Raw genomic sequence first — 46,267 nt, 5'->3', positions numbered from 1 at the left:
TAGCCGTCCACGGCGACCTGGACCTGGCCGGCCGCGACATCGTCGGTCCCGCCCCTCACCGGCAACCCGACGGACCTGACGGCGCCGAGCCAGGCACAGGCCGGCACGGGGCAGCCACCGACGAAGCTCGTGACCCAGGACATCGTGATCGGCACCGGTAAGAAGGCCGTCCCGACCGACACCGTCGACGTCCAGTACAGCGGCACCCTCTACTCCGACGGCTCGCTGTTCGACAGCTCGTGGCAGCGCGGCGAGCCCGCCAGCTTCCCGTTGGACGGGGTGGTGCCCGGGTTCGCGCAGGGCATCGAGGGCATGCAGGTCGGCGGCCGCCGCGTGATCGTCATCCCGCCCGACCTGGGCTACGGCAACCGCGCGAACGGTCCGATCCCCGCCGGCTCCACGCTGGTCTTCGTGGTGGATCTCGTCGGCATCTCCTGACGCCGGTCAGTTCACGCAGGGAACGCCGCCCGCCGTGATGACGCGCGGCGTGGCGGCGGTGGACCTCGACGAGCGGCCCGACCCGGCAGGCTGCACGGGCGGTGCGGCCGCAGTCTCCGAGGGGGAGGCGGCGCGGGGTTCGTGGCCGGACACCACGGACCTCACGAAGGCGCGCACCGCGCTCTGGTCGATCTGGACCGCGATGCCGTCGTAGGGCGTGCGCAGGTCGGTGCGGCCGGTGGGGATCGTCTGGAAGCGGAGGTCGCTGCCGGAGAGACCCGCGAACTGGCTGAGCGCCTGCTCGATGTTCCAGCCGCTGTCGAGCACGACGTTGCGGTCGACCACTCCGACGAGCCGGGCGAGCCGCACCGGGTTGGTGAACGTCCCGGTGGAGATCAGCTGCTTCGTCAGCCCCGCCGCGAAGGCCTGCTGGCGCGCGATGCGGTCGAGGTCGCCGTTCGGCAGGCCGTGACGCTGGCGGACGAAGGCGAGCGCGGCCGGCCCGTCGACCGTCTGCGGTCCGGCCGGGAGGTCGATGCCGGAGTAGGAGTCGTGCACGGGTTCGTTCAGGCAGATGGGCACGCCGCCGAGCGCCTCGGTGAGCTCGACGAACCCGACGAAGTTGATCTCGGCGTAGTGGTCGATCTGCACGCCGGTGAGCTGCTCGACGGTGGCCACGAGTGTGGCGCGCCCCGCCTCGCGCCCGCGCCGGTCGAGCTCGGGGCCGGTGATGCCCTGCGCGGTGAGCGTGTTCTCGGCGCTCGTCAGCCCGAGCTCGTACGCCGAGTTGATCTTGTGGGTGCCGCGGCCGCCCGCGATGGGGACGTACGAGTCGCGCGGTATCGAGATCGCCTCGGCGGGCTGGCCGGGATCGGCGGGGACGTGCAGCAGGATGATCGTGTCGGTGTTCAGCTGGCCGCCGTCCGGGCCGACGTGCAGGGCGTTGAACAGCTCGGGGGGCAGCGGGTTGCCCGCGGAGTCGGTGCGGGCGTCGAGACCCACCAGCAGGGCGTTGTACGCCTGGCCCTGGGGTGTGGGGACGGCGTGGGGGATGGCCGCCGTGCTGGTGAAGCTGGTGTCGAGGCTCCGCTGCAGCGACCAGGCGAGGCCTGCCACGGCGAACGCGACGACCGCAGCCAGCGCCACCACGGTGCGCACGACGACGCGCACGGTCCGTCTCGCGTTCATTGTTCTCCGGTCGCCCGCGCCAGTGCCGTTGCCGCGCCGCGACAGCCTGGAGAGTCATGGCCGCGGTCGCGACCCTGAATCCACGATAACCGCGCATGTAGACCGGGCGACTGAAAGGTGGCTGAGAGGTGATCTTCCTGGTCAGTCGACCGCGGCCAGCAGGTCGAGAGTCAGCCGTTCCAGCCTCTCGGCGTCCGCCGCATCGAACGTCCGCAGGGCCGGGTCGATGCGCCGGTTGTCGCGGCCCCGGCGCCGCCACGCGCTGAAGCCGGGCTCCGGCGGCGCGTCGAGAAGAGCGCCGATCGCCGCGGCGGCCTGGTCCGGAGGGGCGGCGAGAGCGGCGGCGGCGAGCTCCGCGAGCGCCCGCCACGGCTGCCTCATCCCCACGTACGGCCGGGTGTCGACGAATCCGGGGTTGTAGACCACGTAGCGGGTGCGGCCGCCCTGGCGGGCGAGCGCCGGGCCGAGGAGATCGTTGGCCCGGCCGGCCTGCAGCTGTGCCCGCAGGCCCGACCAGCGCCGCGTCAGCTGGGGGTCGTCCCACTGCACGCCGCCCTGGGTGATGCCCGGACCGGAGAGGTTCAGCACCACCGGCTGCGGCGTCCGTTCGAGCTGGGTGCGCAGCTCACGGGCGAGCACGGCACGGCTCAGGTAGTACAGCGCCAGTACCGACTCAAACCCGTCCTCGGTGACGGCCCGCCGCGGGGTGAGGTCGTTCGCGCCGAGCACCAGCGCATCGACGCCGGGGTGACCGGCGGCCACCGCGACGATCGCGGCGCGCATTCCGGAGAGCGTGGACAGGTCGGCCGCGATGAACCGGGCCCGCTCGCCGTGCTCGGCCGACTCGCGCAGGAACCGCTCCCCGTTCGCGGCCGAGCGCGCCACCGTCACCACGGTGTCGCCCTGCGCCAGGCGCCGGTGGGCCAGCGCGCGGCCGATGCCGCGCGTGCCGCCGGTGATCACGATGGTCGCCACGAACCCTCCTTGTCATCAGCTGGTGACTTCGAAGGTAGGGCGGCGCCGATAGGATGTCAACGCTTGATGACTTGGAGGACCGCATGACGGACCCGCCCCGGCGCCGTGATCGCGCCGCCACCCACGCCGCGTTGCTGGAGGCGGCGCAGCGCCGGTTCGCGAGCGAGGGATACGACGCCGTGAGCGTCCGTGACGTGGCCGCGGACGCGGGGGTCGACGCCGCGCTGGTCTTCCGCTACTTCGGGTCCAAGGCCGGCCTGTTCCGCGCCGCCACCAGTCCCCTCCCTGCGCCCGCGGACCTTGCCGACGGGTCGGCCGAGGCCCTGCCCGGGCGGCTGCTGCGCGCCGTCGTCCCCGACGCCGGTCAACCGGTGGGGGAGGAGCAGTTGCTGGCGCTGCTGCGCTCGTCCGGCCATGCGGAGGCGCGCGCGCAGCTGCACCGGCAGATGTGCGACGGCTACGTGGCCGCCCTCGCGGAGCTGGCGGAGGAACCCGGGCGCGACCTCCGGGCCGAGCTGGTCGGTGCGTTGCTTCTCGGCATCTCGCTGCAGCGTTCGGTGGTGGGCACGCCCGCGCTGGCCGCGGCCTCGGCCGCGGAGATCGAGCCGCTGTTCGACGCGGCGGTCACCGCCCTGCTGGGGTCGACCGGGCACGGAAAACGCGCTGATTCTCCGGATTCCCCGGAGAATCAGGGTGCCGGGCAATAGCGTGTCGGCGCCGCCACAGGAAATCGATCACCCTGGCGTAGGTCCCTATTCTTCGTTGTCCTGGCAACGAGTCGGTGCAGAGCGGAGAGACGATGACTGCGGCCGTGTGGGAACCGATGAACGGGCGTGACTATCGGGGGACGCCGTACCGGCCTCCGCGGATACCGGACGATGTCGGCGTGGCCACCGCCTCGGAGCTGCGCAGACGCATGGACGAACGGCGCACGGTGCGGAGTTTCTCCCCCGAACCGGTGCCGGAGCAGATCGTCCGTGACGCCATCGCGGTGGCGGCCACCGCTCCCTCGGGTGCGCACCAGCAGCCCTGGACCTACGTCCTCGTGAAGGACCCCGACGTCCGGCGGCGCATCCGGGAGGCGGCCGAGGAGGAGGAGCGCCGGTCCTACGCCGGTCGGCTCGGCGAGGAATGGCTCGGAGCATTGCGGCCGATCGGCACGGACGAGAACAAACCGCACATCACCGATGCGCCCTACCTGATCGTCGTGTTCCAGCAGCGCTATTACCTGAGTTCGGACGGAACGTCCCACAAGCACTACTACGTCGACGAATCCGTCGGAATCTCCGTGGGGATGCTGCTCACGGCGCTGCACCTCGCCGGGCTGGCGGCACTGACCCACACGCCCAGCCCGATGCGCTTCCTGTCCGAGGTGCTGAACCGGCCGCGCAACGAGAAGGCGTTCGCGGTGATCCCCGTCGGCCGCCCGGCCGAGCACTGCGAGGTGCCCGACCTGGTCCGCAAGTCGCTGGACCAGGTGCTGGTGGAGGTCTGAGCGCGCCCGGTGCCGCTACTGGTCCGCGAGGCGGTGCAGCAGCCAGCCCTGTGAGGTCCGGATGAGGGCGTAGCGGCGGTCGTCGTCCCTGCCGTGCAGGGTCAGGAGGATGCGGCGCTCCGACCGGTCGTGCTCCTCCCACCAGCCGATGTCGGCGATCGACTTGACCTCGTCCTCGTAGGTGAGGTGGTCGAGGTCGTGGTCGGCCACCGCGACCGCCAGCCGCTTCTCACCCGGCTCGTCGGGCAGCCCCTTCGGTACCGCCCACGAGCGCAGCACCCCGTCTTCCTCGAGGCGGAGGTCGAAGTGGTGTTGCGGACGTCGGTGTTCGTGCAGGACGAAGGCCGGCCTCTCGGCGCTGTCCACACGGTCGGTCACAGGGTGGTGACCAGCCCGCCGTCGATGACGACGTCGGTGCCGGTCACGTTGCCGGCGCGGCCGCTCGCGAGGAGCACCACGACGTCGGCCACCTCCTGCGGCCGCGTGAACCGGCCCGTGACCGCCTGGCCGGCGACCTGCTTCGCGACGTCGGCCGGATCGCCGCCGCTCTCGCGGGCGATGGTGGCGGCGACCCCCTCGGAACCGAGCCACAGTGCGGTCTCGACCGGGCCGGGGCTGACGGTGTTGACGCGCACACCGCGGGGCCCGAGCTCCTTGGACAGCGCCTTGCAGAAGTTGGTCAACGCGGCCTTGGTGGCGCTGTACTCGATGATGCCCGGATCCGGCAGGAACGCGTTGATCGAGCTGATCGTGACGATCGTCGACGGGGCCCGGTCGAGCAGGTGCGGTAGCGCCGCGCGGGTGGTGCGCACGGCCGCGAGGAAGTTGATCGTGATCGCCCGCTCCCAGTCGGCGTCGTCGAGAGCCAGGAAGCCGTCGGACCGCGGCCGCACCGCCCCGACGTTGTTGACCAGGACGTCCACCCCACCGAAGGTCCGCACCGCCTCGTCGACGAGGCGGGCCGGGCCGTCCGGGTCGGTGAGATCCACCTGGACCGCGTGCACCGGGTACCGGCCGGCGAGCTCGGTCAGCTCGGGGCTGCCACCCCGGGCCCCCGCGACGACGCTCGCGCCCTCGGCCGCCAGTGACCGGACGATCTCGAGGCCGATCCCCTTGCTGGCGCCGGTGACGACGGCGACCTTGCCGACCAGATCCAGATCCATGACGGTCTCCTCGTGCGTGATCAGTGGAACTCGGCGTGTTCGGCGCTGCGCCTGACGGCATCGGCAGGGTCACGCTGACCGGCAGCGGGCAGGCTCGCGCACGGACCGGCGGTGGGATCACCCGGCCGGGAGCACGTCGTGCTCGCGCGTGGTCCTGCTGTCGGGTGACTACGGCTGTGGACGTTACCGAGGCGGCGGCTTGCTCGGCAGAGCCACTCCGGTCGGCGTGCACCTGCGGGCCCGACCATCACGACTGCACAGCGGAGGAGGTGGGATGACCGACGAACTGCCGCCGGTACGCGAGGCGGCTCACGTCGGGTGCCTTCACGATCGGGCGGCGAGCCGTGCACGTGCTCTCTGCGCGAGTAACCGCAGCCTGCACGGGTGGACAGCGCGTCCGGCCTGCGGTCCGGCGGAGCACACGCGGCAGTGCCCGGTCCGGTCGTCGGTGTGTAGCCGCAGCAGTGCGTCCGCCACCCCGAACGTGACCATGAACCGAACGATCTCGTCGTCGGGCTCAGCCACGATGCTGTCTCCCGCCGACGTGCGGGTGTGGGTCGCGGTCGTGCATGACCGGGGCGAGAAGGGCAGTCATGTCCGCTACGTTCGTGTTGCCCGGTTCGGACGGGCAGGGATGATCGAGGGCATCCCGTGGGGATGGGGGACCTGTGCCGCCGAACGACCAGCTCCGCGCTGCGCGAGCGGCGCACCCGTCGGTGCGCGCCCCGGGCCGCGGCCTCAGCCGCGCCGAGCTGGCCGAGATGGTCGCCGCCGAGGTCTTCCGGTCTACCGCCCGTGAGGTGCCGATCGACGCGCACTACATCGCCAAGCTGGAGCGCGGCGTGATCCGGTGGCCGTGTACGGAGTACCGCGAGGCCCTGCGTGCGGTGCTGAGCGCCACCGACGATGCCGCGCTGGGCTTCCGGCCGCCCGATCACGGGGGCCATGCGGTGGCGCCCCTGCCGCCGGCGTACCCGTCGGACGGGCTCGTGGAGCTGGCCGCGCGCGCCGAGGTGACCGACGTCGGCGGCGCAGCCGTCGAGGCGTTGGAGGAGGTCACGGACCTGCTCGCCCGGGCGTATGCGACCTCGCCGCCGGATGTGGTGCTGGCCCAGGTGCGCCGCCGCGCCGCCGAGGTGTCGACTCTGCTGGACCAGCGCGCCACGCTCACACAACGCCGCCGCCTGCTGGTGACCGGCGGGTGGCTGGCATTGCTGGGCGCCACCGTGCTCGTCGACCTCGGCGACCGGCACGCCGCGGCCACTGCCCGCGCGGCAGCCGCGTCACTGGGCCGCGAAGCCGAGCACATCGAGATGACCGCCTGGGCGGTCGAGATCGCGACGTGGACGGCGCTGATCGACCAGGACTGGCACCGCGCGGCCCGGCTGGCCGCCGACGGCGAGGCGCTGGCCCCTGCGGGCACCTCGGCGGCCGTGCAGCTCGCCGCGCAGCACGCGCGCGCGGCGGCCAGGCTGGGGGACGGCGCGACGGTGCGCGCCCGGCTGGCTCGCGCGGAAGCCGGAGTGGATCGCCAGTCCGGTGGGCGCCCTCGCGATCACCATTTCGTCTTCGACGGGCGCAAGCTCGACGGCTACACCGCCACCTCACTGGCGTGGCTCGGCGACCCGGCCGGGGAGCGAGTGGCCCGCGAGGTGGCCGAGCGGTACGCGCCCGGCCCGGCCCGGCGGCTGGCCACCGCGCGGATCGACCTCGGGTTGATCCTGGCCCGCAACGGACGTCCGGACGAGGCCGCCCACCTCGGGGTGCTGGCGGCGGACTCCGGCCGGTTGGTCGCGTCGAACACCTGGCGGGTGACGGAGCTGGATGACCTGCTGGCTCCCCGCCGCGACATCGCCGAGGTTGCAGAGCTGCACGAGCGTTGCGGAGACGGCCGTCCGAGCGCGCGAGATCGACCTGGTGGGGGTGGGGCGGGCTCGAAAACCCTCTGATGTCGATCTCGCCGGGTCAGAGGCTGTCCGGCCTCACGCCGTCCTCTGCGCGGCAGCCGTCCGGCTACCAGCCGCGGGAGCGCCACTCCGGCAGCGACGGGCGCTCCTTGCCGAGGGTGGTGTCGTCGCCGTGGCCCGGGTACACCCAGGTCTCGTCGGGCAGGGAGCCGAACACCCGCTCCTCCAGGTCACCGATGAGCGACGCGAACTCCTCCGGGCCGGCGGTCTTGCCGGGGCCGCCCGGGAAGAGCGAGTCGCCGGTGAAGATGTGCGGGCGGTCCTCGCCGCGGTAGACGAGGGCGATCGAGCCGGGGGTGTGCCCGCGCAGGTGCACGACCTCCAGTTCAATGTCGCCGAACCGCACGGTGTCGCCCTGCTCCACGAGGTCGTCCATCGGGATCGGCAGCTCGGGGGCGTCGAGCGGGTGGGCGATCTGGCGCGTCTGGAACATCCCCGCGACGGCGCCGAGGGCCTGCCAGTGGTCGGCGTGGCGGTGGGTGGTGACGAGGTGGCGCAGCTCGGGCCGGGTGTCGGTGGCGCCGACCAGGTCGGCCAGCCGGTCCGGCTCGTTCGCCGCATCGATCAGCAGCGCCTCGTTCGTGGCCCGGCACACGAGGAGGTAGGCGTTGTTGTCCATCGGTCCGACCGAGACCTTGGTGATGCTCAGGGCGTCGAGATCGCGCCGGATCGCCGCGCCGCCGGGGTCGGTGTGACCGGAGTAGCTGTCGATGACGTCCACGACGTCAGCCTAGTGCGGTGGCCCAGGAACGTCGCCGGACCGATCGGTCGGCCACGCCCCGTCACGATTGGGTCGCGGCACCGCGCCCGGTTCATCCGAATCGTTGACATTGCGAAGACCGGCCGACAACGATCTGTCGTCTCACGCGGGTGCGGCATGGTGGACGAGGAGCAGTCTGAGATGGCGGTACACCCCACGTTCGATCGGCGACGGTTCCTCGGTCTGCTCGGTGCGGCCTCCGCCCTGCCGGTGGTGGCAGCGTGCGGAAGCAGCATCGGCGGGTCCACCGGCGCACCTGCCACCGGTGGGGGCGGCGGCACGGTGAAGGTCGGCCTCGTCGTCCCGCAGTCGGGCGTCTACGCCGCTCTCGGCACCGACATGCAGCGCGGGTGGGAGCTGTGGCTGGCCGACAACGGGCAGCGGTTCGGCGACTACACCGTCGAGACGGTGATCGCCGACGAGGGCGAGACGCCCCAGACCGGCGTGCCCGCCGTGCAGAAGGTGCTGCAGAACGGCGGCGTCGACGTGGTGGTCGGCCTGGTCAACTCGGCCACCGCGCTGGGGGTCCGCGACCTGCTCACCGAGTCGAAGAAGCTCCTGGTCGTCACGAACGCGGGGGCCGAAGCCGTCACCAGCACGTCCCGGACGCCCTACATCTGGCGCACCTCCTTCACCAACGGCCAGGTCGCGGCCGCGATGGGCACGCACCTGGCGCAGTCCGGGTTCTCCGAGGGCGTGTACGCCATCGCGCCCGACTACGCGGCGGGCACCGAGGTCATCACCGCCTTCACGAAGGCGTTCGAGAGCGGCGGCGGGCGGGTGGTCGGGTCGGCGAAGACGCCGTTCGGCACCACCTCGGACTACCAGCCGTTCCTCACCGGCATCCAGAGCTCCGGTGCGCGGGCCGCGTTCTGCTTCTACTCCGGCGCCGAGGCGATCAACTTCGTGAAGCAGTACGCGCAGTTCGGGCTGGCGTCGACGATCCCGCTGTACGGCTCCGGGTTCCTCACCGAGGGCAACGTGCTGCCGCAGCAGGGCGACGCGGCGCTCGGGGTGCAGACCACGCTGCACTACACCGACCAGCTCGACAACCCGGCCAACAAGGCGTTCGTCCAGGCCTACACGGCGAAGTACGGCGAGGCGCCCAGCTGCTTCTCCGTGCAGACGTGGGACGCCGCGAACGTGCTCGACCGGGCGCTCGCGTCGGCCACGGGGCTCGACGGCGACTCGCTGGCGACCGCACTGGGCACGGTCGGCGCGATCAACGACAGCCCGCGCGGCGCCTGGACGTTCGAGAACCAGACCCCGCGGCAGAACATCTACCTGCGCCGGGTGGACAACAGCGGGGGCGCCCTGGTCAACGCCGTCGTGCAGGACCTCGGCCCGCAGAGTCAGCCGGCGGCCTGATGCTCGTCAGTGTCCTCAACGGCTTCGCGATCGGGTTCCTGCTATTCATCCTGGCCGTGGGGCTGTCGATCGTCTTCGGGATGATGGACGTCCTGAACCTCGCCCACGGGGCCCTGTTCCTCGGGGGCGCCTACCTCGGCGCCACGTTCGCCGGCAGCTGGGGCGGTTTCCTCGCCGCGCTCGGCCTGGCGGCGGTCGGCGGCCTGGCGGCCGGGGCCCTGCTGTCGTTGATGACCGAGCCGCTGCGCAGGCGCTCGCACCTCGACCAGGCGCTGCTGACGCTGGGCGTGGCGTTCGTCGTGGCCGAGCTGCTGATCATCGCGTTCGGCGACGACCCGCTGTCGGTGTCCGCCCCGCCCGCGCTCGACGGCTCGGTGTCGGTGCTCGGCGCCACCTACCCCGCGTACCGCCTGGTGCTGATCGGCGTGGGGGCCGTGCTGGCCCTGGCCGTGTACCTGGTGGTGGAGCGGACGCGGGTGGGCGCGCTGGTGCGGGCCACCGTGGCCGACCGCGAGATGGTCGCCACCCTCGGGATCGACAACCGCCTGGTCAAGGCCGCGGTGTTCGCCGTCGGATCGTTGCTGGCCGCGACGGCCGGGGTGCTCGGCGGCCCGATCTACGGGGCGCGTCCGGGGCTGGACGCCACCGTGCTCATCCTCGCGCTGGTGGTCGTCGTGATCGGTGGGCTCGGCTCGGTGCGCGGAGCCCTCGTCGGTGCGTTGGTCATCGGGCAGGTCGACACGCTGGGCCGGGTGCTGCTTCCCGAGCTCGCCTCGTTCGTCCTGTTCGCCGCGCTCGCGCTGGTGCTCGTGCTGCGGCCACGAGGGCTCTTCGGGAGCCCGGCGTCGGTGAGCACCCGATGACGGCGGTGGACGCCCCCGCGGTGCCGGGCGGCACGGCCGCGGTCTCCCCGCGGGTGCCGCGCGGCCGCGACGGGCTCGTGGCCGCCGCCGTGCTGGTGGTGCTCGCGGCCGCACCGCTGTTCCTCGCCCCGTTCGCCACCACCACGCTCGCCCGCATCCTGGTGTTCGCGCTCTTCGCCGTGAGCCTGGACCTGCTCGTCGGCGTCACGGGCCTGCCCTCGCTGGGGCATGCCGCCTACTTCGGCTCCGGTGCGTACGCGGCGGGCTGGGTGTCGATCAACGTCACCGCCGAGGCGCCGGTGCCGCTGCTCGTGGGTGCAGCTGTCGGTGCCGTGGCGGCCGCGCTGACCGGATGGATCACCGTGCGGACCGGCGGGGTCTTCTTCCTCATGCTCACCCTCGCCATCGGGGAGACCGTGCAGCAGGTGGCCAACACCTGGGAGAGCGTCACCGGAGGTGCCAACGGGCTCACCGGCGTCCCGGCCGTCCGGGCCGGGGGAGCGCCGCTGGCGAACGCGGGATTCGTGTACTGGTACGTGCTCGCCGTGTTCGTGCTGGGCTTCGTGCTGGTGTGGCTCGTGGCGCGCTCACCGTTCGGCGCCGCCCTGCGCGGCATCCGCGACAACGAGCCGCGGATGCGCGCGATCGGCTACCCGACCGCGCTGTACAAGTACGGCGTCTTCGTGATCGCCGGCGGCGTCGCCGGGGTGGCGGGCTCGCTGCTGGTGGCCCAGCAGCGCCTGGTGACGCCGGCCGACCTCGGGTTCCTCACCGCGTCGCTGGCGCTGCTCGCCGTGATCATCGGCGGGGCGGGCTCGCTCTGGGGAGCGTGCCTCGGAGCGGCGCTGGTGATCCTCATCCGCGACGCGCTGGGCCCCGGCCTCGGTGGCCACGGCACGCTCCTGCTCGGCATCGTGTTCGTGCTGGTGGTCTACCTGCTGCCCCGCGGGGCGGCCGGCCTTCGACTGCGCCGCCGGAGCCCGTCGTGACCGCCCTGCGGTGCTCCGGGCTCAGCCGGTCGTTCGGCGCTCTGGCGGCCGTCGACGGCGTCGACCTCGCGGTGGCCCCCGGCGCCCGGCATGCCCTGATCGGACCCAACGGCGCGGGGAAGTCGACGCTGTTCAGGCTGGTCAGCGGCACCATGCGGGCCGACGCGGGCCGGGTCGAGCTGGCGGGCCGGGACGTCACCGGGCTGTCGGAGGTGAAGCGCTGCCGGCTCGGGATGAGCCAGACGATGCAGCACGCCAGCCTCTTCGCCTCGATGACGGCGGCCGAGACGGTCGCGCTGGCCGCGGCGCGCCACGAGAACGGGCCGATCTCGCTGCTCCCGCGCCGGCAGCCCCGGGTGGCCGCCCGGGCGGAGGAGCTGCTGTCCGACGTGGGACTCGCCGGTCGTGGCGGCGTCGCCGTCCCGGCCCTGTCGCACGGCGAGCGCAAGCAGCTGGAGGTGGCACTGGCGCTGGCCTGCCGCCCGTCGCTGCTGCTGCTCGACGAGCCCGCCGCCGGGATGTCGCCCGCGGAGAGCGCGCGGCTGGTCGAGCTGCTGCGCGGGTTGCCGCCGGAGATCACGGTGCTCTTCGTTGAGCACGACCTCGACCTGGTGTTCTCGCTGGCCGACGCGGTGACGGTGCTGCACCTGGGGCGCGTGCTGTGCTCGGGTACGCCCGACGAGGTCCGGGCGAGCGAGGCGGTGCGGGCGGCCTACCTGGGCACCGGGCGGCGCGAGGAGCTGTTCCTGTCATGAGCTTTCTCGAGGTGAGTGGCCTCGTCTCCGGGTACGACCGCGGCACCGTGCTGCACGGCCTCGACCTCGATCTGGACGCGGGCGCCGTGCTGGGCCTGCTGGGCCGCAACGGTGTCGGCAAGTCCACGCTGATCATGACCCTCGCCGGGCTCGTGCCGGTGTCGTCGGGGTCGATCCGCCTCCACGACGTGGAGCTCGCCGGGAAACGCCCGGACCAGATCGCGCGGGCCGGGGTGGCGCTCGTACCGCAGGGCCGCAGGGTCTGGGCCACGGTGACGGTGGCCGAGCACCTCGCCCTGTCGTCGTCCCGGTCCCGGGGCGGCACCTGGACCGTCGACTCCGTGCTCGACCTGCTGCCCCGGCTCGCCGAGCGCCGCCGCCACTACGCCGGGCAGCTCTCCGGCGGCGAGCAGCAGATGCTCGCCGTGGCGAGGGCGCTGCTCACCAACCCGCGGCTGGTGCTCCTGGACGAGCCGTCCGACGGCCTCGCCCCCGCGATCGTCGACCAGATCGCGGGCGTGGTCACCACCATGCGTGCCGAGGGCGTGACCGTCGTGCTCGTGGAGCAGGACCTGCACCTGGCCTTCGGCGTGGCCGACGAGATCGCGGTGATGGAGAAGGGCGCGCTGGTGCACCGCGCGCCGACCGCACAGTTCCGCCGCGACCCCGACACCGCGCACCGCCTCCTCGGCGTCGCCTGATCCGGCTCGGGGAGTCCTGTGATGCCGGGCGCATTCCGTGCCGCCCGGTCACGAAAGCCCGAGGTGGCAGGCCGGTCATAACCTCGCCCTATGAGGTCCCTGGCCCGTTTCGCCTACCGGGCCGCTGCGGGCGGAGACACCCTCGAGTTCGAGATCAGGCATGGGCCGATGGCCCGGAACTCGAACGGACGGGGCGAGAACGTGACACGCAGCGAGCGGAACATGGTGGTGCACGAGCAGGAGCCCTACAACGCGGAACCCACACGATCGGCTCTCGCGGAGAACGTCGTGACCCCCGTCGGCGTCTTCTACGGCCGCAACCACGGCACGATGCCCGACATGGACCCGGACCGGTGGCGGCTGCAGGTTGACGGCATGGTCGACCGGCCGATGGAGCTGTCGCTGGCCGACCTGAAGGACCGGTTCCCCCACCGGGAGGTCGTCGCCACGCTGCAGTGCGCGGGCAACCGGCGAGCCGGGCTGATGGCCGTCCGCGACATCCCCCATCAGCACCCGTGGGGTCCGGGAGCCACCTCGACCGCCCGCTGGGGCGGGGTGAGCCTGGCCGACGTCCTCGCCCACTGCGGGCTGAGCCCGGACGCCACCGACATCGAGTTCGCCGCCCCGGACGTGGCGGCCGAGGCGGTGCCGCCGCAGCCGTACGGGGGTTCGATCAGCGCCGCGAAGGCCACCGCGGCCGAGACGATGCTGGTCTGGGAGATGAACGGCGAGCCGCTCACGCAGGCCCACGGTGGTCCGGTGCGGGTCGTCGTGCCCGGGCACATCGGTGCGCGCAGCGTGAAGTGGCTGCAGCGCATCACCGCACAGAACCGCCCCTCCGACAACTTCTTCCAGGCCACGGCCTACCGGCTGCTGCCCGCCGACACCGACCTCGACCGGGCCCAGGTCGGTGACGGGTTCCCGCTCACCTCGGTGGCGCTGAACTCCGCCATCCTCCGGCCCGACGACCACGCCGTCGTGCCCGGCGGGCCCACGACCGTCACGGGGTACGCCTTCGCGGGCGACGACCGGGGCATCGCCCGCGTCGACGTCTCCGTGGACGGGGGCCGCAGCTGGACGCAGGCCGAGCTGGGGGAGGACCTCGGTCCCTGGGCCTGGCGGTTCTGGAACGCCACGGTCGACCTGCCGCCCGGCGAGGTGACGATCACCGCCCGGGCCTGGGACACGACCGCGGCACTGCAGCCCGAACACGCCGAGAGCGTGTGGAACCCGAAGGGCTACATCAACAACGCCTGGCCGTCGGTCACGGTCACCGCGCGCGACGCCGTACGCGCGCCGCTTCAGGAGCCCGTCGCGACGTCAGGGGGCCGCCATCGCTGACGACGACAGCGTCCCCGACAGCGTCCCCGAGCACGAGCCGGACTACCGGTTCACCCTCGCCAACGAGCGGACCTTCCTCGCCTGGATCCGCTCGGCACTGTCCTTGCTGGCGGCCGGGATCGCGGTGGTGCAACTGGTCCCCGCCTTCCCGTTGCCGGGGATCCGCACGGTCACCGGTGGGCTCCTCGTCGTACTCGCCGTGCTGTGCGCCGCGAACGGCGTGCTGCGCTGGCAGCGGGTGGAGCGTGCGATGCGCCGCGACCAGGCCCTGCCACGGCAGCGCGTTCCGTGGCTGCTCGCCGTCGGCCTCGTCCTGCTCGCGCTAGTGGGCCTGTTCCTCGTGGTCTTCAAGGGTGTGGAGGGATGACGGGGCCGGCGGGCGGCCCGCCGCCCGGGCTGCAGGCGGAGCGGACGGAGCTCGCCTGGAGCCGCACGTCCCTCGGGGTGCTGGCCAACGGCCTGCTCCTGTCCGTGCGCGTGTTCACCGAGGCCGGGCCCGGAGCCGCGGCGGCCCCCATCGCGCTGGCCGTGGTCATCGCCGTGGCGACGGTCGTGGTGGGACGGGTCCGGGCCAACGCCCTGCGCCGCTCCCCGCTGCCCGTCCACCTGGCGCCCACCCGCGCCGTCCCCATCATCGGCTGGTCCGTGGTGGCCCTGGCGACGCTGACAGGCGCCGCCCTCCTGCTCTAGGAAGTTCAGGAAAGCCACTTTCCTGCCCGCAGAGGGCCTGAAAGTGGCTTTCCTGAACCTGGGGGGCTGCGCTCAGCGCGCCCCGGTCGTCAGCACCGTGCGGATGGTCAGGGCGTCGCGGAGCAGGACGGTGACGGGGGTGCGGTCGACCACCCCGGCCAGCTGCTCGCGCAGGTCCGGGTCGACCTGGGCCTCGACGGTGACCCGCCGGTCCATCATCGGCGGCGAGCCGGGTAGGAACGCGACGTGCACCGTCACCTTGCCGGGGTCGATCCGCCAGAGGTGCAGGAAGGTGCGGACGGACATCGCCGTGCACGCCGACAGCGAGCCGGCGAGCAGCCCCAGCGGGGTGGCACCGGCCGGCTCCGGCTCCGCGTCCAGGGGTATCTCGCAGCTCAGCTCGTACCCGTTGACGTTGACCCCTGCCGACCGGCCGTCGCCGTCGGGAAGATGAGCGGTGGACCAGACGTTGGGCTCTCCCACAGGGCAAGGTTAGTCCGGGCAGCGCCCCGAACCGACCGGTCACACCCGGCTGCCGGCTCTTCGAACGTCTGTGCGATCCTCGTGGTGGCGGTTCGGCTCCCGGGGGCCGCCGCTCGCAGGGCCGCCGGCTGTAGTACGGGTTCTGTCGGTGACCGCGCCTAGCATGGAACGAGGGTCGTGGTCGACCCTTCCACGATCCGGATCCAGGAGGCTCCCCCGTGGCTGACCGCAGCGCAGATGGGCACGCTGCCGAGAGGCACGCCGCCGACGCTCCACGTCTCGTGGTGCGTGGCGCGCGCGAGCACAACCTGCGCGGCGTCGACCTCGACCTGCCGCGCGACAGCCTCGTCGTCTTCACCGGCCTGTCCGGGTCGGGCAAGTCCAGCCTCGCGTTCGACACGATCTTCGCGGAGGGGCAGCGGCGGTACGTCGAGTCGCTGTCGGCCTACGCGCGGCAGTTCCTCGGCCAGATGGACAAGCCCGACGTCGACTTCATCGAGGGGCTCTCACCCGCCGTCTCGATCGACCAGAAGTCCACCAACCGCAACCCGCGGTCCACGGTCGGCACCATCACCGAGGTCTATGACTACCTGCGCCTGCTCTACGCCCGCGCCGGCGTGCCGCACTGCCCCGTCTGCGGGCACGTCATCGAGAAGCAGACACCGCAGCAGATCGTCGACCAGGTGCTCGCGATGGAGGAGGGCAGCCGGTTCCAGGTGCTGGCCCCGGTCGTGCGCACCCGCAAGGGCGAGTTCGTCGACCTGTTCTCCACGCTGCAGACGCAGGGCTACTCGCGCGTGCTCGTCGACGGCACGGTCCACACGCTCACCGATCCGCCCACGCTCAAGAAGCAGGAGAAGCACGACATCTCGGTCGTGGTCGACCGGCTCGCCGTGAAGGAGTCGGCCAAGCAGCGGCTCACCGACTCGGTGGAGACGGCGCTGCGCCTGGCCGACGGGCTCGTCGTGCTCGACTTCGTCGACCTGCCCGACGACGATCCGCACCGCGAGCGCCGGTTCTCCGAGCGGATGGCCTGCCCCAACGGCCACCCGCTGAGCCTCGACGACCTCGAGCCCCGCACGTTCTCCTTCAACTCGCCCTACGGCGCCTGCCCCGAGTGCCACGGCATCGGCATCAAGAAGGAGGTCGACCCGGAGCTCGTCGTGCCCGACCAGGAGGCGAGTCTCGCCGACGGGGCGATCGCACCGTGGTCGGGCGGGCAGTCCGCGGAGTACTTCGGGCGGCTGCTGGAGGGCCTGGCCAAGGCCATCGGGTTCCGGATGGACACCCCGTGGCGCAAGCTGCCCGCCGCGGCGCAGAAGGCCGTGCTCCACGGCAGCGACGACCAGGTGCACATCCGCTACCGCAACCGCTACGGCCGCGAGCGCTCGTACTACGCCAGCTACGAGGGCGTCATCCCGTTCCTGGAGCGGCGGCTCGACCAGACCGAGTCCGACTCGCAGCGCGAGCGCTACGAGGGCTACATGCGCGACGTGCCGTGTCCTGCCTGCAACGGCGCGCGGCTCAAGCCCGAGGTCCTCGCCGTCACCCTCGCCCACCGCGACCGGGGCGAGCGTTCCATCGCCGAGGTCTCGGCGATGTCGGTGGCGGAGTGCTCGGAGTTCCTCGACGGGATGGTGCTCGACGCCCGGCAGGCCATGATCGCCGGGCGGATCCTCAAGGAGGTGCAGGCCCGGCTGGGGTTCCTGCTCGACGTGGGGCTGCACTACTTGTCGCTCGACCGCGCCGCGGGCTCGTTGTCCGGTGGGGAGGCCCAGCGCATCCGGCTGGCCACTCAGATCGGCTCCGGGCTCGTGGGTGTGCTGTACGTGCTCGACGAGCCGTCCATCGGCCTCCACCAGCGTGACAACCGGCGCCTGATCCAGACGCTGGTCCGCCTGCGCGACCTGGGCAACACGCTGATCGTCGTCGAGCACGACGAGGACACCATCCGCGCCTCCGACTGGGCGGTCGACATCGGCCCGGGCGCGGGTGAGCACGGCGGCCACATCGTCTACAGCGGGCCGGTGCCGGGGCTGGAGTCGCATGACACCTCGCTCACCGGGGCCTACCTGTCGGGCAGGCGTTCGATCCCGGTCCCGGAGATCCGGCGCCCGGTCAACAAGAAGCGCCAGCTCACCGTGGTCGGCGCGCGCGAGCACAACCTGCGCGGCATCGACGTCGACATCCCGCTCGGCTGCCTCGTGTCGGTCACCGGGGTGTCCGGGTCGGGCAAGTCCACGCTCATCAACGACATCCTCGCCACGGTGCTGGCCAACAAGCTCAACGGTGCGCGGCAGGTGCCGGGGCGCCACACCCGCATCACCGGGCTCGACGAGCTCGACAAGCTCGTGCGGGTCGACCAGTCGCCGATCGGGCGCACCCCGCGGTCCAACCCGGCCACCTACACCGGCGTGTGGGACCAGGTCCGCAAGCTGTTCGCGGCCACCACCGAGGCGAAGGTGCGCGGCTACCAGCCCGGTCGGTTCTCGTTCAACGTCAAGGGCGGCCGCTGCGAGGCGTGCTCCGGCGACGGCACCATCAAGATCGAGATGAACTTCCTGCCCGACGTCTATGTGCCCTGCGAGGTCTGCAAGGGCGCCCGGTACAACCGCGAGACGCTCGAGGTGCACTACAAGGGCAAGACGGTCGCCGAGGTGCTCGACATGCCGATCGAGGAGGCGGCCGAGTTCTTCGCGCCGATCAACTCCATCGCGCGCTACCTCCGCACGCTGGTCGACGTCGGGCTCGGATACGTGCGGCTGGGGCAGCCGGCCCCCACCCTGTCCGGCGGCGAGGCGCAGCGGGTCAAGCTCGCGTCGGAGCTGCAGAAGCGCTCCAACGGCCGCACGGTCTACATCCTCGACGAGCCCACCACCGGCCTGCACTTCGAGGACATCCGCAAGCTCCTGCTGGTGATCAACGGGCTGGTCGACAAGGGCAACTCGGTGATCGTCATCGAGCACAACCTGGACGTCATCAAGACGTCCGACTGGATCATCGACATGGGCCCGGAGGGCGGCTCCGGCGGCGGCATGGTGGTGGCGCAGGGCACGCCCGAGCAGCTCGCGGCTCACCCCACGAGCTACACCGGCCAGTTCATCACGGGCCTGGTCACGCCGGAGGAGGCGCCGGCCCCACCAGCGCCCGCCCGCCGTCGCAAGGCCGCCGCCGCCAGCTGACCAGGTCTCTACCGGCTCACCTGAGCCGGTAGAAGCGGAAGAAGTCGTCCTCGATCGGGAGGATCTCGATGTCGGCGTAGCCGGCGTCGCGCGCGTACCGGCGCAGGGTGTCGGGGCGCATCACCGTGCCGGTGCCCACCGAGGGTGGGTGGGCCAGCCCGTCGGGCAGGCAGCAGGTGATGCTCCAGCCGTACATCACCTGCTCCACCTCGTCGCCGGGGGCGGTGAACGTCTCGGCCACCCGCTCGTCCACCACCAGCACCACCCCGTCGGGTGCGGCGAGGCGGCGCATCGTCGCGAGCACGCCCACCGGGGCGGGCATGTCGTGGATGCACTCGAACGCGGTCACCAGGTCGTAGCGTCCCTCGGCGGTCGCCGCGTCGGCGCAGTGGAAGCGCACCCGGTCGGCCACCCCGGCCTCGACGGCGTTGCGCCGGGCCTCGGTGACCGACGGTTCGTCCACGTCGTAGCCGTCCACGGTGATGCCGGGGTGGGCCAGGGCCAGACCGATGGACGACCATCCGAAACCGCACCCGACGTCGGCCACGCGGCCGCCGTGGCGCAGCACCTCGTGGATGGCCGGCACCGACGGCAGGTACTCGCGGGGGAGTGCGCCGAGGAACAGCGGCCGGTTGGCAGCGGCCTGTGCCTCGCGGGCGTCGGTGCCGAAGTCGCTCCAGGACACGCCGCCCCCGCTGCGATACGCCCCGACCAGCGCGTCCATGTGCTGTCCGATGCCGGCCACCATCCGGGCCAGTGGTAGGACGTGGTTCGGGCTGAGCACGTCGGTGAGGACCTCGGCGTGGCCGGCCGGCAGCCGGAACCGGCGTTCGTCGGGCGCGGCGCCCGCGTCGTCGACGGTGAGGACCCCGGCCACCGCCTGGTGCTCCAGCCACTCCCGCGCGTACCGCACCGCCGTGCCGGTGCGCGCGGCGAGCTCGGGCGGGGTGAGGGCCTCGACGGCGAGCGCGCGGTAGAAGCCGAGCCGGTCGCCCAGGTAGGCGGCCTGCACGAGCTGGGCCTGGATCACGGCACCGAACAGGCGCTCGCCGAACGTCTCGGCGCTCGGCCCGGCCCCGGTGGCAGTCGCGGTGGCGGTGGGATCGGTCATCACTGCTCCCCGGGGCGGTTGTGACGGTCGTCATAGTCCTGTCGGTAGAAGGCTCCGCCGCCGGGCTCTTGTCGGCAAGCTGTCATGTCTCCAGGTACCGCCGCCCCGACTGATCCCGGGATGATTCCAGACGGTTCGTGATCGTTGTCACGCGCGACGCACCGGAGATCCTCCTCGACAATCCGATATCGCACTTCTCGCGATCATCGACGGTCCGACGGCAATCGCGGCCCGCGACCGGAGATCGTTTCCGTGACAACAAGAAGGACGGCGACGGCGACCGCCGGCTGTTCGAGCAGGTCACCAGGGTGGATCGCGGACGGCTCGGCCGCCCGTGAAACGGCAGGCGGTTCCGGAGTGGCTGCCGCCGGGTTTCTCGCACCCGTGTGACGCAATTCCCGGGCCAGCAAGATCGCGGCGGCGCGAGCGAGACCATCGGGTTCGTGGCAGGCGTGGTCAGCGCGAGTGCGGCGGGTTCGGGCTGATTCCGTTCCCGCACCGAGATCGAGTACATCCTGGACGATCGTCCGCTGGTCGAGCCCGGACCTGCCTGGTTGCGCGCCACCGCCGCCGGCGACGGGCTCATCGAAGGCACCGCATGACCGTGCTGAGGTGCTGTTCGGTTGCGTCGTTTTCCCGTAGCTTGCCCCGTCAGGAGCGCCGGGGACGGCCGGTGCGCCCCGTTCCCTCGCGCCGGCGCGACGGGGCGGGCGACGGCCGGTCCGGGGTCGACCGGTCCACGAGGAGGCGTGAATGTCCGCAGGTGGCTCCGTCGGGGCACCCTCTGCGGCCGAGGAGCACGTCAGGGGGGCCACGGCCCGGCGGATCGTGCTCGGCGCCCAGCTGCGTCGGCTGCGGGAGGCGGCCGGCATCTCGCGGGCGGACGCCGGGTATGCGATCCGTGGCTCGGACTCGAAGGTGTCGCGCCTCGAGCTCGGCCGGGTCGCCTTCAAGGAGCGGGACGTCGCCGACCTGCTGACCCTGTACGGGATCACGGACCCGGGGGAGCGCGAGAGCTACCTCGACATGGTCAAGCAGGCGAACGAGCCGGGCTGGTGGCGCAGGTACAGCGACGTCATGCCCGGCTGGTTCCAGGACCTCGTGGGTCTGGAGGAGTCGGCGGCGCGGATCCAGGCCTACGAGCTGCAGTTCGTGCCGGGGTTGTTGCAGACCGAGGCGTACGCGCGGTCGATCGCCACGCGGGGCCGCCCCGGGTACGCGTCCGAGGAAGCGGAGCGGCGGATCGCGCTGCGCATGCAGCGACAGAAGATCCTCACGGGCGATCGTCCGACGACGCTGTGGGTGATGCTGGACGAGTCCGTGCTGCACCGGCCGATCGGTGGCAGCGCGGTGCTCCGGGAGCAGCTGGAGCGGTTGCTCGAGCTCTCGGAGCTACCCAACATCACCATCCAGGTCATGCCGTACCACCTGAGCGGATACGCCGCCGAAGGCTCGTTCACCCTCCTGCGGTTCGCCGAGCCGGAGCTGCCGGACGTGGTCTACGTCGAACATCTCAGCGGTGCGCTCTACCTCGACCGGCAGGACGAGATCGAGCTGTACGGCAGGGCGATCGACCGCCTGACCGCGGATGCCTCGGCGCCGGAGCAGTCGCGGCAGGTCATCGCAAAGGTGCTTGCGGAGATCTGAGCGGCCGGTCGACTCCGCTCAGGCGGGACGGAACTCGCCGTTCTCCACGCCGCCGAGGAATGCCGACCATTCTGCCCGGGTGAAGACGAGCGCCGGACCGGCGGGATGTCGCGAATTGCGTACCGCGAAATCGCCGGAGTCGAGTACGGCCACCTCGACGCAGTTGCCCGATGCGCCACTCTTGCTGCTCTTGCGCCAGACGGCGCTCTCGAGAAGCCCGTGAAGAAGTACTGCTGAACCGCTGTCGCGATCCGTGTGGGGCACGTCATCATCCTCGCTCTTGCTGAGTCAGTGGCGTCGTCGCACGAACCATAGCAGCGTGCAGATGCACGTGCATTTGCACGGGTAAGGCGTCCTGACCTGGACCGGGCGGTTTTCTTGACAGCTGTCCGACTTTTCACGACTCGCTCTTTCCGGCGTTGTCGCTGGTCAGCAGCGTGGGGGTAGCCGAATGAGAGTTCGAGTGAGGAAAAGAGACGTAGCACACGTCCGTGCGCGGGCACCTGCACGTGCAGGTGCCCCTTGCATCTGCACCGGGCGTTGGGCAGGCTGATCACGTGCAGGGCAACTCGGCAGACGCGCAGGACAACACGTCGAACGCAACCCGCACCCCGAGCAACGTCGGGTCAGGCGGGCGCGGACCGGGCGAATTCGGATACACGGCCGGCGTCGTCAATGGGGTACGCGCGTTCTTCCGGCGCGGCCATCACCGGCTGGGCGACGATCCGCGGCGCCAGTGGTGCATGGCCCGGCACGCCTGATTCCGGGGAGCACCTCGCGGTTGGCGCCCCGCCCCTGAGCCGCGCCGTGCGGCCAGGGCTACGGTCGCGCAGAACTCGGCGTCCCTGCTCGCGGAGCCGTTCGTGGGCTGGTCGGTGCACCACTGGATGAACGGGTGGGCCGCCCGGCCGAAGCCCGTCCGGGGGCTGCTATCCTGCGGAATGCGACCACCCTGTCGCGCGTTGGGACATGGCGTCAGGGCGATCAAGTGGAGCCCCGCTCCCACCCGTCACACCTCACGGTGTCCGGGTCCGGTCCGTCGATGAGCCGCAGGCTCGTCGGCTGTGATCGTCGGGTTCAGGGTCTCCGCTCCGTCGCGCCACACGACGTCGATACGAGGAGACCCCATCAGCACAGAGACGCGCATCAACGACCGCATCCGCGTTCCCGAGGTCCGGCTGGTCGGACCGAACGGGGAACAGGTCGGCATCGTGCGTATCGAGGACGCCCTGCGGCTCGCGCAGGAGGCGGAGCTCGACCTCGTCGAGGTCGCGGCTCAGGCCCGCCCGCCGGTCTGCAAGCTCATGGACTACGGCAAGTTCAAGTACGAGAGCGCGCAGAAGGCCAGGGAGTCCCGCCGTAACCAGCAGCTCACCACGATCAAGGAGCAGAAGCTCCGGCCCAAGATCGACACCCATGACTACGAGACCAAGAAGCGCAACGTTGTGCGCTTCCTCGAGGGTGGCAACAAGGTGAAGGTCACCATCATGTTCCGCGGCCGCGAGCAGTCCCGCCCCGAGCTGGGGTTCCGGCTGCTGCAGCGACTCGCCGAGGACGTGGCGGAGCTGGGCACGGTCGAGGCTGCGCCCAAGCAGGACGGCCGCAACATGACGATGGTGATCGCTCCGAACAAGAAGCCGGCAGCCCGCCCGCGCCCCGCCACCCCGGCGGACGCGCAGCAGGCCTGACGGCCGCAACGCCAGCACGACAAATCTGACGCCCCCGCACCGGGGCGTCACCGGTGAACGGAACTGTCATGCCCAAGAACAAGACGCACAGTGGGATGTCCAAGCGGGTCAAGGTGACCGGCGGCGGCAAGCTCATGCGTCAGCAGGCCGGCCTGCGGCACCGCCTCGAGGTCAAGTCGAGCAAGGAGACCCGCGACCTCTCCGGCGTCGTGCCCGTGAACAAGGCCGACGTCAAGCGCGTCAAGAAGATGCTCGGCCGCTGACAGCGCAGCTCCACTGCTGACCCCTCCCGCCTGACCGAGAGACGTAAGGACACCCCCATGGCACGCGTGAAGCGCGCGGTCAACGCTCAGAAGAAGCGTCGCACCACCCTTGAGCTGGCGAGCGGCTACCGCGGGCAGCGCTCGCGGCTGTACCGCAAGGCGAAGGAGCAGATGCTCCACTCGCTGAACTACGCCTACCGCGACCGTCGTGCCAAGAAGGGCGACTTCCGGCAGCTGTGGATCACCCGCATCAACGCCGCGGCCCGCGCCAACGGCATGACCTACAACCGCTTCATCCAGGGCCTCAAGGCCTCGGGTGTCGAGGTCGACCGCAAGATCCTGTCGGAGCTCGCCATCAGCGACCCGGCTGCGTTCACCGCGCTCGTCGAGGTGGCCAAGGCCAACGTGCCGGCCCAGGCCGGCGCGCAGGACGGGACCGCGGCCTGAGCCGTCCGTCCGGCGCGATCGTGCCCGTACCGCCCGGAACCGAACGCACGCCGCGCGTCGTCGCAGCCCGCAAGCTGCTTCGCCGCGCCGGCCGCGATCGGGCCGGGCGGTTTCTCGTGGAGGGAGCGCAGGCCGTCCGCGAGGCCGTGCAGTGGGCGGGCCCGCGGTCCGGCCGGATGCACGAGCTGTTCGTCACCGACGCCGCGGCGGTCCGGCATCCCGAGCTGGTCACGGCGGCGGCGGACGTCGGCGCCCGGATCAGTCCGGTCACCGAGCGCGCCGCCGAGTCGCTGTCCGACACCGTCACCCCGCAGGGACTGGTGGCCGTGTGCGATCTGCTCGACATCCCGGTCGCCGACGCGCTGGCGGGCCGCCCCGCGCTGGTGGCGGTGTGTGCCGGTATCGCCGACCCGGGCAACGCCGGCACCGTCATCCGGGTGGCCGACGCCGCCGGTGCCGGTGCGGTCCTGCTCGCGGGCGAGACCGTCGACCCGCACAACGGCAAGGCGGTGCGGGCGTCCACGGGCAGCGTCTTCCACCTCCCGCTGGCCCGCGACCGTGACACCGGCACCGTGCTGGACGCCTGCCGCGCGGCCGGCCTCACGCTGCTCGCCGCCGACGCCCACGGCGAGCTGGACCTGCACGACCCCGCCGCCGACGCGGTGCTCGCCGGCCCCGTCGCGTGGATATTCGGTGGCGAGGCACACGGCGTTCCGGCCACCGTGGCGGAGCGGGCCGACCACCGCGTCCGGGTCCCCATCCACGGGCGGGCGGAGAGCCTCAACCTGGCCACGGCCGCGGCGGTGTGCCTGTACGCGAGCGTGGCGGCACAGCGGCGACAGGGCCACGGCGGGGCGACACTAGGATCGAGTCACCATGACTGAGAGCACGGACGTGATGAGCCAGCTGCACCCGGAGTCGCTGGACGCTGCGGTCGCCGCGGCGGTCCAGGCTTTCGCGGGGGCATCCGACCTGGCCGCGCTCGCCGCCGTCAAGCCCGCCCACCTGGGCGACCGCGCTCCGCTGCTGCTGGCGCGCCGCGAGCTCGGCTCGCTGCCCGGGCCCGAGCGGGCCGAGGCCGGCAAGCGGGTCAACGCCGCCCGCCAGCGGGCGCAGGAGGCGTTCGACGCCCGCCGGGAGGTGCTGGTCGCCGAGCGTGACGAGCGCGTGCTCGTCGAGGAGACGATCGACGTCACGCTGCCGTGGGACCGCACGCCGCGCGGCGCGCGCCACCCGGTCACGCAGATCTCCGAGCGCATCGCCGACGTGTTCGTCGGCATGGGCTGGGAGGTGGCGGAGGGTCCCGAGGTCGAGTCGTCGTGGCTGAACTTCGACGCGCTGAACTTCGGCAAGGACCACCCGGCCCGCACCATGCAGGACACGTTCTACCTGGGTGACTCCGAGACCTCGGGCACCGTGCTGCGCACCCACACGTCGCCGGTGCAGGCCAGGGCCCTGCTGGAGCGCGACCTGCCCGTCTACGTGGTGTGCCCGGGGCGGACGTTCCGCACCGACGCGCTCGACACCACCCACACGCCGGTGTTCCACCAGGTCGAGGGCCTCGCCGTCGACAAGGGCATCACGATGGCGCACCTCAAGGGCACCCTCGACGCGTTCGCCCGCGCGATGTTCGGTGCCGCGTCCCGCACGCGGCTGCGCACGTCGTTCTTCCCCTTCACCGAGCCGTCCGCCGAGGTGGACGTGTGGTTCCCGGAGAAGAAGGGCGGCGCCGGCTGGGTCGAGTGGGGCGGCTGCGGCATGGTCAACCCCAACGTCCTGCGTGCCTGCGGGGTCGACCCCGACGTCTACTCGGGCTTCGCGTTCGGCATGGGCCTGGAGCGCACGCTGATGTTCCGCAACGGCATCCCCGACATGCGCGACATGGTCGAGGGTGACGTCCGGTTCAGCCGCGCGTTCGGCATCTAGCATCTGATCCCCCAGGAGCAATCCCGTGCGCGTTTCCCAGTCCTGGCTCGCCGAGCTGCTCGGTGACGTCCCACCCGCCGACGAGACGGCCGAGGCGTTCGTCCGGGTCGGTCTCGAGATCGAGGACGTCCACCGGGCGCCGGAGCTGACCGGCCCGCTGGTCGTCGGCCGGGTGCTCGAGTTCGAGGTGCTGACCGGGCTGAAGAAGCCGATCCGCTGGTGCCAGGTCGAGGTGGGCGAGGCGCAGCCGCGCGGCATCATCTGCGGCGCGAGCAACTTCGCCGCCGGCGACCTCGTCGTGGTCGCGCTGCCGGGCGCCGTGCTGCCCGGCGGGTTCGCGATCTCGGCCCGCAAGACCTACGGGCACGTCTCCGACGGCATGATCGCCTCGGCGCGGGAGCTCGGCATCGGCGCCGACCACGCCGGCATCCTGGTGCTGCCGCCGGACACCGCCGAACCCGGCGAGGACGCCCGGCCGTTGCTCGGCCTCTCGCCCGACGCCCCTGACGCGGTCATCGAGCTGAACGTCACGCCGGATCGCGGCTACTGCTTCTCGGTGCGTGGGCTGGCCCGCGAGCTCGCCTGCTCCCTGGACGCCGACTACGCCGACCCGGCCATGCGGGTCACGGTGCCGCCGGCGATCGGCGACGCCTGGCCGGTCGAGCTGGCCGACTCCGGGTGCCCCCGGTTCGTCGCGCGCCGGGTGAACGGGGTCGACCCCACCGCGCCGTCGCCCTGGTGGATGCAGCGGCGCCTGCTGGCCGCCGGCATGCGCCCGATCTCGTTGATCGTCGACGTCACGAACTACGTGATGATCGAGCTCGGCCAGCCGCTGCACGCCTACGACGCCTCGTGCCTGTCGGGCCCGATCGTGGTGCGCCGGGCGGAGGCGGGGGAGAAGCTGCGCACGCTCGACGACGTCGAGCGCACCCTGGACCCCGACGACCTGCTGATCACCGACGACTCCGGCCCGATCGGCCTGGCCGGGGTGATGGGTGGGGCGTCCACGGAGATCTCCGGAGCCAACGAGCACGGCCGGATCGACGTCCTCATCGAGGCCGCGCACTTCGACCCTGCGGTGATCGCGCGGGTCGCGCGGCGGCACAAGCTGCCCAGCGAGGCGTCGAGGCGCTTCGAGCGCACGGTCGACCCGCAGCTGCCGCCGGTGGCGGCCGAGCGCGCGGCGCAACTGCTCGTCGAGCACGGCCGGGCCGCGGTCGCTCGTGGTCGCACCGACGTGGGCGCGGCGCCGCAGCCCGCCCCCGTCGAGATGCCGCTGGAGCTGCCCGACCGGGTCGCGGGTGTCGCCTACCCGCCCGGGGCCACCGTGCGCAGGCTCGCCCAGGTCGGCTGTGCGGTGGAGCTCGTCACCGGTGACGACGGGCGCGGCCACGTCGTGGCCACGCCGCCGTCGTGGCGGCCCGACCTCGGGCAGCCCGCCGACCTCGTGGAGGAGGTGCTGCGGCTGGAGGGGCTCGACGTGATTCCCTCGGTGCTGCCGTCCGCACCCGGTGGGCGCGGGCTGACCCCTGCCCAGCAGCGCCGTCGCGCGGTGTCACGTGCGCTGGCCGAGGCCGGGTACGTCGAGGTGCTGCCGTTCCCGTTCGTCGATCCGACGGTCTGGGACGCCTTCGGCCTGGCCGCCGACGACCCGCGCCGCCGGACGGTGCACGTGCTCAACCCCCTCGACGCCGAGCGCGCCGAGCTCGCCGGCACGCTGCTGCCCGGCCTGCTCGACACCCTGGTGCGCAACCGCTCCCGCGGCGCCACCGATCTCGCGCTCTACCACATCGGCCAGGTCGTCCTGCCGCACGCGAAGCCGCTGCCGATGCCCGATCCCGCCGTCGACGGCCGCCCGTCCGACGCCGAGCTCGCGCAGATCGAGGCCGCCCTGCCGGCTCAGCCCGTCCACGTCTCGGCGGTGCTCGCCGGCGACCGGGAGGCGCGCGGCTGGTGGGGGCCGGGCCGCTCGGCGAGCTGGGCGGACGCCGTGCAGGCCGGGCTGCTGGTCGGCCAGGCCGCCGGGGTGGAGCTGCGCGTCACCGCGGCGACGCACCCGCCGTTCCACCCGGGCCGGTGCGCCGCCCTGCGCGTGGGCGACTGGATCGTCGGGCACGCCGGCGAGCTGCACCCGAAGGTCGTCGAGGTGCTCGGGCTGCCCGAGCGCACCTGCGCGATGGAGCTCGACCTCGACCTCATCCCGCTGGACGACCGGCGCCCTGCGCCTCGGGTGTCGCCGTACCCGCCGATCGCGGTGGACGTCGCACTCGTGGCCGACGCCTCCGTGCCCGCCGCCGAGCTGGCCGAGGCGCTGAGCGCCGGCGGTGGCGAGCTGCTGGAGGAGGTCCGGCTCTTCGACGTCTACACCGGTGAGCAGGTCGGGGCGGGGCGCCGGTCGCTGGCGTTCACCCTCCGGTTCCGTGCTCCCGACCGGACGTTGACCAGCGAGGAGGCCAACGCCGCACGCGACTCCGCCGTGGCCGTGGCCGCCGAGCGGTACGCAGCCAGCCAGCGCTGACCTCCTGGTCTCACACGGGGAGCCGGGAGAGAGCGGCGGCCGCCGCCGCGCGCCAGGCGTCGTCGGAGGGCACGCGGCCGTCGACGAGGATGGTCACGAGGTAGCGCGGGCTCGCGAGCTGCAGCGTCGGCCCGGTGGCGGTGTCGATCACGGCCGCGGCCTCGCCGACGCCGGGCAGGTCGCGGCGACCGGCCGGCCCGGCGCGGACGTAGTCGGCAGGCGTGCCCGACCGCACCGCGTAGACGTTGATCATCGCGACCGGTTCCGTGCCGGTGGTGGCCACGCAGCTGGAGCTGCGCGACCCGTCGCCCCGCTCGACCGAGCCCTGCGCGGGCGGCCGCACCGCCGTTCCGACCAGGTCGCCGAACTCCGCGGCGTTGAGCAGGCACTCGTCGTCGAGCACGTCGACGTCGAGCCCGCTGCGCGGACCGGTGGGCGTGGTCGGCACCGGCTGTGGCGGCGGGGCGGCTCCCGGCGGCGGGGCGGCCTCGCCGGCGGGCGGTGCGGCCACACCGTTGCCCGACACCACCGTGGTGCAGCCCGCGGCCGTGACCGCAAGGACGACCGCCACCGCTCCGAGCCACGCGCGCCGCACCGGGCGACGGTAACCGGAGGGCCCGCCACCGCGGGGCGGTTCGGAACTATTCGACCGCCCCGCCGCTCTCCGCCCTGCCGCGATCGGCCGGCTCGTCCGGATCCGGGGCGATGGCCGCCCCGAACACCTCCTCCAGCCGCCGGGTCAGGTCCGCAGGCTCCATGGCGGCCAGCGCCGTCGTCCCGACCACCTTGCGCAACAGCCAGACGCCGGCGATGAGCGAGAGCAGCAGCTCGGAGCGCTCGTCCGGCCTCGGCCCGGGGAGCAACGCGGCAAGGCGACGCCCGGCATACCTCTCGATACCGGCACGGACGATCTCGTTGGCGCGCGGGTTGGAGGCCGACCGCAGCATCAGCAGGAAGGGGTCGAGGTGCTCCGCCTCGGGCGTCGTCCGGGCGGTGAGCGTCTCGGCGACGCGGTGGGCGAGCGTGGCGGAGTCCTCCGGGACGATCGTCGGCGGTGCGAGTACGACGTCCACCACCTCGCGGAACAGCTGTTCCTTCGAGCCGAAGTAGCGGTTGACCAGCATCGCGGTCACACCGGCCGCCTGTGCGATCTCCCGCACGCCTGCGCCGTCGTAGCCGGATCGCGTGAACGCGACGACGGCCGACTCCAGGATCGCCGCTTTCGTGGCCGCGGCGTTGCGGGGGCGCTCGGCAGGAGGGTCGAGAGTCACGTCTACGAGTGTAGACTTTGCTGCTCCCACAGGTCTACGGTCGTAGACAAGGAGTCGGGACGGAGTGACTGATGGATGTGCAGCTGACGGGCCGACGGGCGCTGGTCACCGGGTCGAGCGCGGGACTGGGGGAGGCGACCGCCAGGATGCTGGCCGCCGAGGGCGCCGATGTCGTGGTGCACGGCCGCGACGAGGCCCGGGTGACGGCGGTGGTCGACGCAATCCGGACGAGTGGTGGTCGCGCCGACGTCGCCATCGGCGATCTCGTCACCGACGACGGGGCCGATGCGGTCGTCGCCCAGGCGCTGGCCGGCGGTCCGGTCGACATCCTCGTCAACAACGCGGGGTCCTACGACTACCTGTCATGGGCGGAGGCGACGCCTGCGGTGTGGGCGACGACCTACGAGGTGAACGTGATCTCCGGGGTCCGGCTGATCCAGCGGTTGGTGCCACTCATGCGCGAACGCGGCTGGGGTCGGGTGATCCAGATCGGCGGCGGGCTGGCGATCCAGCCGATGGCCGTCCAGCCGCACTACAACGCGACGCTGGCCGCCCGGCACAACCTTGCGGTCTCCCTCGCGCGGGAGCTCGCGGGCTCGGGCGTGACGTCCAACGTCGTGGCGCCGGGAGTGATCCTGACCGACGCGGTCCGCGACCTCCTGGTCGACATCGCCCCTGCGCACGAATGGGGGGAGTCGTTCGAGGAGATCGAGCGGCACGCGGCGACCGAGTGGGTGCCCAACGACGTGGGCCGGTTCGGTCGCCCGGAGGAGATCGCCGCCGCCGTGGTGTACCTGGCCTCCCCGTTCGCCGCCTACGTGAGCGGCGCGACGCTTCGGGTCGACGGCGGAACGATCCGCTCGGTGCACTAGCCGGCGCGGAGGCTGTCAGGAGGTGACGGCCGCCGTCGCGCCCTCGCGGCGCGCCACCTCGGCCCGCACCAGCGGTGCGACCTCGGTGCCGAACAGCTCGATGGCCCGCAGCACGTCCCGATGCGGGACGCTGCCGATCGCGAACTGGATGAGTGTGCGGTGGTGCCCGAACAGCTCGTGCTGGAAGAGGATCTTCTCAGCCACCTGCTCGGGCGAGCCCACCACGTACGCGCCGCGCAGGGCGACCTGCGCGTCGAACGCGGCGCGGTTCGTCGGGCCCCAGCCGCGCTCGCGCCCGATCCGGTTCATCACCTCGGAGTGGGCCGGGTAGTAGATGTCACCGGCCGCCTGCGAGGTGTCGGCGACGAAGCCGTGGAGGTTGAGGCTGAACGGCAGGGCGGAGTGGTCGGTGCGCCGCAGCGCCTCGCGGTACAGGTCGGCCAGTGGGACGAACCGCTCCGGCTCGCCGCCGATGATCGCCAGCGCCAGCGGCAGTCCGAGCGCTCCGGCGCGGACGACCGACTGCGGGTTGCCCCCGACGGCCACCCACACGGGCAACGGGTTCTGCACCGGACGCGGGTACACCGGCTGGTCGTGCAGCGGGGGCCGAAGGCGCCCGGACCAGGTGACGCGCTCGGCGCCGCGCAGCGCCAGCAGCAGGTCGAGCTTCTCCGCGAACAGCTCGTCGTAGTCGGCGAGGTCGTAGCCGAACAGCGGGAACGACTCGGTGAACGACCCGCGCCCGGCCATGATCTCGGCCCGGCCGCCGGAGAGCAGGTCGAGCGTGGAGTACTGCTGGAACACCCGCACCGGGTCGTCGGAGCTCAGCACGGTGACGGCGCTGGTGAGCCGGATCCGGGAGCTGTGCTCGGCCCCGGCCGCCAGGATCATCGCCGGTGCCGACGCGGCGTAGTCACGGCGGTGGTGCTCGCCGATCCCGAAGACGTCGAGGCCCACCTCGTCCGCGAGCGTGATCTCCTCGACCACCTCACGCACCCGTTGCGCAGGCCCCACGCCGTTCGGGTCGAGGCTGACGTCGGCGAAGGTGTGCACTCCGAGTTCCACGCCCGGCCCAACCTGATCGACGGATCACGCATTCCCGACATGGCCGGCCGCGCCGCGGCCCGCGGCCCGGTCGAACGTCCCTGCCCAGCGGCGGAGATGGTCGAGCAGCTCGGGCGGTGACTGCACGGTGAACTCCGCGCCGAGCGAGCCGAGCGCCATCGCCGGCCAGTCCAGCGAGTCCGTGCGCATCCGCACCACGCACCGGTGCTCGTCGGCCTCCTCGACCGTGGCCCACCGGCCGATGTGTCGCCGGACGGTCCCCGCCGGGGCGTCGACCAGCACCTCGACGGCGTACGAGGCCGGAAGCTGCCCCATCCTCTCCTGGATGAACGTGGCGGCATCCTCGGCGGGAAGCTCGCGGGCGCGGAACCGGGTGCCCGTGCTGCGGGGCCGGTCGAGCCGGTCGAGGCGGAAGCTGCGCCAGTCGTGCCGGACGAGGTCGTAGGCGACGAGGTACCAGCGGCGCCCCAGCGGGACGAGGCGCAACGGCTCCACGTGGCGTTCGGTGCGCTCGCCGCTCGACGCGGTGTAGCCGAACTCGAGCCGTTCGGTGTCGCGGCAGGCCTGGGCGAGGACGGTGAGGTCCCCGGGGTCGACGGTCGAGCCGGCCGCACCGCCCCAGGTGGCGGGAACCGTCATCGCACGCAGGGCCTCCACCCGTCGTCGCAGCCGGGGTGGCATCACCTGCACCACCTTGGCGAGAGCGCGGACCGACGACTCCGCGACTCCCGAGACCCCGCTCTGCACGGCGGTCTGCAGTCCGACGGCGAGGGCCACGGCCTCCTCGTCGTCGAGGACCAGCGGTGGGAGCGCCGCTCCCGGGGCGAGCTGGTAGCCGCCGTCGACGCCGCGGTTGGCCTCCACCGGGTAACCGAGCTCGCGCAGCCGGTCGATGTCACGGCGCAGGGTGCGGACGGACACCTCGAGCCGGTCCGCCAGCTCCGTGCCCGGCCAGTACCGGTGGGTCTGCAGGAGTGAGAGCAGCCGAAGCATCCGGGAGCTCGTGTTCGCCATGTCCCCCAGTCTCCCGGCAATTCAGGCCAGAAAGTGGCACCAATGGTTCGTACCGTACTTCACGACGGACCGACCGACCCGAAGGCGGAGAGACGATGACGACGAGCACGACGAGCAACACGAGCACCGCGGGGGCGACCGTGACGGGTGAGCGCGCGGACCTGCTGGAGGCGTTGGCGACCCAGCGCCGGTTCCTGCGCCACACCGTGGCGGGCCTCACCGATGAGCAGGCCCGGCTGCGCACCACGGCCAGCGAGCTCTGCCTGGGTGGCCTGGTGAAGCACGTCACCGGGGTCGAGCGCGGGTGGGCCGACTTCATCCTCGACGGGCCGTCCGCCACGGGCGGTGGCTGGGAGGGCGGCGAGCCGCCGCAGGAGGTGATCGACGCGCACGTGGCCACGTTCCAGCTGCTCCCCGACGAGACCCTCGCCGGCGTGCTCGCCGAGTACGAGCAGGTGGCGCGGCGCACCGACGAACTGGTGGCCACCCTCCCCGACCTGGACGCCTCCCACCCGCTGCCCGAAGCGCCGTGGTTCGAGAAGGGCAAGCGCTGGTCGTTCCGGCGCGTGCTCCAGCACATCGTCGCCGAGACCGCCCAGCACTCCGGGCACGCCGACATCATCCGAGAGTCCCTGGACGGCCAGAAGACGATGGGGTGAGGGCTCCGAACTGCGGCGTCCGTCTCGCGCCCGGCTATCTGATTGCATCGACTTACGCTCTCGTGCATAGTCATGCAGGTGATGCGGATAGCGGTTGCGGGTGCGAGCGGGTACGCGGGAGGAGAGCTGCTGCGGCTGCTCCTCGCGCACCCCGAGGTGGAGATCGGTGGCCTCACGGCGGGAGGGAGCGCGGGCACGCCGTTGGGCGTGCACCAGCCGCACCTGCTGCCGCTGGCCGAGCGAGTCCTGGAGGAGACCACGCCGGAGACCCTCGCCGGGCACGACGTCGTCTTCCTCGCGCTGCCGCACGGGCGATCGGCGGAGCTGGCCGCGCAGCTCGGTGACGACACCGTCGTGATCGACTGCGGTGCCGACCACCGGCTCACCGACGCGGCGGCGTGGGACCGCTGGTACGGCGGCGAGCACGCCGGGAGCTGGCCCTACGGGCTGCCCGAGCTGCCCGGCGCGCGCGACGCGCTGCGCGGCACCCGCAGGGTCGCCGTTCCCGGCTGCTACCCGACGGCGGCCAGCCTCGCGCTCTTCCCGGCGCTCGCCGCCGGGCTCGTCACGCCCGACGTGGTCGTCACCGCCGTGAGCGGGACGTCCGGCGCCGGGAAGTCCCTGAAGCCGCACCTGCTGGGTGCCGAGGTGATGGGGTCGCTCTCGGCGTACGGGGTGGGCGGCGTGCACCGGCACACGCCCGAGATGGTGCAGAACCTCTCCGCCGCGGCCGGCCGGCCCGTCACCGTGAGCTTCACGCCGGTGCTCGCTCCGCTGCCGCGCGGCATCCTGGCCACCTGCTCCGCCCCTCTGGCCGGTGACGGCGCGGGGGCGCGGGAGACCTACGAGAAGGCCTACGCCGACGAGCCTTTCGTGTTCCTGCTCCCCGAGGGCACCTGGCCCACCACGGCGGCCACGCTCGGCGCCAACACGGCGCAGCTGCAGGTCACCGTCGACGCCGACGCGCAGCGGCTGGTGGTCGTCGCCGCGATCGACAACCTCACCAAGGGCACGGCAGGAGCCGCTGTGCAGTGCATGAACCTGGCGCTCGGGCTGCCGGAGACCACGGGCCTGCCGCTCACGGGGGTGGCTCCGTGAGTGCGAACGAACCCGGCAAGGGCCTCGTCACCCCCCGGGGATTCCGGGCGGCAGGAGTGGTGGCGGGTCTCAAGTCCAGCGGGGCGTCCGACCTCGCCCTCGTGGTGAACGACGGGCCCGAGTTCGGGGCCGCCGGCCTGTTCACGCGCAACAAGGTCAAGGCCGCGCCGGTGCTGTGGTCCCAGCAGGTGCTGACCGGCGGACGGCTGCGCGCCGTGGTGCTCAACTCCGGTGGCGCCAACGCCTGCACCGGTCCGGAGGGCTTCCAGACCGCGCACGCGACGGCCGAGAAGGCCGCCGAGCTGCTGGGTTGCGGGGCGATCGAGGTCGCCGTGGGCTCCACGGGGCTGATCGGGCGGCAGCTGCCCCGCGACCTGGTGCTCGCCGGCGTCGAGAAGGCCGTGGCCGAGCTGGGCGCTACCGCGGAGGCCGGGCTCGCCGCCGCCACCGCGATCATGACGACCGACACCGTCGCCAAGCAGTGCGCCCACGCCGACGGGGCCGGCTGGAGCATCGGGGGCACCACGAAGGGCGCGGGGATGATCGCCCCGTCGATGGCCACGATGCTGACCGTGCTGACCACGGACGCTGTGCTCGACCGGGCCGCGCTCGAACCGGCACTGCGCGCCGCCGTGCGCGTCAGCTTCGACCGCCTGGACATCGACGGGGTGATGTCCACCAACGACACCGTGCTGCTGCTCGCCTCGGGCGCGTCCGGGGTCACCCCGGAACCCGAGCTGTTCACCGAGGCGCTCACGCAGGTGTGCCTCGACCTGGCGGGGCAGATGCAGGCCGACGCCGAGGGCGTCACCAAGCGGATCATGGTGCGGGTCACGGGAGCGGCCGACGAGGACGACGCCGTGACGGTCGCCCGGACGGTGGCCCGCGACAGCCTGGTCAAGACCGCGCTGTTCGGCTCGGACGCCAACTGGGGCCGGGTCGCCGCCGCCGTCGGCTACTCGGACGCCGATGTCGACCCCGACCGGCTCGACATCACGATCAACGGCTCGCTGCTGTGCCGCGGCGGGGTGGCGGCAGGCGGGCGCACCGACGCCGACCTGACGGGACCGGACATCCTCGTCGCGATCGAGCTCGGCCTCGGCGCGGGCACCGCGGAGATCCGCACCACCGACCTCTCGCACGCCTACGTGGAGGAGAACAGTGCCTACCCCTCCTGAGACGGCCACGGCCGCAGGCGACACCGGGTCCACCGCCGTGCGGCTCAAGCGCGCGGGGGAGAAGGCCGGGGTGCTGGCCGAGGCGCTGCCGTGGCTGCAGCGCTTCCACGGCCAGGTCGTGGTGGTGAAGTACGGCGGCAACGCGATGGTCGACGAGGAGCTCAAGCAGGCGTTCGCCCAGGACATGGTGTTCCTGCGGCTCGCCGGGATCCGGCCGGTCGTCGTGCACGGCGGCGGCCCGCAGATCACCGCGATGCTCACGCGACTCGGTCTGCCGGGGGAGTTCCGTGGCGGGCTGCGCGTCACCACCCCGGAGACGATCGACATCGTCCGGATGGTGCTGGTCGGACAGGTCGGGCGCGAGCTCGTCGGGCTGGTAAACCAGCATGGCCCGTACGCCGTCGGCCTGTCAGGGGAGGACGCGGGGCTCTTCACCGCCGAGAAGCGCACCGCGCTGGTCGGGGGTGAGCCGGTCGACATCGGCCTGGTCGGCGACGTCGTGGCGGTCAACCCGGACGCGGTGCTCGACATCGTCCGCGCGGGTCGGATCCCGGTGGTGGCGGGGGTCGCACCGGACGAGAACGGCACCGTGTACAACATCAACGCGGACAGCGCAGCCGCCGCGCTCGCAGCGGCGCTGGGTGCCGCGAAGCTCGTGGTGCTCACCGACGTCGAGGGGCTGTACGCGAACTACCCGGATCCGGATTCGGTGATCAGCTCGCTCACGGCCGACGAGCTGGAGCCGATGCTGCCGGCGCTGGAGAGCGGGATGGCGCCGAAGATGGAGGCCTGCCTGCGCGCGGTTCGTGGTGGGGTGCCGCAGGCCCACGTGATCGACGGGCGGGTGCCGCACTCGGTGCTGCTCGAGGTGTTCACCAGTGAGGGAGTCGGAACGATGGTGGTGCCGTCATGAGCGCACCGGGTGAGCCGCGCGATCTGACCACCCGGTGGCAGAGCGCGATGATGGACAACTACGGCACGCCGCCGCTGGCGCTCGTGCGCGGCAGCGGCGCCGAGGTCTGGGACGCCGACGGGCGCCGCTACCTCGACCTGGTCGGCGGCATCGCCGTCAACGCGCTGGGGCACGCGCACCCGGCCGTCGTCGAGGCCGTGACGCGGCAGATCTCCACCCTCGGGCATACGAGCAACCTCTACATCACGCAGCCGCCGCTCGACCTGGCCGAGAAGCTCCTGGAGCTGCTCGACCAGCCGCAGGCCCGGGTGCTGTTCTGCAACTCCGGCGCCGAGGCCAACGAGGTGGCGTTCAAGATGGCGCGCCGCACGGGCCGGCCGCACATCATCGCGGCCGAGAACGCCTTCCACGGCCGCACGATGGGCGCGCTCGCGCTCACCGGCCAGGAGCCCAAGCGCACCCCGTTCGAGCCGATGACCCCGGGCGTCTCGCACGTGCCCTACGGCGACGTCGCCGCGCTCGACGCGGCGGTCGGCCCCGACACCGCCGCGGTGTTCCTGGAACCCATTCTCGGAGAGGCCGGCGCGGTGAACCCGCCTGCCGGCTACCTCCGGGCGGCCCGGGAGATCACCGCCGCCCGCGGGGCGCTCCTCGTCCTGGACGAGGTGCAGACCGGCATCGGCCGCACCGGCGCGTGGTTCGCCCACCAGCGCGACGGCGTCGTCCCCGACGTCGTGACGCTGGCGAAGGGCCTCGGCGGCGGCCTCCCGATCGGCGCGTGCATCGGCATCGGCGCGGCCGGTGCGCTGCTCGAGCCCGGGCAGCACGGCACCACCTTCGGCGGCAACCCGGTCTGCGCGGCGGCGGCGCTCGCCGTGCTGCGCACGATCGCCGACGAGGGCCTGCTCGAACACGTGAACCTGGTCGGCAAGGAGATCGCCACGACCGTCGAGTCGCTGGGCCACCCGCTGGTCCGCGACGTCAGCGGCGCCGGGCTGCTGATCGGCATCGGCCTCACGAAGCCCGTCTCGGCCGCGGTGGCCGCCGCGGCCCGCGACGGCGGGTTCCTCGTCAACAACGCGGTGCCGGACCGGGTCCGGCTGGTGCCGCCGCTCGTCCTCACCGAGGAGCAGGCGCGGGAGTTCCTCACCGCGCTGCCGTCGTTCCTGGACGCTGCCGATGACTAGGCACCTGCTCCGCGACGACGACCTCACCCCCGACGAGCAGCGGGCGGTGCTGGACCTCGCCGACGTGATGAAGGCAGACCGGTACGCGCACCGGTCGCTCGCCGGTCCGCGCCCGGTCGCCGTGCTGTTCGACAAGCCGTCGACCCGCACGCGGCTGTCGTTCGAGGCCGGGATCGCGCAGCTGGGCGGGCATCCGTTGATCGTCGACGCCCGGTCCAGCCAGATGGGACGCGGCGAGACGATCGCCGACACCGCGCGGATGCTCTCCCGCTTCGTCGACGCGATCGTCTGGCGCACGGGCGACCAGTCGCGGATCGAGGAGATGGCGGCCGTCGCGACCGTGCCGGTGGTCAACGCGCTCACCGACCAGTTCCACCCCTGCCAGGTGCTCGCCGACCTGCAGACGATCCGGGAGCGCTTCGGCCGGCTCGCCGGGCTCACCCTCACCTACCTGGGCGACGGCGCCAACAACATGGCCCACTCGTTGCTGCTCGGCGGGGCCACCGCCGGGCTGCACGTCCGGGTGTGTGCGCCCGAGGGCTTCCAGCCCGACGCCGGCGTGCTGCGGGACGCGAAGAACCGCGGGTCCGAGACCGGTGGCGGTGTCGAACTGGTGGCCGACCCGCACGCCGCCGTAGACGGGGCCGACGTCGTGGTCACCGACACCTGGGTCTCCATGGGCCAGGAGGGCGACGGCATGGATCGCACCGCTCCGTTCCGCCCGTTGCAGATCAACGCCGCGCTGCTGGAGAGGGCCGCGCTGGATGCGATCGTGCTGCACTGCCTGCCGGCCCACCGTGGCGACGAGATCACCGACGAGGTCATCGACGGTCCCGCGAGTGCGGTGTGGGACGAGGCGGAGAACCGCCTGCACGCCCAGAAGGCGCTGCTGACCTGGCTGGTGCAGCAGTCATGACAGCCGTGGGCGACGACCGCGACACGGCGCTGGCCGGTCCGTCGGCACCCGGGCGCTCCCGGGCCGCGCGGCAGGCCCGCATCGTCGAGCTCATCGCGCACCGGTCGGTGCACAGCCAGTCCGAGCTGCTCGCGCTGCTGGAGGCCGACGGCATCGGCACCACGCAGGCCACGCTCTCGCGGGACCTCGACGAGCTGGGCGCGGTCAAGCTGCGCGGCGCCGACGGGGGCACTCCGGTATACGTGATCCCGGACGACGGCAGTCCGGTGCGCGGCATCGAGGGCGGCACCGCACGGCTGGCCCGGCTGCTGGGGGACCTGCTGGTGTCCGCGGACGCGAGTGGGAACCTGGCCGTCCTGCGTACCCCGCCGGGGGGAGCGCACTACCTGGCCAGCGCGCTGGACCGGGCCGCGCTGCACGACGTCGTCGGCACCATCGCAGGCGACGACACTCTCCTGGTGGTGGCCCGCGAACCCCTCACCGGCGCCCAACTCGTCGCGCGCCTGCGCGAACTCTGACCAAGGAGCAACCATCTCGTGAGCAAGGTCCTGACCTCCCTCCCCAAGGGCGAGCGGATCGGCATCGCCTTCTCCGGAGGCCTCGACACCTCCGTGGCGGTCGCCTGGATGCGCGACAAGGGCGGGATCCCGTGCACCTACACCGCTGACCTCGGCCAGTACGACGAGCTGGACATGTCCGGCGTGCCCGCGCGCGCCAAGCAGTACGGCGCCGAGATCGCCCGCGTGCTCGACATCAGGCCGCAGCTGGTCGGGGAGGGGCTGGCCGCGCTGGCGTGCGGCGCCTTCCACATCCGGTCCGGGGGCCGGACGTACTTCAACACCACCCCGCTGGGCCGCGCCGTCACCGGGACGTTGCTGGTACGGGCGATGCAGGCCGACGACGTCAACATCTGGGGCGACGGCTCGACCTTCAAGGGCAACGACATCGAGCGGTTCTACCGCTACGGCCTGCTGGCCAATCCCGAGCTGCGCATCTACAAGCCGTGGCTCGACGCCGACTTCGTCCAGGAGCTGGGCGGCCGCCACGAGATGAGCAGGTGGCTCACCGCCCACGGGCTGCCCTACCGGGACGCGGCCGAGAAGGCGTACTCCACCGACGCCAACATCTGGGGGGCGACCCACGAGGCCAAGACCCTCGAGAACCTCGACGTGTCCCTGGAGACCATCGAGCCGATCATGGGGGTCAAGTTCTGGGACCCGTCGGTCTCGATCGAGACCGAGGACGTCGCGATCACCTTCGAGGCCGGGTATCCGGTGGCGATCAACGGTAAGCGGTTCGCCGACCAGGTCGCCCTCGTGTGCGAGGCCAACGCGATCGGCGGACGCCACGGCCTGGGCATGTCCGACCAGATCGAGAACCGGATCATCGAGGCGAAGTCGCGCGGCATCTACGAGGCGCCCGGGATGGCGCTGCTCTTCGCCGCCTACGAGCGGTTGCTCAACGCGATCCACAACGAGGACACGGTCGCCAACTACCACAACGAGGGCCGCAAGCTGGGCCGGCTGCTCTACGAGGGGCGCTGGCTGGACCCGCAGGCGCTGATGGTGCGCGAGTCGGTCCAGCGCTGGGTCGCCTCGCTCGTGACCGGCACCGTCACGCTGCGCCTGCGCCGCGGCGACGACTACACGATCCTGGACACCCAGGGGCCCGGCTTCTCCTACCACCCCGACCGGCTCTCCATGGAGCGGGTCGAGAACGCCGCCTTCGGGCCCACGGACCGGATCGGCCAGCTCACCATGCGCAACCTCGACATCGCCGACTCCCGCGCCAAGCTGGAGGCCTACGCCGCGCAGCCGCAGGAGCAGGGGACGGTGCTCGTCGAGCACGGCACCCTCTTCGGCGAGCTGCCCGCGGGCGGCTTCGACCGGATCGCGACGGCCGAGGAGACCGGTGAGCGCGACCCGGGAACGTCCCTCGACGCCGCCGCTCTGGAAGCGGGTACCGACTGATGGCGGGGTCCCAGCTGTGGGGTGGCCGGTTCGCGTCCGGCCCGGCGGACGCCCTGGCTGCACTATCCAAGTCCACGCACTTCGACTGGCGGTTGGCTCCGTACGACCTGCGCGGCTCGATGGCGCACGCCCGTGTGCTCGCCCGCGCTGGCCTGCTCACCGACGGCGAGCTCGCGGGCATGCTCGACGCGCTGGCCAAGCTCGAAGCCGACGTGGAGTCGGGCGCGTTCGGACCCGCGCCTGACGACGAGGACGTGCACTCGGCGCTGGAGCGGGGCCTCATCGAACGGGCCGGCCCCGAGCTGGGGGGCAAGCTCCGTGCCGGGCGCTCACGCAACGACCAGGTGGCCACACTGTTCCGGATGTGGCTGCGCGACGGAGCCCGCCGGGTCGGCGCGGGTGTGCTGGACGTCGTCGACGCGCTGGTCGCCCAGGCCGCTGCGCACCCGGACGCCCCGATGCCCGGGCGCACGCACCTGCAGCACGCGCAGCCCGTCCTGCTCGCCCACCATCTCGCCGCCCACGCCCACGCCCTGCTGCGCGACGTCGACCGCCTGCACGACTGGGACCGGCGCGCTGCGGTGTCGCCGTACGGCTCGGGGGCGCTGGCCGGGTCGTCGCTCGGGCTCGACCCTGAGGCGGTGGCCGCGGAGCTGGGGTTCGACTCGTCGGCCGCCAACTCCATCGACGGCACGGCGTCGCGCGACTTCGCGGCCGAGGCCGCGTTCGTGCTGGCGATGATCGCGGTGGACCTCTCCCGGATCGCCGAGGAGGTGGTCATCTGGGCCACCGCGGAGTTCTCCTACGTCACCCTCGACGACGCCTTCTCCACCGGCAGCTCGATCATGCCGCAGAAGAAGAACCCGGACGTCGCGGAGCTGGCCCGCGGCAAGGCCGGGCGGCTGATCGGCAACCTGGCCGGGCTCTTGGCCACCCTCAAGGCGATGCCGCTGGCCTACAACCGCGATCTGCAGGAGGACAAGGAGCCGCTGTTCGACTCGGTCGAGCAGCTCGAGCTGTTGCTTCCCGCGGTCGCCGGGATGGTCGCCACCCTGACCTTCCACACCGACCGGCTCGCCGAGCTCGCCCCGGCCGGGTTCACCCTCGCCACCGACGTCGCCGAGTGGCTGGTGCGGACCGGTGTCCCGTTCCGCACGGCGCACGAGGCGGCCGGTGGCTGCGTCCGGGCCGCGGAGGCGCGCGGTGTCGGGCTCGCCGACCTCACTGACGCGGAGCTGGCCGCCGTGCACCCGGCGCTCACCCCCGCGGTCCGCGAGGTCCTCACCGTCGAGGGCTCGATAGCCTCGCGGAACGCCCGCGGTGGGACGGCGGCGGAGCGCGTCGCCGAACAGCTCGACGCGCTGCGCGCCACCGCAGCCGCTGCCCGGGCCGCACTCACGCCAGCCTCCACCGGAAGAGAACCCGCATGACCTCGTCCACCGCCGACGTGGGAGCGCAGCTCGATCTCGACGCGGCCCGTGCCGCCTACGACGAGCTGCGCGCCCACGGCCTCTCGCTCGACCTCACCCGCGGCAAGCCGTCCAGCGCCCAGCTCGACCTGGCCACCCCCATGCTGAGCCTGCCCGGCGAGCACTACCGGGCGGCCGACGGCACCGACACCCGCAACTACCAGGGCATGCAGGGACTCCCGGAGCTGCGTGGGCTGTTCTCGCCGTTTCTCCGGGTGCCGGTGGAGCAGCTGATCGCGTTCGGCAACTCGAGCCTGGAGCTCATGCACGACACGCTCGTGCACGCGCTGCTCAGCCCGCTCCCGGGCGCCGACCGCCGCTGGGTGGACGAGGAGCGGGTGCGGTTCCTCGCCCCGACCCCCGGCTACGACCGGCACTTCGCGCTCTGCGAGCGACTCGGCATCGAGCTGGTACAGGTGCCGATGACCGCCGACGGCCCCGACATGGACGTGGTCGAGGAGATCGTGGCCGTCGACCCGTCGGTCAAGGGCATCTGGTGCGTGCCCAAGTACTCCAACCCCGACGGCGCCGTCTACTCCGACGACACGACGCGCCGGCTCGCCTCGATGCCGGCAGCGGCGCCGGACTTCCGGATCTTCTGGGACAACGCGTACGCGGTGCACCACCTCACCGAGCACGAGGTGGAGATCGCCGACGTCCTGGCGCTGGCCGCGGACGCGGGGCACCCCGACCGCCCGTTCGTCTTCGGTTCCACCTCGAAGATCACGCTCGCCGGTGCGGGCGTGGCGTTCCTCGGCGCGTCCCCGGCCAACGTGCAGTGGTGGCTCGCGCTCACCGCGAAGCGCACGATCGGGCCGGACAAGACCAACCACCTGCGGCACGTGATGTTCCTGCGTGACGCCGACGGCCTGCGCGAGCACATGCGGCGCCACCGGGAGCTGATCGCCCCGAAGTTCGCCGCCGTCAACCGGATCCTGACCGAGCGCCTGGGATCGGTGTCCGGCGTGCACTGGTCGCGGCCGGCCGGCGGGTACTTCGTCACGCTGATCGTGCCGGACGGCACGGCCACGGAGGTCGTCCGGCTGGCGGGGGAGGCCGGGATCGCGCTGACCCCGGCGGGCGCGACCCATCCCTACGGCACCGACCCGGAGGACCGCACGATCCGGCTCGCACCGACGTTCCCGGAGCTGGCCGAGGTGGAGCGCGCCATGTACGGCGTCACCGACTGCGTCCGCCTCGCGCTGGCCGCCCGCTGAGCCGAGCGTGAGCACGGAACCACGACCAGCGGGCGAGGACGGTCCGGCGCCGCTGCTGGACCGCGACGAGCTGGCCGGCGACGTCCTCGTCGCGGCCGTCCGGCTGCTCGGGTGCACGGTCGAGGCCGACACCCCGGAGGGCACGGTGGCCGTGCGGCTCGTCGAGGTGGAGGCCTACCGCGGCGCCGACGACCCCGCGTCGCACAGCTTCCGCGGTCGTACGGCGCGCAACGGCGTGATGTTCGGGCCGGCCGGGCATCTGTACGTCTACTTCGTCTACGGGATGCACTTCTGCGCGAACATCAGCTGTCTCGAGGACGGGGAGGCGGGTGCGGTGCTGCTGCGGGCGGGCGAGGTCGAGTCGGACCTCGCGGTCGCCCACGCCCGACGGCCGACCGCGCGGCGCTCGGCCGATCTCGCGCGGGGCCCGGCCCGGCTCGCGTCGCTGCTCGGGTTCGGCCGGGAGCACAACGGCGTGGACGTCACCGATCCCGGGTCGCCGGTGCGGCTGCTGGCCGCGCCGCCGATCGACCCGGCACTGGTGCGCTCCGGACCTCGGGTCGGGGTGGCGGCGGCGCACGACCTGCCGTGGCGGTTCTGGGTGGCCGGTTCGGCCGCGGTGAGCCAGTACCGGCCGGGCCGGAACGCGCCGGTGGGGCGCCTTTGACCGACTTCGATAGGTTAGCCTAACCTGCGCTCGTGATCGTCACGCATCTCCGGCCATGGCGCGTGCTCGCGCCCCTCCTCGCCGCTGCCGTCCTGCTCGCCGCCTGCGCCGGCGGTGGTTCCCCGGCAGACGGGGCGGCGGCACCGGCACCCGGGAACGCGGCGTTCCCGGTGACCGTCGAGCACACCCTCGGCTCCACGGTGGTGCCCGCCGAGCCACGCCGCGTCGTCTCGCTGGGCTACACCGACCAGGACGCCCTCCTCGCGCTCGGGGTCGTCCCGGTCGCGATCCGGGAGTTCACCGGCAACAGGCCCTTCGCGACGTGGCCGTGGGCGGCCGACCACCTGCAGGACGGGCAGCCCCAGGTGCTCGGCGCCGAGATCGACCCCGAGACGATCGCCGCCCTGCGGCCGGACCTGATCGTGGCCGTGTCGGCCGGGCTCGACGCGGAGCAGTACGCCACGTTCTCCCGGATCGCACCGACGATCACCCAGCCCGTCGGTTTCCCCGCCTACCAGGCGCCGTGGCAGGACGCGACGCGGTTGATCGGCACGGCGGTCGGGCGCACCGCGCAGGCCGAGCAGATGGTCACCGACCTGGACGCGCGGTTCGCGGCCGTGCGTGCGCAGTACCCGCAGTTCGCCGGCAAGCGGGCCGCACTGGCCGCGGTGAGCTCCACCGGTACGGGCAGCTACTTCGTCTGGAACTCGAAGGACAACCGGGGGCGCTTCCTGGGCTCGCTGGGGTTCACCGTGCCCGCCCGCTTCGACGAGCTGGCCGGGCAGAACTTCTACGCGGAGATCAGCACCGAGCAACTCGGGCTGCTCGACGAGAACGACCTCGTGGGATGGATCACCATCCCCGGCACCTCCACCTCCGGTCTCGAGCAGCAGCCCGGCTACCCGGCCCTGCGGGTCGGCCAGGAGGGCGGTGTGGTGGACCTCACCGAGGAGCAGGGGGTCGCGCTGTCGTTCAGCAGCGTGCTGAGCCTGCCGATGCTGCTCGACGACCTGCCCGGTGAGTTCGCCGCGCACCTGGGCGGCTGACGGGCGGCTGAAAACCCCTGGCCGGTGTGGGGGAGGATCGGTGTCGTGGGTAACGACATCCTCGACGAGCTGGAGTGGCGCGGCCTGATCGCGCAGAGCACCGACCGGGACGCGCTGCGGCGCGAGCTCGCGGAGGGAGTGCTCACGCTCTACTCGGGCTTCGACCCCACGGCTCCCAGCCTGCACGCCGGCAACCTCGTCCCGCTGCTGGCGCTGCGGCGGTTCCAGCAGGCGGGAGCGCGGCCCATCGTGCTCGCCGGGGGAGCCACGGGGATGATCGGCGACCCGCGAGAGGTCGGCGAGCGGTCCATGAACAGCGCCGAAACGGTCACCAACTGGGCCGAACGCATCCGTGGGCAGCTCGAGCGGTTCGTGGAGTTCGACGACTCACCCACCGGCGCTCTGATCGCCGACAACCTGGACTGGACCGGGCCGCAGACCGTCCTCGAGTTCCTCCGTGACGTCGGCAAGCACTTCTCGATCAACGTCATGCTCAGCCGGGAGACGGTCAAGCGCAGGCTCGCCGCCGACGGCATGTCCTACACCGAGTTCAGCTACCTGCTGCTGCAGAGCCAGGACTACCTGCACCTGTACCGGCGTCATGGCTGCCGGCTACAGATCGGCGGCTCCGACCAGTGGGGCAACATCGTCGGCGGCGTCGAGCTCGTCCGGCGGGTGGAGGGCGCGGCCGTCCACGCCCTCACCACGCCGCTGGTCACCGACAGCGAGGGCCGCAAGTTCGGCAAGTCCACCGGGGGCGGGAGCCTCTGGCTCGATCCGGAGCTGACCTCGCCGTACGCCTGGTACCAGTACTTCCTCAACGTCTCGGACGCCGACGTCGGGCGGTACCTGCGGCTCTTCACGTTCCTCTCGCAGGAGGAGATCGAGGAGCTGGAGAAGTCGGTCGCCGAACGGCCCCATCTGCGCGCCGGGCAGCGCAGGCTGGCCGAGGAGCTCACCACGCTCGTCCACGGCCGGCGGCACACCGAGCAGGTCATCGCGGCGTCCGGCGCGCTCTTCGGGCGCGGTGACCTGCACGATCTCGATGCGAGCACCCTGGATGCCGCGCTCGCCGAGGTCCCCACCGCCACGGTCCGCCTCGACGAGCGGCCGACCGTCGTGGACCTGCTCGTGGCCACCGGGCTCGCGGAGAGCCGTGGTGCCGCCCGGCGCACGGTCGGCGAGGGCGGCGCCTACGTGAACAACGTGAAGGTGCCCGACGAGCAGTGGATCCCGGAGGAGGCGGACCTCCTGCCCGGGCGCTGGCTCGTGCTGAGGCGGGGGAAGCGGAACCTCGCGGGAGCCAGGGTGGTCACGGCCTGATCCGGCCGAAAGGTGTCCTGACCTGCGGGAACGCCGAAGAGGGACCCCCGATTTGACTATGGTCCGAGGGCCTGTGTAACTTTCTCCTCGTCGCCACGGCGGGCAGCACGACAGACCGGGACGGAGATCCTCCGGCCCAGAGTCAGCCCCCGGACAGGTGGCCGCCCCGGAAGGCCAGGCATCGCAAGGTGTAGCCTTCTGGATGTGGGCCTGGTGGAGCTTGACTCCACGGTCAGGACCATGTACTGTAGAAAAGTTGCTCCGGCACTGATCGGTAGCGACACAGACGAGAACACAGCCCCGGAGCACCACCTTGCGGTGGTGGATGGTGTGCGGGTGTCTTTTGAGAACTCAACAGTGTGTCGAGCTTTATCATGAATTGGTTTTATGCCAGTTTGTTTTTTCCTGCGACCCCGTCGCGGGATTTGCTAGAGCCAGATTTTG

At 72.4% G+C, this 46,267-nt stretch carries 48 protein-coding genes; 36 read left to right on the top strand and 12 right to left on the bottom strand.

Going from position 1 to position 46,267, the window contains the following annotated elements:
• Window positions 1-129 precede the first annotated feature (129 nt).
• Window positions 130-438, top strand: a complete 309-nt coding sequence (locus HF577_RS15695; RefSeq protein ID WP_312859157.1) for an FKBP-type peptidyl-prolyl cis-trans isomerase — start codon at window positions 130-132, stop codon at window positions 436-438.
• A 6-nt stretch (window positions 439-444) separates the two neighbouring features.
• On the opposite strand, the gene HF577_RS15690 is transcribed toward HF577_RS15695, so the two are convergent.
• The gene (locus HF577_RS15690; RefSeq protein ID WP_169396595.1) at window positions 445-1,626 is read right to left on the bottom strand and encodes an LCP family protein; all 1,182 of its coding nucleotides are present in this window, start codon (window positions 1,624-1,626) and stop codon (window positions 445-447) included.
• A gap of 141 nt (window positions 1,627-1,767) precedes the next feature.
• On the bottom strand, window positions 1,768-2,601 hold the full coding sequence (locus HF577_RS15685) for an SDR family NAD(P)-dependent oxidoreductase (RefSeq protein WP_169396594.1): 834 nt from the start codon (window positions 2,599-2,601) through the stop codon (window positions 1,768-1,770).
• Window positions 2,602-2,684: 83 nt separating this feature from the next.
• On the opposite strand from HF577_RS15685, the gene HF577_RS15680 reads away from it, so the two are divergent.
• Together HF577_RS15680 and HF577_RS15675 are read left to right on the top strand one after the other, a co-directional pair.
• Window positions 2,685-3,308 carry a TetR/AcrR family transcriptional regulator gene (locus tag HF577_RS15680; protein WP_169396593.1) on the top strand — a complete coding sequence of 208 codons (624 nt, stop codon included), beginning with the start codon at window positions 2,685-2,687 and terminating at the stop codon, window positions 3,306-3,308.
• 92 nt (window positions 3,309-3,400) lie between these two features.
• The gene (locus tag HF577_RS15675; RefSeq protein WP_169396592.1) at window positions 3,401-4,096 is read left to right on the top strand and encodes a nitroreductase family protein; all 696 of its coding nucleotides are present in this window, start codon (window positions 3,401-3,403) and stop codon (window positions 4,094-4,096) included.
• Window positions 4,097-4,111: 15 nt separating this feature from the next.
• On the opposite strand, the gene HF577_RS15670 is transcribed toward HF577_RS15675, so the two are convergent.
• Window positions 4,112-4,474 (bottom strand): DNA polymerase ligase N-terminal domain-containing protein, encoded by a 363-nt coding sequence (locus HF577_RS15670; protein ID WP_312859156.1) that lies wholly within the window; start codon window positions 4,472-4,474, stop codon window positions 4,112-4,114.
• A complete protein-coding gene (locus tag HF577_RS15665; RefSeq protein ID WP_169396590.1) occupies window positions 4,471-5,259 on the bottom strand; it encodes an SDR family NAD(P)-dependent oxidoreductase in 789 nt (262 codons plus the stop codon). The genes HF577_RS15670 and HF577_RS15665 overlap by 4 nt, the downstream gene beginning before the upstream one ends.
• 668 nt (window positions 5,260-5,927) lie before the next feature.
• On the opposite strand from HF577_RS15665, the gene HF577_RS15660 reads away from it, so the two are divergent.
• Complete coding sequence (locus HF577_RS15660) at window positions 5,928-7,208, top strand: transcriptional regulator (RefSeq protein ID WP_169396589.1); 1,281 nt, start codon at window positions 5,928-5,930, stop codon at window positions 7,206-7,208.
• 64 nt (window positions 7,209-7,272) lie between these two features.
• Here the strand turns inward: HF577_RS15660 and HF577_RS15655 are convergent, their stop codons facing one another.
• Entirely contained in the window at window positions 7,273-7,947 is a 675-nt protein-coding gene (locus HF577_RS15655; protein ID WP_169396588.1) for an MBL fold metallo-hydrolase, read from the bottom strand.
• A 180-nt stretch (window positions 7,948-8,127) separates the two neighbouring features.
• Here HF577_RS15655 and HF577_RS15650 point away from each other — a divergent pair, with 180 nt between their 5' ends.
• The 8 genes from HF577_RS15650 (at window position 8,128) to HF577_RS15615 (ending at window position 14,693) form a co-directional block, all read left to right on the top strand.
• The gene (locus HF577_RS15650; protein WP_169396587.1) at window positions 8,128-9,354 is read left to right on the top strand and encodes an ABC transporter substrate-binding protein; all 1,227 of its coding nucleotides are present in this window, start codon (window positions 8,128-8,130) and stop codon (window positions 9,352-9,354) included.
• Window positions 9,354-10,217 (top strand): branched-chain amino acid ABC transporter permease, encoded by an 864-nt coding sequence (locus HF577_RS15645; RefSeq protein WP_169396586.1) that lies wholly within the window; start codon window positions 9,354-9,356, stop codon window positions 10,215-10,217. The genes HF577_RS15650 and HF577_RS15645 overlap by 1 nt, the downstream gene beginning before the upstream one ends.
• Window positions 10,214-11,206 (top strand): branched-chain amino acid ABC transporter permease, encoded by a 993-nt coding sequence (locus HF577_RS15640; protein WP_169396585.1) that lies wholly within the window; start codon window positions 10,214-10,216, stop codon window positions 11,204-11,206. The genes HF577_RS15645 and HF577_RS15640 overlap by 4 nt, the downstream gene beginning before the upstream one ends.
• Window positions 11,203-11,961 carry an ABC transporter ATP-binding protein gene (locus tag HF577_RS15635; RefSeq protein ID WP_211174334.1) on the top strand — a complete coding sequence of 253 codons (759 nt, stop codon included), beginning with the start codon at window positions 11,203-11,205 and terminating at the stop codon, window positions 11,959-11,961. The genes HF577_RS15640 and HF577_RS15635 overlap by 4 nt, the downstream gene beginning before the upstream one ends.
• Complete coding sequence (locus HF577_RS15630) at window positions 11,958-12,662, top strand: ABC transporter ATP-binding protein (RefSeq protein ID WP_169396584.1); 705 nt, start codon at window positions 11,958-11,960, stop codon at window positions 12,660-12,662. Before HF577_RS15635 ends, HF577_RS15630 begins: the two co-directional genes overlap by 4 nt.
• A gap of 90 nt (window positions 12,663-12,752) precedes the next feature.
• A complete protein-coding gene (locus HF577_RS15625) occupies window positions 12,753-14,003 on the top strand; it encodes a sulfite oxidase (protein ID WP_246266413.1) in 1,251 nt (416 codons plus the stop codon).
• Complete coding sequence (locus tag HF577_RS15620) at window positions 13,996-14,370, top strand: YidH family protein (RefSeq protein WP_169396598.1); 375 nt, start codon at window positions 13,996-13,998, stop codon at window positions 14,368-14,370. The genes HF577_RS15625 and HF577_RS15620 overlap by 8 nt, the downstream gene beginning before the upstream one ends.
• Window positions 14,367-14,693 carry a DUF202 domain-containing protein gene (locus HF577_RS15615; protein WP_169396583.1) on the top strand — a complete coding sequence of 109 codons (327 nt, stop codon included), beginning with the start codon at window positions 14,367-14,369 and terminating at the stop codon, window positions 14,691-14,693. The genes HF577_RS15620 and HF577_RS15615 overlap by 4 nt, the downstream gene beginning before the upstream one ends.
• A 72-nt stretch (window positions 14,694-14,765) precedes the next feature.
• Here HF577_RS15615 and HF577_RS15610 read toward each other — a convergent pair whose 3' ends face one another.
• Window positions 14,766-15,176, bottom strand: coding sequence for an OsmC family protein (locus HF577_RS15610; RefSeq protein WP_169396582.1), 411 nt, complete (start codon window positions 15,174-15,176; stop codon window positions 14,766-14,768).
• 218 nt (window positions 15,177-15,394) lie between these two features.
• Between HF577_RS15610 and uvrA the strand changes: the two genes are divergently transcribed.
• The gene (uvrA, locus tag HF577_RS15605; RefSeq protein WP_169396581.1) at window positions 15,395-18,358 is read left to right on the top strand and encodes an excinuclease ABC subunit UvrA; all 2,964 of its coding nucleotides are present in this window, start codon (window positions 15,395-15,397) and stop codon (window positions 18,356-18,358) included.
• A 16-nt stretch (window positions 18,359-18,374) separates the two neighbouring features.
• On the opposite strand, the gene HF577_RS15600 is transcribed toward uvrA, so the two are convergent.
• Window positions 18,375-19,469: a class I SAM-dependent methyltransferase gene (locus HF577_RS15600; protein ID WP_169396580.1), complete on the bottom strand. Its 1,095-nt coding sequence runs from the start codon at window positions 19,467-19,469 to the stop codon at window positions 18,375-18,377.
• Between the two features lie 137 nt (window positions 19,470-19,606).
• On the opposite strand from HF577_RS15600, the gene HF577_RS37505 reads away from it, so the two are divergent.
• Both HF577_RS37505 and HF577_RS15595 read left to right on the top strand, forming a co-directional pair.
• The gene (locus tag HF577_RS37505; RefSeq protein WP_211174333.1) at window positions 19,607-19,807 is read left to right on the top strand and encodes a hypothetical protein; all 201 of its coding nucleotides are present in this window, start codon (window positions 19,607-19,609) and stop codon (window positions 19,805-19,807) included.
• Between the two features lie 415 nt (window positions 19,808-20,222).
• Window positions 20,223-21,116, top strand: a complete 894-nt coding sequence (locus HF577_RS15595; RefSeq protein WP_169396579.1) for a helix-turn-helix domain-containing protein — start codon at window positions 20,223-20,225, stop codon at window positions 21,114-21,116.
• A gap of 18 nt (window positions 21,117-21,134) precedes the next feature.
• On the opposite strand, the gene HF577_RS15590 is transcribed toward HF577_RS15595, so the two are convergent.
• Window positions 21,135-21,380, bottom strand: a complete 246-nt coding sequence (locus HF577_RS15590) for a DUF397 domain-containing protein (protein ID WP_169396578.1) — start codon at window positions 21,378-21,380, stop codon at window positions 21,135-21,137.
• A gap of 293 nt (window positions 21,381-21,673) precedes the next feature.
• On the opposite strand from HF577_RS15590, the gene HF577_RS15585 reads away from it, so the two are divergent.
• The 7 genes from HF577_RS15585 (at window position 21,674) to pheT (ending at window position 27,958) form a co-directional block, all read left to right on the top strand.
• Window positions 21,674-21,877, top strand: a complete 204-nt coding sequence (locus HF577_RS15585) for a hypothetical protein (protein WP_169396577.1) — start codon at window positions 21,674-21,676, stop codon at window positions 21,875-21,877.
• 306 nt (window positions 21,878-22,183) lie between these two features.
• Complete coding sequence (gene infC / locus HF577_RS15580; protein WP_312859158.1) at window positions 22,184-22,804, top strand: translation initiation factor IF-3; 621 nt, start codon at window positions 22,184-22,186, stop codon at window positions 22,802-22,804.
• 68 nt (window positions 22,805-22,872) lie between these two features.
• Window positions 22,873-23,067: a 50S ribosomal protein L35 gene (gene rpmI, locus HF577_RS15575; RefSeq protein WP_169396575.1), complete on the top strand. Its 195-nt coding sequence runs from the start codon at window positions 22,873-22,875 to the stop codon at window positions 23,065-23,067.
• A 57-nt stretch (window positions 23,068-23,124) separates the two neighbouring features.
• Window positions 23,125-23,514, top strand: coding sequence for a 50S ribosomal protein L20 (rplT, locus tag HF577_RS15570; protein WP_169396574.1), 390 nt, complete (start codon window positions 23,125-23,127; stop codon window positions 23,512-23,514).
• Window positions 23,515-23,534: 20 nt separating this feature from the next.
• A complete protein-coding gene (locus HF577_RS15565; protein ID WP_169396573.1) occupies window positions 23,535-24,398 on the top strand; it encodes a TrmH family RNA methyltransferase in 864 nt (287 codons plus the stop codon).
• On the top strand, window positions 24,391-25,440 hold the full coding sequence (gene pheS / locus HF577_RS15560) for a phenylalanine--tRNA ligase subunit alpha (protein WP_169396572.1): 1,050 nt from the start codon (window positions 24,391-24,393) through the stop codon (window positions 25,438-25,440). Before HF577_RS15565 ends, pheS begins: the two co-directional genes overlap by 8 nt.
• A gap of 25 nt (window positions 25,441-25,465) precedes the next feature.
• Window positions 25,466-27,958 (top strand): phenylalanine--tRNA ligase subunit beta, encoded by a 2,493-nt coding sequence (gene pheT / locus HF577_RS15555; RefSeq protein WP_169396571.1) that lies wholly within the window; start codon window positions 25,466-25,468, stop codon window positions 27,956-27,958.
• A 10-nt stretch (window positions 27,959-27,968) separates the two neighbouring features.
• Here pheT and HF577_RS15550 read toward each other — a convergent pair whose 3' ends face one another.
• Both HF577_RS15550 and HF577_RS15545 read right to left on the bottom strand, forming a co-directional pair.
• Window positions 27,969-28,553: a hypothetical protein gene (locus HF577_RS15550; protein WP_169396570.1), complete on the bottom strand. Its 585-nt coding sequence runs from the start codon at window positions 28,551-28,553 to the stop codon at window positions 27,969-27,971.
• Between the two features lie 46 nt (window positions 28,554-28,599).
• Window positions 28,600-29,229 (bottom strand): TetR/AcrR family transcriptional regulator, encoded by a 630-nt coding sequence (locus HF577_RS15545; protein ID WP_169396569.1) that lies wholly within the window; start codon window positions 29,227-29,229, stop codon window positions 28,600-28,602.
• A gap of 71 nt (window positions 29,230-29,300) precedes the next feature.
• Here HF577_RS15545 and HF577_RS15540 point away from each other — a divergent pair, with 71 nt between their 5' ends.
• Window positions 29,301-30,101 (top strand): SDR family NAD(P)-dependent oxidoreductase, encoded by an 801-nt coding sequence (locus tag HF577_RS15540; RefSeq protein WP_169396568.1) that lies wholly within the window; start codon window positions 29,301-29,303, stop codon window positions 30,099-30,101.
• A 15-nt stretch (window positions 30,102-30,116) separates the two neighbouring features.
• Here HF577_RS15540 and HF577_RS15535 read toward each other — a convergent pair whose 3' ends face one another.
• Window positions 30,117-31,166 (bottom strand): LLM class flavin-dependent oxidoreductase, encoded by a 1,050-nt coding sequence (locus HF577_RS15535; protein WP_169396567.1) that lies wholly within the window; start codon window positions 31,164-31,166, stop codon window positions 30,117-30,119.
• Window positions 31,167-31,190: 24 nt separating this feature from the next.
• Window positions 31,191-32,180, bottom strand: coding sequence for a helix-turn-helix transcriptional regulator (locus HF577_RS15530; RefSeq protein ID WP_169396566.1), 990 nt, complete (start codon window positions 32,178-32,180; stop codon window positions 31,191-31,193).
• Between the two features lie 95 nt (window positions 32,181-32,275).
• On the opposite strand from HF577_RS15530, the gene HF577_RS15525 reads away from it, so the two are divergent.
• The 13 genes from HF577_RS15525 (at window position 32,276) to tyrS (ending at window position 45,823) form a co-directional block, all read left to right on the top strand.
• The gene (locus tag HF577_RS15525) at window positions 32,276-32,839 is read left to right on the top strand and encodes a DinB family protein (RefSeq protein ID WP_169396565.1); all 564 of its coding nucleotides are present in this window, start codon (window positions 32,276-32,278) and stop codon (window positions 32,837-32,839) included.
• A 72-nt stretch (window positions 32,840-32,911) separates the two neighbouring features.
• Window positions 32,912-33,937, top strand: coding sequence for an N-acetyl-gamma-glutamyl-phosphate reductase (gene argC, locus HF577_RS15520; protein ID WP_169396564.1), 1,026 nt, complete (start codon window positions 32,912-32,914; stop codon window positions 33,935-33,937).
• Window positions 33,934-35,115, top strand: a complete 1,182-nt coding sequence (gene argJ, locus HF577_RS15515) for a bifunctional glutamate N-acetyltransferase/amino-acid acetyltransferase ArgJ (protein ID WP_169396563.1) — start codon at window positions 33,934-33,936, stop codon at window positions 35,113-35,115. The genes argC and argJ overlap by 4 nt, the downstream gene beginning before the upstream one ends.
• Window positions 35,099-36,028, top strand: coding sequence for an acetylglutamate kinase (gene argB, locus HF577_RS15510; RefSeq protein WP_407692209.1), 930 nt, complete (start codon window positions 35,099-35,101; stop codon window positions 36,026-36,028). Before argJ ends, argB begins: the two co-directional genes overlap by 17 nt.
• The gene (locus HF577_RS15505; protein WP_169396562.1) at window positions 36,025-37,215 is read left to right on the top strand and encodes an acetylornithine transaminase; all 1,191 of its coding nucleotides are present in this window, start codon (window positions 36,025-36,027) and stop codon (window positions 37,213-37,215) included. The genes argB and HF577_RS15505 overlap by 4 nt, the downstream gene beginning before the upstream one ends.
• A complete protein-coding gene (argF, locus tag HF577_RS15500; RefSeq protein WP_169396561.1) occupies window positions 37,208-38,131 on the top strand; it encodes an ornithine carbamoyltransferase in 924 nt (307 codons plus the stop codon). The genes HF577_RS15505 and argF overlap by 8 nt, the downstream gene beginning before the upstream one ends.
• Window positions 38,128-38,649 (top strand): arginine repressor, encoded by a 522-nt coding sequence (locus HF577_RS15495; protein WP_169396560.1) that lies wholly within the window; start codon window positions 38,128-38,130, stop codon window positions 38,647-38,649. Before argF ends, HF577_RS15495 begins: the two co-directional genes overlap by 4 nt.
• Before the next feature lie 18 nt (window positions 38,650-38,667).
• Window positions 38,668-40,101 carry an argininosuccinate synthase gene (argG, locus tag HF577_RS15490; RefSeq protein WP_169396559.1) on the top strand — a complete coding sequence of 478 codons (1,434 nt, stop codon included), beginning with the start codon at window positions 38,668-38,670 and terminating at the stop codon, window positions 40,099-40,101.
• On the top strand, window positions 40,101-41,531 hold the full coding sequence (argH, locus tag HF577_RS15485; RefSeq protein WP_169396558.1) for an argininosuccinate lyase: 1,431 nt from the start codon (window positions 40,101-40,103) through the stop codon (window positions 41,529-41,531). Before argG ends, argH begins: the two co-directional genes overlap by 1 nt.
• A complete protein-coding gene (locus tag HF577_RS15480) occupies window positions 41,528-42,787 on the top strand; it encodes an aminotransferase class I/II-fold pyridoxal phosphate-dependent enzyme (RefSeq protein ID WP_169396557.1) in 1,260 nt (419 codons plus the stop codon). The genes argH and HF577_RS15480 overlap by 4 nt, the downstream gene beginning before the upstream one ends.
• 7 nt (window positions 42,788-42,794) lie before the next feature.
• Complete coding sequence (locus tag HF577_RS15475) at window positions 42,795-43,454, top strand: DNA-3-methyladenine glycosylase (protein ID WP_312859155.1); 660 nt, start codon at window positions 42,795-42,797, stop codon at window positions 43,452-43,454.
• Between the two features lie 32 nt (window positions 43,455-43,486).
• The gene (locus HF577_RS15470; RefSeq protein WP_169396556.1) at window positions 43,487-44,500 is read left to right on the top strand and encodes an iron-siderophore ABC transporter substrate-binding protein; all 1,014 of its coding nucleotides are present in this window, start codon (window positions 43,487-43,489) and stop codon (window positions 44,498-44,500) included.
• Between the two features lie 45 nt (window positions 44,501-44,545).
• Window positions 44,546-45,823 carry a tyrosine--tRNA ligase gene (gene tyrS / locus HF577_RS15465; protein ID WP_169396555.1) on the top strand — a complete coding sequence of 426 codons (1,278 nt, stop codon included), beginning with the start codon at window positions 44,546-44,548 and terminating at the stop codon, window positions 45,821-45,823.
• The last annotated feature ends 444 nt before the right edge of the window (window positions 45,824-46,267 follow it).

This window comes from Pseudonocardia xinjiangensis (assembly GCF_012911925.1).
Lineage (GTDB): Bacteria > Actinomycetota > Actinomycetes > Mycobacteriales > Pseudonocardiaceae > Pseudonocardia > Pseudonocardia xinjiangensis.
This window is presented reverse-complemented; position numbering and strand designations above follow the sequence as displayed.

Coding starts and splice junctions, on each gene's coding strand:
- argH (WP_169396558.1), top strand. CDS start 40,101: ATGGCGGGGTCCCAGCTGTGGGGTGGCCGGTTCGCGTCCGGCCCGGCG.
- HF577_RS15525 (WP_169396565.1), top strand. CDS start 32,276: ATGACGACGAGCACGACGAGCAACACGAGCACCGCGGGGGCGACCGTG.
- HF577_RS15680 (WP_169396593.1), top strand. CDS start 2,685: ATGACGGACCCGCCCCGGCGCCGTGATCGCGCCGCCACCCACGCCGCG.
- HF577_RS15690 (WP_169396595.1), bottom strand. CDS start 1,626: ATGAACGCGAGACGGACCGTGCGCGTCGTCGTGCGCACCGTGGTGGCG.
- pheS (WP_169396572.1), top strand. CDS start 24,391: ATGACTGAGAGCACGGACGTGATGAGCCAGCTGCACCCGGAGTCGCTG.
- argF (WP_169396561.1), top strand. CDS start 37,208: ATGACTAGGCACCTGCTCCGCGACGACGACCTCACCCCCGACGAGCAG.
- rplT (WP_169396574.1), top strand. CDS start 23,125: ATGGCACGCGTGAAGCGCGCGGTCAACGCTCAGAAGAAGCGTCGCACC.
- HF577_RS15595 (WP_169396579.1), top strand. CDS start 20,223: ATGTCCGCAGGTGGCTCCGTCGGGGCACCCTCTGCGGCCGAGGAGCAC.
- HF577_RS15530 (WP_169396566.1), bottom strand. CDS start 32,180: ATGGCGAACACGAGCTCCCGGATGCTTCGGCTGCTCTCACTCCTGCAG.
- argC (WP_169396564.1), top strand. CDS start 32,912: ATGCAGGTGATGCGGATAGCGGTTGCGGGTGCGAGCGGGTACGCGGGA.
- HF577_RS15625 (WP_246266413.1), top strand. CDS start 12,753: ATGAGGTCCCTGGCCCGTTTCGCCTACCGGGCCGCTGCGGGCGGAGAC.
- HF577_RS15630 (WP_169396584.1), top strand. CDS start 11,958: ATGAGCTTTCTCGAGGTGAGTGGCCTCGTCTCCGGGTACGACCGCGGC.
- HF577_RS15600 (WP_169396580.1), bottom strand. CDS start 19,469: ATGACCGATCCCACCGCCACCGCGACTGCCACCGGGGCCGGGCCGAGC.
- HF577_RS15505 (WP_169396562.1), top strand. CDS start 36,025: ATGAGCGCACCGGGTGAGCCGCGCGATCTGACCACCCGGTGGCAGAGC.
- HF577_RS15640 (WP_169396585.1), top strand. CDS start 10,214: ATGACGGCGGTGGACGCCCCCGCGGTGCCGGGCGGCACGGCCGCGGTC.
- HF577_RS15665 (WP_169396590.1), bottom strand. CDS start 5,259: ATGGATCTGGATCTGGTCGGCAAGGTCGCCGTCGTCACCGGCGCCAGC.
- HF577_RS15650 (WP_169396587.1), top strand. CDS start 8,128: ATGGCGGTACACCCCACGTTCGATCGGCGACGGTTCCTCGGTCTGCTC.
- HF577_RS15495 (WP_169396560.1), top strand. CDS start 38,128: ATGACAGCCGTGGGCGACGACCGCGACACGGCGCTGGCCGGTCCGTCG.
- HF577_RS15540 (WP_169396568.1), top strand. CDS start 29,301: ATGGATGTGCAGCTGACGGGCCGACGGGCGCTGGTCACCGGGTCGAGC.
- HF577_RS15615 (WP_169396583.1), top strand. CDS start 14,367: ATGACGGGGCCGGCGGGCGGCCCGCCGCCCGGGCTGCAGGCGGAGCGG.
- HF577_RS15675 (WP_169396592.1), top strand. CDS start 3,401: ATGACTGCGGCCGTGTGGGAACCGATGAACGGGCGTGACTATCGGGGG.
- rpmI (WP_169396575.1), top strand. CDS start 22,873: ATGCCCAAGAACAAGACGCACAGTGGGATGTCCAAGCGGGTCAAGGTG.
- HF577_RS15480 (WP_169396557.1), top strand. CDS start 41,528: ATGACCTCGTCCACCGCCGACGTGGGAGCGCAGCTCGATCTCGACGCG.
- HF577_RS15645 (WP_169396586.1), top strand. CDS start 9,354: ATGCTCGTCAGTGTCCTCAACGGCTTCGCGATCGGGTTCCTGCTATTC.